Below are 57523 nucleotides of genomic sequence, written 5' to 3'. Positions count from 1 at the left end.
GGTCAGGCCGAGGGCCTGGTGCACGATGCTCACGGTGCACCGATCCAGGGCCTGCACCCTTACCACCGAAGCGTGCTGCTCACCGACTCCGCCACCGGTGGCGCCCGCGTGGACCTGCTGATCGAGCTCGCGGCCAACCCGCCCATCGTGGCCAGCGAGGGTCTGCACATCCACCACGGTTCGCGCGAGACCGCGGGCACCGAGCACATCTACCGGCTCAAGCAGGCCGAGATCGCGGTGCGCGAGGACGACGTATGGCACCTCATCCACGACATCGAGGTGCTCGACGAGCTGATGCATGAGCTGCCGCTCGGTTCATCGCGGCGTCACGAGATCCGCTACGCGCTGCGCCGCGCCGCCGACGCCGTCGACCCGAGCGACGTGGCGGGCACGGCGGCGCAGGCCCGCGGCCGGCTGGCGGATGTGCTGGCCCGGCCCGCACACGCCTCCGCGCACACCATCGCCGCGGTCGGCCACGCCCATATCGACTCGGCCTGGCTGTGGCCGGTCCGGGAGACCGTGCGCAAATGCGCGCGCACCTTCACCAACATGACGACCCTCGCCCAGGAGTACCCGGAGCTGATCTTCGCCTGCTCCTCGGCACAGCAGTACGCGTGGATGAAGGAACGGCACCCGGACATCTTCGCCCGGATGAAGAGAGCCGTTGCGGACGGCCATTGGGTGCCTGTTGGCGGCATGTGGGTCGAGGCCGACGGCAACCTCCCCGGTGGCGAAGCGCTCGCACGCCAACTCGTATACGGGAGGCGCTTCTTCGCGGAGGAGTTCGGCGCCCCGCAGAAGGGCGTATGGCTGCCCGATTCGTTCGGGTACACCGCCGCCTACCCGCAGCTCGCGAAGCTCGCGGGAGCCGAGTGGTTCCTCACCCAGAAGCTGTCCTGGAACGAGACCAACAAGCTGCCGCACCACACCTTCGCGTGGGAGGGCATCGACGGTTCGCGTATCTTCACCCACTTCCCGCCCGTCGACAGCTACGTCGCTTCCCTCGCCGCGGCCGAACTCGCACACGCCGAGCGCAACTTCGCGGACAAGGGCGTGGCGACGCGCTCGCTCGTCCCGTTCGGTTACGGCGACGGAGGCGGCGGCCCCAGCCGCTCGATGCTGGAGAAGGCCCGTCGCCTGCGCGACCTCGAAGGCTCGCCCAAGGTCGTCATCGAGGCCCCGGACGACTTCTTCGCGGCGGCACGCTCCGAACGCGACCAACTCCCCGTATGGCGTGGTGAGCTGTACCTGGAGAACCATCGCGGCACCTACACCAGCCAGGCGCGCACCAAGGGCGGCAACCGGCGCAGCGAGGCCCTGCTGCGCGAGGCCGAACTCTGGGCCGCGACCGCCGCCGTCCGGGCCGGGGCGCCGTATCCGTACGACCGCCTGGAAGGCTCGTGGTGGAGGACACCGTGCTGCGCGGCGTGTCAGGGAACGCCGGCGAGGTCGGCGGACTCGGCGCGGCCTTCTCGACCCGGACGCTCGTCGACGAGGCCATCGCCCTGGGCGCCCTCGGAGCCGAGTTCACGGTCCTCGACCCGGCCGATGCCCAGCGCGGTCTGAAGCGGCTCGCGGAGCTCGCCGGCGAAGGGGAGGCGCAGGCGGACGGCATCATCGAGCGCCTGGGCATCCGCATCGGCCGAGGCGTGTGTGCGGCGGCGACGCTCCTTGACGTCGGCACCATCGTCTTCGGCGGACCCACCTGGCAGCTGCTCGCGGACCGTCTGCTCACGACCATCGAACCGATGGTCGCTCAGTCCCCGTTCGTCAGGGCGACCCACCCGACGACGGTCCTTTCCACCACCCTGGGTGAGAACGTGGCCGCGGTGGGGGCGGCGTCCCTCGTCCTCGACCGGGCACTGTCCGCGCAGCCGAGGTCCCTGCTGCTGGGCTGACTGCGCACCGTCGTCGCCGGGGGCCGGGCGGATGCCATGCCTCGTTCGGCCAGACGGTCCACCCGGACCCCATGACCACCTGCGAGGTGGTTCGTCAGGGCGCCGGCTCGCGAGAAATCGCGGATCAGGGATATGACACCACGGTGGAGGGCACGGTGGAGGTGCCCGAGGTGGGGGATCCGCTGTCATTGATGACGCGTTCGTACTGGCCGTTGCCGCCGAGAGAGACGACCAGCAGGTTGTGGAACTTCACCCCCGGCGCGTTCGGGGCGGCGAAGCCGTGGTGCTGCACGATGCTCGGGTCCACGTTGTAGTAGCAGTAGCTGCCGAGCCCCCATCCCTCGTGCGTGGTCACCGAGTCGGCCACCTTGTAGGCCGCGTAGCCCTTGATGGAGCGGCCACCCTCAACGAAGCACTCACCCAGGGGCTCCAGCTGCCGCTCACCCCGGGGATCTACCACCTCGACCAGCCGATCCAGGTGAACCGGGCGAACACTGTCGTCCTCGGCCTCGGCTATGCCACCCTCATTCCCGACAACGGCGTCACCGCGCTGAAGGTCGCCGATGTCGACGGGCACGCTCGACCGGCTTGGCGCGACCTCGCGCATCCAGCGCGCGGGGCGCGGTCTGTACCGCGCCACTCCGTCCTGATCACGTACGCGAGCACGCAGGTGTCACAACACACGGTTCTGACCTGTCAGTAAGGGTGGAACCGAGAGAAAACAGAGGACACCGTGCGTGAGATCCTGATCGTCGGCGGCGGTTACGCGGGCTTCTACACAGCGTGGGGCCTTGAGAAGAAGCTGCGCCGCGGGGAGGCGCGGGTCACCGTCGTCGACCCCCGTCCGTATATGACGTACCAGCCGTTTCTGCCCGAGGTCGTGGCGGGGTCCGTAGAGGCCCGGCACGCCGCCGTGTCACTGCGACGGCATCTGCGCCGTACCCGGGTGATCGCGGGAACGGTGACGGAGATCCGCAACGGCGGTCGGACCGTCACCGTCCGGCCGGAGCGCGGGCCGGACTATCAGCTGCACTACGACATGCTCGTGGTGACAGCGGGGGCGGTCACCCGCACCTTCCCAGTACCGGGGCTCAGCGAGCAGGCGTTTGGCCTGAAGCATGTCGAAGAGGCCGTCGCTGTCCGTGACCGGCTGCTGACCTCCTTCGACCGGGCAGCCGCACTGCCACGCGGGCCCGAGCGCCGGAAACTTCTCACGGTCACCTTCGTCGGCGGCGGCTTCTCCGGTGTGGAGGGTTTCGGCGAGCTGCTGTCCCTGGCGGCCGCGCTGCTGAAGCACTACCCGGAACTCGACGCCCAAGAGCTCGACTTCCACCTGGTCGAGGCGCGCGGCCGAATCCTTCCCGAGGTGACCGACGAACCCGGTGCCTGGGTGGTCCGGTCCTTGGCGCGGCGAGGGGCGAAGGTGCATCTGAACACCCAGCTCGTCTCGGCCGAGGACGGCCATGTCGTGCTCTCCAACGGGCAGGAGTACGAGTCGGGCCTGATCGTCTGGGCCGCCGGCAACGCGTCGAACCCCATCGTCCACAACCACACCGACCTTCCGGTCGATGAGCGTGGTCTGCTCGTCGTACGTGCCGACCTGCGTGTGGGTACGGACACGGAGGTGGTGCCGGACGTATGGGCCGCGGGCGACGACGCTGCCGTACCGGACCTCGCGGTGGGACGGCCGGGAGCACATACCGTGCCCAACGCCCAGCACGCCGTACGGCAGGGCAAGCGCCTGGCGAAGAACATCGTGGCGACGTTGCACGGGCGGAGGGCCAAGAACTACGTCCACCACAGCCTGGGCGTGGTGGCCACGCTGGGTATGGGACGGGGCATCTTCCAGTACCGGCGCCTCGTCATCAAGGGCTTGCCGGCCTGGCTCATGCACCGCGGCTACCATGTGCTCGCCGTGCCGACGTGGGAACGCAAGGTCCGCGTCCTCGCCGTCTGGCTCACCGCCGCCCTCTACGGGCGGGACATCGTCTCGCTGGCCTCGGTGCAGCGCCCCCGGGAAGCCTTCGTATCCCGGGGCAACCCCCGTAACGGTGACGGGCCTGCCGAGGCAAAGGCTCGGTGATCCTGGGGCAGACCTGAGTGCCGTGTGTCGGCCCGGCCCGGCGGCGTACGAAGCCTGCCGAGGACCGGGCCGACGCGGCTGTGCCCGTGAGAGCGCCTGCCCGTGCCGGTTACTCCACGAAGTACGAGTCGTGCCTCACGAAGAACTCGGCGCGCTCCTCGTCCGTGGCATCGGCGAGCTGCGACAGTCCCTCGAAATACTCTTCACGCGGTGCGCCCGGAGTGAAGAGCAGCAGCATCTCAGCCGGTGCGTCGGAGTCGTTGCGAAAAGCATGCAGCCCGCCCTGCGGCACATGCAGAAAGTCGCCTTTCTGCCCGTCGATCCACTCCGCGCCGTTGAAGAGGCGAACGGTGCCGTCGAGGATGAAGAAGGACTCCGAGACGGACTTGTGGAAGTGAGTCTTGGGGCCACCGGCCTTGGCGCTCATCTCGACCCGGTAGAGACCGAATTCACCTCGTGTGGTGGCGGTGGTCGCCAGATAGTGAATGGCATCTCGGCCGGCTGTGCCGACATTCGGCGCGGTGCTCGCCGGCCGGAAGTCGGCGTTGATCTCGCCGCTGTTTCCTGAATACACCTGCTCTGGGTACGACATGGCTACCATCCCTTTACGTGTGTTGGATATGCAACGGCGCTTCTGCTTGCGGCCACGCCCTGCTACGAAGGACCGAATACCCCATGCGTATGTGACACGTTTGCCAGACGCCGCTCCAGCGGCCGGATCGCCACGCTCGCCGTCAGCGCCAGGCAGGCCACAACCACCCACGGCAGCACCCGGTTTGCGCCGTACAGGACGCCGAACAGGCCGGGCGTCACCATGTCCGCCGTCGCGAACGAATACTGGAACGCCGCCAGATAGGTCCCTCGCATCCCCTCCGGCGCCGCCTCCGCGGAGAGCGCGTTCGAGGCCGGGCCGTGCAGCATCTCCGCCGCTGCCCACAGCAGCATCACCAGTGCCAGATAGCCGACCAGCAGAGGCCCTGGCGGCAGCAGCACCGCCACGGCGGCGGCCATGCACCAGGCAGCCCACAGCCGGCCGCTCCAGGCCATCGCGCCGCCCCGGGAGGTGCCTCGTCGGGAGCGGCGGGTGACCTCGGCCGTACAGGTGGCCACGACCGCCGTGGTGATCGTGAGAAAGGCGCCGACCGTCCAGCCCGGCGCGTGCAGCCCGCGGATCACATAGACCGGGATCGCCACGGCGAGGAAGACCGTGCAGATGTTGAACAGCGTGTTCACGCCGATCAGCGCCAGATACGGCCGGTTGCGCAGCAACTTCCTTATCGCGTCCGAGGATTCGCGGTCAGGCCCGCCGGTCGGCCGCCGGGCACCGCGTACGAACAACGCGACGGTCACCGCCGCGATGACGAAGGAGAGGGCATCCGCCAGCACCATTCCCCGGTACGCGTGCTGCGAGCCGAGCGCGAGCAGCCCACCCGCGAGCACCGTGCCGGCGCCGGTACCGGCCGCCCGGATCATGCCCGCCCGGGCGAACCACTGGTCCCTGGCCTCCCCGTCCGCCTGCTCGGAGATCAGCGCGAAGATCGACGACCAGTACACCCGCAGCCCCACTGCCTCGACCAGCGCCGCGAGAAACAGCGACTGCGGACCGGCCACTCCCAGGTACAGAAAGAACCCGGCCGCCTGCAACAACTGCCCCGCGATCACCACCGGCCGTGGCCCGATGCGGTCGACGATCCGCCCGACGAGCAGCGGCAGCAGGAGCGAGCAGGCGGTGGCGGCGGTCAACAGCAGGCCGACATCGGCTTCCGACAGGTCGGTGACGGTGAGGAAGTAGACCATGGACAGCGGGAGATAGAGCCCGGTGCCGATGGCGTCGATGGCCAGCGCGGCCGGCAGCGCCCAGGCGGCGCCGTGGCGGACGCCGCTCGTTCGCACTGGGTGGTCCTCCGTTTCTGTGCGGCGGACGTCGAGGCCTGGTGACTACTGGAAGTCGCAGCCCGGGTTGGGGGCGTCCTGGGAGAAGGGGGCGCCGTGCGGCAGCACGTAGAGAACTTCCAGGACGACGTCCGTGGCACCGAGGTTCCGGCCGATGTGTACGTGGTCGGCACCGGGCGGTTCCTCGAGGAATCGGCCCTGGGGGTACACACCGTCGGACTTGCAGGTGGCAGCGAAGTGGCTCAGGGTGCCCTGCTTGACATACGCGTACAGGGTGCCGTCGTGGAAGTGCCAACCGGTCGCCTGACCTGGCGGGATGGTGACTTCCCGCAGGATGTAGTCGCGCCCGCCCACGGTGGACTGGGCGATGACCTTGCCGGTCACACCGGGACCGCCCGGGGTCGCGTGCGCGAACCCTGCGGGGAGGGACAGAACGACAGATAAAGCCCCAACGGCTCCCATACGGGCTATGTTGTGCATGCCATTCCCATCTCATGGTGAGGTGTGGTGATTGTTGGGCCGGGCCCACGCGGATCGGCGTCCGCTCAACAGAGTCACACGGTGCATTCTCCGGTGATGAGCGATCGGCACACGGCTCACCCTAGGCCACGGCCCGCAGGGCAGTCGCTGGCGGTGTGTGGGCACGGAATAACAATCCGTATTCGGCTGAGCCCTGCCGTTCGGGTGTTCGTCGGTCCGCGCGTCTTCCTGCCCCAGTCCTGTCACAGGACCGGGTTGACCCCGGTCTATGCAGGAGACGCGATTGGAGCAAGCCGTGACCTTCACCGACCACAGCCCCCTCAGCACCACGACGAACGCCCTTGACGAGGCTGTTTCTGTCTTTGTGCAGCTCCGGCCACGTCTTTTCGGTATCGCCTACCGCGTGCTCGGCAGCGCGGTCGAGGCTGAGGACGTGGTCCAGGAGGTGTGGCTGCGTTGGCAGAAGACCGACCGCTCCGCGGTGGTCAGCCCGGCGGCCTTTCTGTCCAGTGTGACGACCCGGTTGGCCATCAACGTCGCCCAGTCGGCCCGTGTGCGCCGGGAAACCTACATCGGGCCGTGGCTGCCCGAGCCCATTGATACGAGCTCGGACCCGGAGGCGGGCGCGCAGCGGGCGGAGGCGCTGGAGCTGGCTCTGCTGCTGGTGCTGGAGAAGCTGAGCCCCGCGGAGCGCGCGGCGTATGTACTGCGTGAGGCGTTTGATTACAGCTATCCCGAGATCGCCGACATGCTTCAGCTCAGCGTCGTCAATGTGCGGAAGATCGTAAGCCGCGCCCGCAAGCACCTGGGCGCGGAACAGCGGGAGAGCGTGGACACGGAGGAACACCGACGCCTCCTGGACGCCTTCGTCGGCGCAGCTCAGAGGGGCGATATCGGCTCGCTGGAAGCCCTCCTCACCCCGGATGCCGTCAGCCTGTCCGACGGCAACGGGATGCGGGGCGCTGCGCGCATACCCGTTCTGGGCTGTGCGCGGGTGGCGAACCTGGCGACTGCGTATCCGCGGTTCTGGCGTGGCTTGGATCTCCGGTCTGTCCATGCCAACGGGCGTTCGGGAGTGATGATCTACCGCGAGGGCGAGCCCAAGACGTTTCTGACGGTGGCCGCCTCGCGGGATGGCATCTACAAGGTGATGTGGCTGTTCAACCCGAGCAAAATCGCCGCGTTCCTCGATTCACGCTCTCGCTCCATATCGCCACTCGGCTCCCCGTCGTGAGCCCAGGCCCAAGGCCGTCACCATGCCTGTGACGGCCTCTGGCGTGCGCTGGGGGGTTGGTTCCAGGAGCGGAGTTTGTCGGGGTTGAGTACGACCCAGACCTGTGCCACGCGGCGGTCGGCGATGTCGAGGCTGATGACCGCGGCCACCTGGCCGTCGTAGCGTGCCACCAGACCCGTCCGGCCGTTGACGGACTGGGCGGTCAGTGTGGTGCGCGGGCGCCGGACCAGCAGTGTCATCAGGCTGTGTGCGACCTGTTCGCCGCCGTGCACGGGTCGGGCCAGCGCACGGACCTTGCCACCGCCGTCGAAGAACGCCGTGGCATCGGGCCATAGCAAGGACGCCAGCAGCCCGGCGTCCTCGGTCACACAGGCCTGCCGGACGGCACGGGCGGCCGTGTCATGCTGCTCCGGCGTCGTGGGATGCGACCGCCGTGCCCGCAGACGGCGACGCGCGCGATCGGCGAGCTCAACACACTCCGGCCCCGTACGCCCCACGATGTCGGCGACCGTATCGGGTGTCATCCCGAACACATCGTTGAGCACGAACGCCGCACGCTCCGGCGGCGACAGAGAATCCAGAGCATTCAGCAGAACCCTGCTGATCTCCTGTTCCAGCTCCGCGCTCGCCCGTGCGCCATCGGCGTCTCCCGCATACGGGCCGCCCCCCTCACCCTGGTCCGTGTCCTCGCCGCGATCCGGCAGCGCCAGGCGGCCCAGGCAGATACCACCCGCGGTCTTGGCAAGCCAGGAACGGGGCACCGCGATCCGCGTGCGGGCCGAGTCCGACAGCCCGTACCACCGACGGTAGGTCTCATCAATGACACTCTCCGCCGCGCCGCCGCTGCCCAGCATCCAATAAGCGACATCCAGGAGATATCGGCGCTCATCGAGCAGCTCCGCGATGGGCACTGCATCACCGGCATGGTCCATACGGCATCCTCCCTCGCCTCAATCCATGTGACAGGGCAGGCATGGATCTTGTGACATGGCGCGGGTGGTGCCTTCCGTAGCCGTGTCACATATGCGTCGGCTACTCGGTCTTATGTAATAGCCACCGAATCGAGGCGCGTGGGGCGGGTGGAAGGCGGCAACGCCGGTCGACAAGCTCGATGTGGTGGTCATCGCAACGCATCACGAATGGTGGTAGAAGCATGGCCAACGCGGGCCAGTCAACCGAATCGCAGCGAGGGTGCAGAGGGGAGAAGGTCGCCGAATGGACCCGCGGGCGGCTGGGCTTTCAAAATCTCACCAGAACCGGTATGCGAAAGGCATTCCCGGACCACTGGTCCTTCATGTTGGGGGAGATCTGTCTCTACAGCTTCCTCATCGTTATCGCCACGGGCATCTATCTTAGCCTGTACTTCCACCCGACGATGAACCAGGTGGAATACCGTGGCAGCTACCTGCCCCTGCGGGGCCAGATGGTGTCGGAAGCATTTGATTCAACCATGCACATCTCCTTCGATGTGCGCGGCGGCCTGCTGATCCGGCAGGCTCACCACTGGGCGGCGCTGATATTCGTCGCCGGGATATTCGTGCATATGATGCGCGTTTTCTTCACGGGCGCGTTTCGCAGGCCGCGCGAGCTCAACTGGGTGTTCGGGTTTCTGCTGCTGGTCCTGGCCATGTTCGCCGGTTTGACGGGATACGACCTCCCGGGCGATCTGCTGTCCGGGACCGGACTGGTGGTCGTGAACGGAACACTCCTTTCCGTGCCGATCGTTGGCACTTATCTGTCGATGTTCCTCTTCGGGGGTGAGTTCCCCGGGAACGACCTGGTGGCACGCTTCAACACCATCCATGTTCTGGTGATCCCCGGCCTCATGGTGGGGCTGATCGTCGCGCATCTGATCCTTGTGTTCCGCCACAAGCACACCCAGTACCCGGGGCCGGGGCGCACCGACAGGAACGTCATCGGCATGCCGCTCCGGGTGCACGCGGTAAAAGCGGCAGGATATTTTCTCCTGGTCACGGGGGTGATCTTCATCATCGCCTCGATCGCACAGATCAACCCCGTCTGGGAGTACGGCCCCTTCCGCCCCGATCAGGTTTCGGCGGGATCACAGCCGGACTGGTACATGGGCGTAGCAGATGGGCTGATACGGATCATGCCCGGCTGGGAGATCAGTATCTGGGGCCATACCCTGGCCCTTGACAACCTGATCCCGCTGTCGTCGGGCGTCGGTCTGTTTCTCGTCATGGGCGCATACCCGTTTATCGAGGCCTGGGCCACCGATGACGACCGTGAACACCATCTCCTCGACAGACCACGCAACCGGCCAGTGCGCACGGCGCTCGGCGCAGCATGGATCAGCGTCTATCTGGTGGCGCTGATCGGCGCAGGGAACGACATCATCGCGACCCAGTTCCATGTCTCGGTCAATTCCGTGACGTGGGCAGTTCGCATCGGCCTCTTCCTCGTACCCACCGTCGTCTATTCGGTGACGAAGCGGTGGGCCCTCGGCCTTCAGCGCCGCGACCGGGACAAGGTGCTGCACGGACGTGAGACCGGCATCATCAAGCGCTTGCCGCACGGCGAGTTCGTCGAGGTGCACGAGCCATTGAGCAGGGAGCGACTGCACATCCTGACAGCGCATGAGCAGTACCAGCCCATCGAGTCCGGTGGCCCGGGCGTCCAGGGAGGCCCGGAGAGCAGTCCCAGCCGCACTCGACGGTTGCGGGCCAGGCTCAGCCGGGGCTTCTACGGGGAGGGGACGCAGATTCCCAAGCCCACCGTCCAGGAGTACAGGGAGATCACCAGCGGCCATCGACGGTGATATGCGATCGCGGTGTCGAGGGCCGATCGTCGAGATCCAGGTCACATTCGTGCGTGTCACAGGGGGTCGGGCTGCCTCGTCTCAGGGGGTGTAAGCCGCTGACGATCACCGAGGAGAGCACATCATGGACGCGCGACTGAACTACTTCACCATCCCGGCCGCAGGGAAGGCCCTCAAGTACTTCATGTCGGCGGGCAAGGAGCTCAAGGACCTGCCACTGCCCGCCGCGACGCAGGAACTGGTGGCCCTGCGCGTGAGCCAGATCAACGGCTGTGCCGTCTGCATCGACATGCACACCAAGGAAGCCACCGCCGCCGGAGAAACCCCGGTACGGCTCAACCTGGTCGCGGCGTGGCGGGAAGCCACCGTCTTCACCGAGGCCGAACGCGCCGCACTGGCACTGGCGGAGGAAGGCACCCGCGTCGCGGACGCGGCCCACGGGGTCAGCGATGAGACATGGGCACAGGCCACCGCCCACTACGACCAGGAACAGCTCACCGCCCTGGTCATCCTGGTCTCCTTCATGAACTCGGTGAACCGGCTCAACATCATCACCCAGCAGCCCGCCGGCAACTACCAGGCCGGACAGTTCCACTGAGAGGCAGAGGGGAGATACCGGGCGACAGGAACCTCGTGCTCGCGGTATTCGTATTGACTCCGCTTCGACCAGCACGGCCGAAGGGTGAGGAGTGCGGATATGGGACTGTCGACGGCGTTTACGGAACTGTTCGGTGTGGAGCATCCGATCGCCCTGGCTCCGATGGGCGGATCGGCCGGTGGCGCCCTCACGGCGGCGGTCTCGCATGGCGGCGGGCTCGGACTGCTGGGCAGCGGGAACGGGGATCAGGACTGGCTGGCCCGCGAGCTGCCCGTCCTGGTCGATGAGTGCGCGGGGAAACCTTGGGGCATCGGCTTCCAGACGTGGGCAATTGACGACGGTGTGATCGCGCGGACGCTGGAGCACAACCCGATGGCGGTGATGCTGTCCTTCGGCGACCCCAGTCCGTTCGTGGAGCGCGTCCGCAGCGCGGGCGCGCCGCTGATCATCCAGGTCACCGACATGGAGGAGGCCCGCAGGGCGGTGGCCACGACCGAGGCCCTGGTCGACCCCGCGACCGCCAGGGCGATCGTCGAGGGACGCGGGGAGGACACCGAACGCAGCAGGGTGCTGGACATCGCCCGCGCCTCGCGGTGGCCGGCGCAGTACACCGCCCGCACCCTTGGCCACCCCTTCCTCGACGAATGGCGGGGCCGGGAGGACGAACTCGCGACTGCCCCCCATGCCCAGCAGGCATACGAAGACGCCGTGGCCCAAGGCGAGATCCCCGCACTGCCGCAGTGGGCCAGCCAGGCCATCGACCTCATCAACGACCTGCCGTCCGCGGCTGATCTGGTCGGCACCCTGGCCGCCCAGGCCGAGGACGCGCTGGCCCGAGCGGGCAGGCGCTGACACCCGGCACGCGGTGTTGAGGCTCGCCGACGGTCACCGGTTGAACAGCTCGAAGACTACGGCTGGGTGCCCGCCGAACCGCGCGCTCAGCTCGCGGGTGTTGTCGGTCAGGAAGCGACGCACATACGTCTCGGGATCCTCGTCGGTCAATGCCTCGATGTAGGTGCGGTGCTCGAGCAGCGAGCGCACCGCCCGCTCCAGGCCGGGGCCGGCCGGCACGGCGTGGGTGGGGTTTTTGGAGTTGGCGACAGCGACCCAGCGGACGCCGTTCCATGGTTGCAAGCCCTGCTCGGTCAGCTCCGGAAAGATCCAGCGGTTGCCGGCGTCCGCCACCGCGTCGAGCGTGGCGTGCCCCACGGCCACGTGGTCCGGGGTGTTCCAGACACCACCGTCCCATGTGGTGTGATGGTTGAGGGTGATCACCAGCTCGGGCCGGTGGCGACGAACGGCAGCGGCAATGTCGCGGCGCAGGGAGACGCCGTACTCGATCGTGCCGTCCCGGTGGTCGAGAAACTCCACCACGGACACGCCAACGGCGGCGGCACTGGCCCGCTGCTCGCGCTCCCGCAACGGTCCGCACTCATCCGGTGCAACGGTGTCGATGCCTGCTTCGCCACGCGTGGCGAGGACATAGGCGATCTCACGGCCCTCGTCGACCCAGGAAGCCATGGCGGCCGAGCACCCATATTCCAGGTCATCAGGGTGGGCCACCACGGCGAGGGCACGCTGCCAGTCCGTGGGCATGGGTTGCAGCTGCGTAGAGTTCGACTCCGGCACGGTCTCTGCTCCTCATAGTGGGTCTTGGTCAGTACAGAACGTGATAGCGGACTTGTGTCACTCATCGCCAGAGGCGGTGATGGGACAGTGGCTCAAGGGGCGATGTCGTCAGCCACCCATGCCTCCGGCATTGAGGTCGATGACGGTCCGGGGCCGAGCCTCGCACCGTGATGACCGTCGAATCCAGGAGAGCCATGCTCGAGCCCAGGACCGTGGTCAGCAGAATCCACTTGCCGCTGGGGGATGAGATGCGTGCTGTGGGTTGCTCATACAAAGGGGCATCCATTCCGAGACGCATGCAACGGACACAGTGTGCACACTGAGTCGGCGTGAACCAAAGTGACTGCGTACGGAGTGACTGCGTACGCGGCGACGCCGCCCCCGCGCCGAACCCACTGTGTGGAACGGCGCGGGGGCGAGACGGCCACCGACATGACTTACCGCTGCTGCGCGAGCCAGTCGGCGAACCGGGTCCCGGCGATGTGCGCGTCAGGACCGGGCAGGAGCGTGGTCTCCTGCAGCTCGGTACCGAAGTACAAGGCGTGCGGGTCCGTGACGACCGTACGGGGGTCGTTCTTGGCGGCAAGGCCCTTGCGGATGAGCTCGTCCAGCTGGAACTGGTCGGGCCCGGCGACCTCCACCACGCCGTTGACGGGGGTGCCGACCGCGGTGCGGCCGACGGCGGCGGCCACGTCGTCGGAGTAGATGGGCTGGATCCTGATGGGAGCCAGGCGCACGGTGTCGCCCTCGGTGGCCGAGGCCGCGATGCCCTTCATGAACTCGAAGAACTGGGTGGCGTGGACGATGGAGTACGGGATGCCCGAGTCCTTGATCAGCTCTTCCTGGGCCTGCTTGGCGCGGAAGTAGCCGCTCTCCTGCAGCCGTTCGGTGCCGACCACGGACAGCGCCACATGGTGCGTCACACCGGCCTCGGCCTCCGCCTTCAGCAGGTTGGTGGTCGAGGTGCGGAAGAAGTCCATCACGGCCTCGTCCTCGAACGAGGGGGAGTTGGACACGTCGACCACGACCGACGCGCCCTCCAGGACCTCGGCCAGGCCCTCGCCCGTCAGCGTGTTGACGCCGGTGTTGGGCGCGGCCGCGACCGCCTCGTGCCCGTGCTCGTTGAGCTTGCCGACCAGTTTCGAGCCGATGAGTCCGGTACCACCGATCACTACAACCTTCATCATGGAAACCTCTCGGATGTTGTCATACGTGCGCGGCGCGCGCATGCTGCGATGCACTGTTCACCGGCACCGGCTGATTTCGCCTTCACTGAAGTGACCGGACAGCCGCGCAATGTGTGACAGGCGGCCGCGGAGATTCGACAGATGTCAGCGAGCGGACATCACTCGACGAGCTTTCCTTCGGTCGAGACATCCTCCATCAGCGCGGAAATCTCGTCCGGGATGGGCGGAATGCTTTCGTGGGTGACACCCGTCGTCGGCGACCAGACAAGGTTGACCTGCAGAGACGGATCGAGGTCCGGGTAGTCGCTGCGGTTGTGGCAGCCGCGGGTCTCACGGCGCTCAAGCGCCGCTTCGAGCGTGGCCCGGGCCGCCAGGGCAGCGGACTTGAGATCGAAGGCGTGCGCGAGATCCTGATAGCCGGCGATATCGGGGTGGACGCCGACGTCTTCCATTCTCTTCTCGATCGCGGTGAGCTCTGCCAGCCCGGCGCGCAGCCCCTCTTCGTCGCGTACGACTCCCGCATGCTCGGTCATGGTGTTACGGATGGCGCGCTGCAGGGCCCGGACGTTCTCCGGCCCGTCCGCCGCGAGCAGATCGTCGATCTCGGCACGGGCACGGGCCACCGCCGACGCCGAGCGCGGCTGCGCGGTCAGCGCCTCCGAATAGGCGGCGGCGGCCTGGCCCGTGATCCGGCCGAAGACCAGCAACTCGATGAGACTGTTGCCACCGAGGCGGTTGGCGCCGTGCAGCCCGCTCGACGCCTCACCGATCGCGTACAGGCCGCGGACGTCCGTGCTGTGGTCCTCGGGCCGTACCCAGACCCCGCCCATCGAGTAGTGCGCGGTGGGCGCGATCTCGATGGGCTCGCGGGTGATGTCCAGCATCTGCAGGTCCAGAAGGGTCTGGTAGACCCGGGGTAGCCGCGTCATGATCGTCTGCCGTGGCAGATGAGAGACATCGAGCCACACCGCGCCGTTGGGGGTCCCGCGCCCCTCCTTGATCTCCGTGTACGAGGCGAGGGCCACCCGATCGCGGGTGGACAGCTCCATGCGCTCGGGGTCGTAGCGGGTCATGAACCGCTCCCCGAGCGCGTTGCGCAGGACGCCGCCCTCACCGCGCGCGGCCTCGCTGACCAGGGTGCCTGCCGCGTTCTCCGGCTCGATGATCCCGGAGGGATGGAACTGAACCAGCTCAGGGTCGCGCAGGCGGGCTCCGGCCTCCACGGCCAGACGGAACGAGTCACCGGTGTTCTCGTCACGTCGTGAGGACGTACGCCGCCAGATGCGGGTGTGGCCACCTGCCGCGAGAATGACGGCGTCGGCATGGATGAGATACCGCGTCCCATGGGTGAGGTCGAAGCCGTAAGCGCCGAAGACGGCACCGTCATGCACCAGGAGCCGAGTGATGTAGACGCCGTCGAGCACCGGGATATCGAGCTGCTCCGCGCGTCTGATGAGCGTGCGCTGGATCTCCAGACCGGTGTAGTCACCGGCGAAGGCGGTGCGCCGGAACTTGTGCGCACCGAAGAAGCGCTGGGAGATCCGGCCGTCCCCTTCCCTGGCGAAGGCCATGCCGTACCGCTCCAGGTCGTCGATGCCCCGGGCCGCGCCCTGGGTGACGATTTGTGTGGTGCGGGGGTCGGCGAGCAGATAGCTCTCCTTGAGGGTGTCGGCGGCGTGCTGCTGCCAGCTGTCGTCGGGGTCCATCGTGGCCAGGGCCGCGTTGATTCCTCCGGCGGCGAGTGCCGTATGGGCATCGTCCTTGGGGCGTTTGCCGACGGCGAGGACGTCGACACCGGACTCGGCCAGTTCGATCGCCGCTCGCAGTCCCGCCCCTCCTGTACCGATCACCAGCACCGTGGTGGCAAGACGTCGTTCAATCACAGCCACTGTCTACTCCGATCGCCGGGGTTGTCATCCACTAGGACCAGGTGGTTCGGGTATCTGTGACACTCACACGTTGTCATCCGATGCGGTCCAGTGGGACGTCCGGGTCGGCGAGGAGCGTGTCATCGACGTCGGCCCCGGAGGTGATGAGGGACCGGATCGGATCGATCACGTCCCATATGTTGACGCTCATCCCCGCCAGTACGCGGTTCCCCGACATCCAGAAGGCGATGAACCGCCGCTCGGCCGGCTCGCCACGGAAGACGACGCGGTCATAGCCGCCGGGTTCCGTGTAACCCGTGTACTCCATGCCCAGGTCGTACTGGTCCGTGTAGAAGTACGGCAGCCGGTCGTACACGGCGTCCTTGCCGAGCATGCTCAGCGCCGCTGTGCGCGGCTGGTGCAGTGCGTTGGCCCAGTGCTCCACACGCAGATGGCGGCCGAGCAGCGGGTGGTAGGCGTTGGCGACATCGCCCGCGGCGTAGATCTCGGCCACCGAGGTCCGCAGGTGTTCATCGGTGACGATGCCGTTGCGTACGTCCAGGCCCGCCTCCTGGGCCAGTTGGACGTTGGGCGTGATGCCGATGCCCACGACCACCGCGTCCGCGGCGAGGTGGGTGCCATCGGCGAGCCGGACCCCGTCCACCCGGCCCTGCGTCCCGGTGAGGGATTCCACCTGCGCGTTGGGGCGCAGCACGACGCCATGGTCGGTGTGCAGGCCGGCGAACACTTCGGCGGCCTCGTGTCCGAGCACCTTCAGCAGGGGGAGCTCCGAGTGTTCCAGCACCGTCACCTCCGCCCCGGCCATCCGGGCCGCCGCGGCGGTCTCGAGCCCGATCCATCCGCCGCCGATGACGACGATCTTCGCCCCCTCGACAAAGGCGGACTTGAGCCGTTCGCTGTCCCCTACCCGGCGCAGATACAGAACGTTGTCGAGGTCCGCCCCGGGGATGGACAGACGACGCGGAGACGAACCGGTGGCCAGGAGCAGCTTGGCGTAGGACACCCGGTCCCCGTTGTCCAACTCCACCTGCTGGGCCCGTGCGTCGATCGCCCGCGCGCTGGTGCCCAGGCGCAGTTCGACATCGTGCTCCGCGTACCAGTCCGCGGGGTGTACAAAGATCGAATCGCGCTCTTCCTTGCCCAGCAGATAGCCCTTGGACAGTGGCGGCCGGATGTACGGCTGCTCCCGCTCGTCGCCGATGACGATGAGCCGGCCGCTGTGGCCGTGCTCCCGGAGCGCCTCCGCCGCCTTGCCCGCGGCCAGACCGCCTCCGACGATCACGTAAGTATTCTCGGGGGACACGATGTTCCTCGTCTCAGATGTCGCAGCTGCGAGCCATGGTGTGAGAGTCATCCATCAGACCGAGTCGTCCCTCGTCTTGTGACAACCGGGGGGCCTGACCACTTACGGGTGGGGTGCCTGCGCCGCTGTCACACCATCGAGGGGTTCCTGGTCATATTCCCAGAGAACACCTGTCGCGCCACGCTCACCAGTCGGTTCTCGTCGAGACGAAGGAGGATGGGGTGACGTATGTCATCGCGCAGCCCTGCATTGACATCAAGGACAGAGCGTGCGTCATCGAATGCCCTGTGGACTGCATCTACGAAGGCAATCGCACGCTCTACATCAACCCTGCCGAGTGCGTGGACTGCCATGCCTGCGAGCCGGTCTGCCCCGTAGAAGCGGTCTTCTACGAAGACGACCTCCCGCAACAGTGGGCGCAGTACAAGGCCATCAACGCCGAGTACTTCGAGTCGCCCACCGGGTGCCGGAGCGAGCCCTTCGCCACGGGTGATCACCCCGCCATTTCCGCATTGCCACCACAGAGTGCGTGGAAGAACGACATCGCCGTCTTCGCCATCCGCAAAGAAGAGGCTGCCGACGCCGACCTGTGGTTCCCGCTGTGAATCGATACGGCTGTGATCCGGGCCGGTGAGGCGCCGCCATGCGCTGCCGGACAACAGCACATGGCGGCTACACGGACGAGAACCTAGGAAGCCAGCGTGATGGTGGTCGGCGTTCCCCGCCAGGCCATCCTGGCGTAGGGGCACAGCGAGTCGGCCTTCTCCAGCAGGGGAGCAGCGATCTTTGGATCAGTGCCCGGCCATGAGACCACCAGATCGACGCGCAGCAGATAGCCGCCGTCTTCCGGGTCCCGCCCAAAGGCCACGGTCGCCTCTACGGAGATGGTGGAGGGGTCGAGCGCGGCCTGCCGTGCCACCAGGCTCAGCGCTCCGTGGAAGCAGGCCGCGAAACCGGCGGCGAACAACTGCTCCGGATTCGTCCCCTGGCCGTCTCCCCCCAGTTCGGCGGGCATCCGCAGACTGAGGTCCAGGACCCCGTCGTCCGATCGCGCCCTCCCCGAGGCGCGCCCATGACTTGCTGTCCCACCGCTGACGGTGACCGTCGTTGTGTAGATGGGAGAGAAGGATGTCCCGGCGAAGTCCTTCTCGGTGGACAGATCGGGCGGCCGGATCGGGTCAGTCACAGCAGGGCTCCGTCGACGTTGGATTACGGATGACTAGTTGACCGGCCAGTCACGCCTTGTGTGACATCTACGATCGCTCGTCGCCTGGGCCTTCTGCTGGGCGTTTCCGCCCGCTGAGTCCTTCTCCGACATCGGACACACCTCCGTCGGCCCGTGCGCCTTCTGTCTCGCACAGAGGTTCCCGACACCACTGTCCCTCTGGTCCGCGGCCTCCACAAACCCGGAGCGATGCATGGTGAGACGCACGTCACGCGCCAACCCTGTCGCACTTTGCCGGGCTGCCCGGTCAGTGGTGTGTATCCGCAACATGGTTAGGAGATCACCATGGAATCGCGTCTCAACTACTTCGGCAATCCCCTCGCGGGCAAGGTGCTGAAGCACATCAACTCGGCCGGTAAGGCGGTGTCGGACTCGACGTTGCCGGCCGCCACGCAGGAGCTGGTGAAGATCCGCGCAAGCCAGATCAACGGCTGCGGCTTCTGCACCGACATGCACACCAAGGAGGCCACCCTCGCCGGGGAAACCTCGCTGCGCCTCAACCTGATCGCGGCCTGGCGCGAGGCCACGGTCTTCACCGACGCCGAGCGCGCCGCACTGGAGCTGGCCGAGCAGGGCACCCGTATCGCCGACGCGTCCGGTGGTGTCACGGACGAGGCGTGGGCCAACGCTGCCAAGCACTACGACGAGGAGCAGCTTGTCGCCCTGATTTCCCTCATCGCCGTCATCAACGCCTACAACCGCATCAACGTCATCAACCAGCAGCCCGCCGGGGGCTACCAGCCCGGCCAGTTCGGCTGATCGGCCACCGTCCCGATCTGACCCGTACGGTCCGTCTCCTCGCCGCCCCAACCCGTGGCGAGGGGACGGACCGTCGCCGTGATGGCTGGGACTGTCGGACAAGGAGGGCCAGATCAGTCCACGGAACGCGGGGCACGCAGATGGGCCCGCTGGCTCAGTTCCTCCTCGTCGACCAGGGTGAGCATCGGCTGGCCCGGCGCACACAACATGGTCACGATGAAACGCGTCTTGGAGTCCGTCAGGGCGTTGCCATCCTGGTAGTGGATCACATCACCACCCGGCTCCCAGAACGTCTCTCCGGCCTTGACCACGCGTTCCGGCTCGCCCTCGAGCTCGAAGCGCACCGCGCCCTCGATGACGTATCCGAAGGCCGGCCCCGAGTGACGATGCGGAGGGGTCCCGGGATCCCCGGGAGGCCATTCCACCGAGATGGTCATCCCCGAGGCGCCCTCGGGGAGGAAGGGAGGCTTGGCATCCTGCAGCATCTGCGCTGCCGTCTTCCACACCTCGGACGGTGGCTGCCGGTTGGCCTCGCCCACTGAGTCCATATTTGTCATGATATCTCGCCTCCATGGATTCGCCATGGGCGAGCCGGGTCCGTGCGCGCCTGACTCACACCATGTTTGACAGTGATGACCGGGCACACGGTGGTTCTGTGACGTGACGTTGGCGAAGCGCCGTTCGGCTACGAGGCTGTGCCCGGATGGTGGCAGCGGTCCGTCAGGAGGAGAACGACCGGCTGCGCGCCACGCTGTATGAGGCGGTGCCGTACGAGCTGCGCACCGAGATGATCCGGCGCTACGCCTTCACCCGCCCGTCGGCGCCGGGCCTGCCGCTACCGCGCTATCCCGCGCCGCGCGGCGAGAGCCGCCGTGTGATCCGGTCGAACAGCTCCGTCAGCGGCTCGCCGACGTCCCGGCCGAACTCGGTCAGCCCGTAGGTGACCTGGGGCGGCGTCGTCGGCTCGACCTCCCGCCAGACCAGGCCGTCCTGGACCAGCGCGCGCAGGGTCTGGGCGAGCATCTTCTCGCTGATGCCCTGGATGCTCTCGCGCAGCTCGTAGAACCGGAGGTTGTTGCGCCGCAAGGAGATCAGCACCCAGACACCCCACCTGCTGGTCACATGGTCGACCACATCGCGCGCGGGGCAGTCGGTGTGAAACACGTCATACCGCTCCCCGGCCTCGGGCTGTCCGCGCTGCACGCCTCCCGTCATGTCATGAGCTTACCTCGAGGTATGCCCTTACCAAAAGTTAGCCCATGCTCCTAGCGTGAAGGCCACAGAGGACACCTGGCAAGGAGCTGATCATGATCGTGGTGACCGGGGCTACCGGGAACATTGGCCGGCCGTTGACGCAGGCGCTGGCCGAGGCGGGCCGGCAGGTGACGGCGGTGTCACGGCACACGGCGGCGGTACCGAACGGCGTTCGCCACGTGGTGGCCGACCTGGCCGAGCCGGCCAGCCTCAAGCCCGCGCTGGCCGGGGCGAAGGCGCTGTTCCTGCTGCTGTCCGGCGACCTGCACGCCACTGGAGCCAGCCCTGCCGACATCATCGGCGAAGCCGCGGTCAGCGGGGTCCGCCGGGTCGTCCTGCTCTCCACGCTGGGCGTGGCGACCAGGCCATTCGGCCCCACGCGGATCGCGATGCGCGCGCTGGAGGACACGCTGCGGGAGTCCGGCCTGGAGTGGGCCATCCTGCGGCCGGGCGGCTTCGCCTCCAACGCCCTGTGGTGGGCCGAGTCCGTCCGCGCGCAACAGGTCGTCGCCGCGCCCTTCGGCGACGTCGGGGTGCCGATCATCGACCCGGCGGACATCGCCGCGGTCGCGGCGGCCTGCCTGCTGGACGACCGGCACACCGGCGGCGTGTACGAGCTGACCGGCCCGGAGGTGATCACTCCGCGCCGGCAGACGGAGGCCATCGCCGCCGCGCTGGGCTCGCCAGTGAGGTTTCACGAGCTCACCCGCGACGAGGCCAAGGCCGCCATGACCCAGAGCATGCCGGCGGAGCTCGCCGACGACACTCTGGACATCCTCGGTTCCCCGAGCCCGGCCGAGCTGCGCGTCAGCCCGGACGTCCAGCGGGTCCTCGGCCGCGCCCCGCGCGCCTTCGCCGACTGGGCCGCCCGCAACGTCACCGCGTTCCGCTGAGCGTCAGAACGTGGGTTCAGTAAGCAGACCCGCAAAGAGGAGGTAGTCGCAGAACACGGAGATCGGAGCGAGGACGGCCAGGATGAGTCGGGGCGCGTCCCGACGTTGCCAGGTGGCGACATAATCGGCGATCAGCAAGCCGGCCGTCAGGGCCAGACCCACCTGATAGACATTGATGGCGACGTCGAAGCTGTCCTCGAAACGCTCCAGTTCGGCGCCGCCGCAGGGATCGCAGGCCATGGGGGACAGCCCGACGAAAGCGGTGGCGATCAGGGCCATGGGCAGGGTGACGAGAGTGGACAGCAACGGGGCGATCCATCCCCTCCGCCTCATACGGAACTCAGACGACTCCTCGGTCATACCCCTCATTCAAGCCATCCAGGGAGCCGGAGAACATCAGCGGTCCTACTCAGATCGCGCCCTGGATCGCATCCCTTGCCCTTCACATCCCAGCGCACCGCTGCGAGGAGGAACCCCCGCCAGTCAAGGCGTGGCGGGCACCGCCGAGGGTGCCGACGGCAGCCGGTAGGTGGCGCAGGCCGCCGGGATCCGCACCCCGCTGAAGCGGAGGTGGGCGAGGCGGCGGTGGAACGCGGCGCCGTGCATCAGGTGGCGCGCCACGTCGGCGACATGGCGTCGGCCGGGGTCGGCCAGGACGGAGCCCGCCGCCCAGTCGTTGAACGCGCCCATCGCCGGACCGCACCAGACCTGGTAGTCGCCGGTGCGCTCGGCGCCGGTGACGGCCCAGCGGGACGACTGGCCGAGGTACCAGCGGAAGACCAGGGCCATCCGGTGCCTGGCGTCGAGTTCGGCGCGGAGGAGTTGTTCTGGGTGGTGTTCGGTGAGATAGTCCGCGGTCTCCCGCCAGACCTCGGACAGTGGGCGCTGGAATACCTTCGCCTCCAGGCGTCGGCGGTCCGCGGCGGGCAGTTCGTCCAGGCCGGCGTGGGCGCGGTAGAGCTCGTGCAACCGGCGCGCCCGGCCGGCGAAGAGGCTGCCGCTGCGCAGGACCTGGACCTCGGCGCCCACCTCGAACATGTCGGCGGCCGGGGCCATCGCGTAGTCGGCGGGCCCGGCCGCGGCGAGCAGCGCCTTGACCGCCGGTGAGGTGCCCGCCTCCAGGCAGGCCTGGTTGACCGAGCCGGTGACGACGTACGCGGCGCCGAGGCTGAAGGCGGCCAGGGCCGCCTCCGGAGTGCCGATGCCGCCGGCCGCGCCGACCCGTACCGGTGGTACTGCGTGGCCGAGCTCGCGGGCGATGCGGTCCCGCAGCCGCAGCATCGCGGGCAGCGCGGTGATCAGCGGGCGGCGGTCGGTGTGCCCCGCGGAGTCCGCCTCCACGGTCAGGTCGTCCACCATCGGGACCAGCCGCGCCAGCGTCACCTGCTCGGCGGTGATCTCGCCACGGTCGAACAGGGCGCGGACCATCGGTTCGGGGGCTGGTCGGAGGAACAGTTCGGCCACCTCGGCGCGGGACACCTTGGCGATCAGCCGGTTCTCCGCGTACGCCCCGCCCCCGGGGCCGGGGCGCAGCCCCGCCACCCGGTAGCGGACCAGATCGGGGGTGAGCTGGACGAACGCCGAGGCCTCGACGCAACGCAGCCGGTGACTCAGAAAGAGGTCGACAACCGCCCGCTCCAGGCGCGGGGCGTGCGGTGTGTGGATGAGATTGGCGGCGTAGGGCAACCCACCTGGAGCGCCGCTCTCGTGAGCGAGCCGGGTCAGGGCCCGCTCGACCCGCTCGGGTGACAGGCCCGCGGCGCCGAACGAGGCGAGAAAGCCGGCGCGGGCCAGCGCGGCCACCAGCTCCTCGGACGCGATACCGGCGGCCATGGAACCGGCGAGATACGCATGGGACACTCCGTGCCGGCGCCGGAAGCCGGAGTCGCCGAGTTGGGTGGACGGCATCGGCCCGGCGACGGCCAGCGGGGTCAACGGGCTGCCCGGGACGTGAGGTTCGGAGGTGGCGCCGATCCGGTCGCCGTTCCGGACGATGTAGCAGGGGGCGTCCAGGTCGGCGAGGACGGCGTACACCCCGTCCGGGTCGTATCGCACCGTCATCACGGCACCTGCCCTTCCGCCGTCCCGCCGGTCGGCAGGATCTCGACGCCGATGTTGTCCACCTGGTAGATCCGCAGGTCGTCGCGCCATACGCTGCCGTCGGCGACCAGGAGAAGACCGTCGCCACAGGGCTCCACCCGGCGGATATGAACCTCGCCGCGCATCCGGCGGTGACCGGGCGTGATCTGCCCTCGGTACTTCCAGGCCAGCTCGACGTGGGCCGCGGGCCGCGCGGCCGGGTCCGGCAGGGCATCGGCGAGGCCGGTGTGCAGCGCGTACGCCGCGACGGACTGGAACAGCGCCTCCACACCCACCGAACCGGGCATCACCGGATCGAAGCGGAAGTGGTGCGCCATGAACCAGTCGTCCTTGGGCACCGTCCGCTCCCACAGGAGGTATCCGGCGCCGTGCTCTCCGCCGTCCGGCACCAGATCGGCCTCGCGCAGCAGCGCGAACCGCCCGCGGCCGAGCCGGGTGTCGTGGGAGAGGTCGAGCCGGCGCTGCCCCGGGGGCCGCGTCGGGAGGCGGTCCAGCCAGGGCGGTACGTACCGCCCGCCGTCGAGCCCCTGCTGGTTGTCCAGGACCTCCTTGGTGAGGAAGCCGTGGACGGACTCGCCCGAGTAGACCGGCCCGTCGGGAAGGCCGAGCTCGTAGGTGTAGCGGTGGAGGATCGCCCCCGGCAGCTTCGAGTGGTCGGCCAGCGTGATGCGGTGCCGCAGGGCGAGGCCGCGCGGGTCGGCGTGGCGGAGCAGGGTGGCGCGGCCCTCCAGGTTCCGGCAGACGAAGGCGCTGTCGAGATGCTGGTTGAGGATGCCCTGAACGGCGCTCAACTGGGCGGCGGCCTGAAGGCTGGACTCCATGTACAGGAGGTTGGGCACGGCGCCGGACCCGTTCTCCCGACAGAACCAGGGGTCGGGGTGGACGGCGTACTCGCTGGTGAGAGTGGCGCCCGGGCGGAACTCGAGAGGGTCGGCGTCGTAGTCGAGAGCCTGGTCGACCATCAGCAGATCGCCGCGCGGCAGCCGGGGCCGTACGGACGCCGGGGACACGGGGGACACCGAGGTCGCTTCGGGTTCTCCGGTGAGGGCCGAGAGGTCGCCCTCGGCCGAGTGGGCGAGCAGCATCCGCTGACGTGCGCCGCGTTGCCGCAGCGACTCGTGGGCGGCGGGGGAGTCCCGCGCCTCCCAGATCGTCAGGGCGCCGAGGTCGCTGCCCGGCGGCTCCTGGAGGGCTACGCCGATGCCGTGCAGACGGGCCACGGGCCGGTCGCCGGCGAGGACAACGGCGTCGGCGATCGCATGCGGGCGCGGCACGAGCCCCACCTCGGCCACGTCGACCTCGCAGCGGAGGGCGGCGCCGAGCGCGGTCGGGTCGATCACCTCGATGGCGGTCGGACCACCGCCCCAGGGCTGGAAGCGCGGATCGGGCAGGCACAGATGCAGCCCGCAGGACAGCGCGTATACCTGGAGTACGCCGACGACGGCCTCGGCCAGCAGCGGGGTGGCGTCCGCTCCGCGCGCCGGGCCTCCGCCGTGGAAGCCGTGGAAGGTGAGGTCGGCGGCTACCTTGCCCTGCCCGTAACGGCCGCCCTCGCGGGACAGCTCCGTCACGGCGCCGATCAGCCGCGGAGCCGGTCCTGGCAGCCGCGGGCCGGTGCCCTCGCCCTCGAAGTCGGGGCCGAGGACTTCTGCGAGGAATCCGCTGGCGAGGGCCCGTAGCTCCTGCCAGGTCAGCCGGGACCGCCGGGCGTTCGCCGGCGGGCGGAACTGCCGTGGGTAGCGCGGTACTTGACGCTCGGGCCAGCAGTTCTCGTCCGGCAGCGGCTCGGCCGTGTGGTCGGGAACCAGGAAGCCGGCGGTGCCCGTGGCCTCCACCAGGAGGTTCCCCTCGACGTGGACCTGCCAGTCGAATGTGAAGCGGGTGCCGCGCTCGTCGCGGTGGACGGCCTCGGCGCCGGCCCGTACCCGAAGCTCCGCCCCGGCATCCGGCAGCTCTCGGTGCCAGCTGAGGTTGGTGCGACCGGGCCGGTACACGGTGCCGACCGGTGCCAGGCCGCGTTCCCCGAGCAGTGCCAACGCCGCCGTGGCGGCGTCGAGGATCCACGCCGGATCGGCCTGGCCCGCCACGCTGTACGCCGCGTCCGCCGGGACCGTCCGGACCAGTTCGACGCGCGCCGGGCGGTCCACGGGATGGTGCGGCGCGGGCGCCGCCGGGGGCCGCGTGCCCGGTGCACAGCGTGCGAGGAGGTGCCGCTGTACGGCCTCGTGTGCTTCCAGCACCGCGGCGTGCGCGCGGCCGACCCGCTCGGCGATGTCGCGCGCGAGATGGCTCAGGTCGCCGACGCCCCGCGGAGCGGCTTGTGGAGCGGGCGGAGTCGGCGCTGCGGACGGGACGGGGAGGAGGAACGGCTCACCTTCGAAGCCCAGTTCCTCGGCTGCTTCGAAGCCCCATTCGCCGCTGGCAGCGACGGCAGCGGCGCTGTCGGTGTCAGCCATTTCGCCCCCCGCGCGCCGCGGGCAGGAAGATGCCGCTGTCCTTCATCTCCGGCGAGGTGAGGATCATGCCGATCCGGCTCCACCGCTGGAGCACCCTTCCCTCCGGGGTGCAGGCGGTGACCGTGCAGATCAGATGGAGGGGGCTCTCCTCGACGGATTCGGCGACGAGGACGAACGGCGTGTCCGCGGGAAGCGGTGCGAAGAGCTCGACCCGCTCCACCGACACCGGCAGACAGAGCAGCCCGAGGCGCTGACGGCCGAGCAGCGCCGCCGCCTGGAGCAGCAGATCGGCCAGGGCCGGGCTGTACCTGGCCCCGGCGAAGGCGCCCTGTCCGAAGGCCGGGTCGGCCATCCGGACGGCGAGGACGAGCCTGCCCGGCTGCTCCTCCAGGATCGGGCCGAGACCGCGCAGGGTCGGCCCGTGGAAGAGGAAGCCGTCGTACGCCTCGTGGGTCTGCGGATCGAAGTCGGGGAGTTCGTACGGCGACAGCTCGATGTCCGGCGCCGGCTGGGTGGCCCGCCTTTCAAGGAGGAAGTCCCCGCCGAAGCGGAGCACCGGCGCGCCGCCCTCCCGCTCGCTGCGGAGCCGTACGGCGATGGCGGCCGAGTCCCCGGCCGCAGACGTCTCGGACCTCTCGGGCGGCGCGACCGACAGCAGGAAGCGGTCGTCCTCCGCCGAGCCGTCGAAGACCAGCCCCTTGCTGATCTGGAAGTCGCGGCACTCGACCACGGGCTGCCCGCCGTGCATCGCCTCCACCGCGCGTACGCCCCAGCCGACCGCGGCCGTCAGGGGCAGCACCGGCCAGCCGTGGATGCGGTGGTCGGTGAGCAGCGGCTCGGCGGCGAGCTCCGCCAGCCGCCGCTCCACGACCACGCCGCCGGCCGGCAGCGTCTCACTGCGCCGGTACATGGGCTCCAGCGGGCCGATGACCGTCACCAGGTCCGCGGCGTGATCGGGGCTCATCTGCTCGGTGAAGTAGCCGGTGCCGGTGTCCCGGGCGAGCAGCGGCACCCCGTGCTGCACGAAGAGCTTCTGGACGCCGGGGGTGGCCATACCGCCGGCCCACGGCCCCCAGGCCAGGGCGGTGGCGTGGCGGTCGGGACGCCTGGCCTTCCAGGCGCAGACGAACCGGCTCAGCGCCTCGTTGGCCAGGGCGTAGTCGGCTTGTCGGAGGTTTCCGTAGATGCCCGAGACGGAGGTGAAGACGACGAGGTGGCGGAGGCGTTCGGCGTCGAGCGCGTCCAGTACGTTGCCGAGGCCGGTCAGCTTGGTGCCGACCACCCGCCCGACGCCCTCCGCGTCCTTGTCGGCGAGGAACTGGTCGGCGAGGACGCCCGCCCCGTGAACGACGCCGGTGATCCGGTCGGCGTGCGGGTGCAGCGCCGTGCGCACCGCCTCGGCGTCGGTCAGGTCCACGGCGATGTACTCGGCCTCGGCTCCCGTGTCGCGCAGGGCGGCCAGGGTGGCGCGGATCTCGCGTCCGGCGGTGATCTCGCGGACCTGCCGGGCGATCAGCTCGACGGCGGCCGGCTCCTCCGGGTCCTGGTCGGTGGCGCGCAGATGGTCGGTGGCGGCGGACTTCAGCTCGTCCCGGCCGTCGAGTCCGGCTGCCCAGTCCGGCTCGTCCGCCAGGGGTGTGCTGCCGAGCAGCAGATAGCCGCAGCGCACCTGTCGCGCGAGGGCGATGGCGCACCAGGCGGTGATGCCCCGCGCGCCGCCGGTGACCAGCAGGGTGTCGTCGGCGGTCAGCTCCGCGGGCGACTCGATCGCCCCGTCCCGGTCGTCCGGCGCTGCCGCGTCGACCAGCGGGACCGGCTCGGCGACCAGGACCGGCGTACGGCGCCCGGCCGGGTGGCGGGCCACCTCGTGCAGGTCGACGGCGGCGTCGGCGATCTCGCCCGCGAGGCAGCCGCCGACCTCCTCCTCGGTCAGCTCGGGAGCCAGGTCGACCGTTCGGCAGAAGAGCTCGGGCGCCTCCAGGGCCAGCGACTTGACCAGCCCGGTGACGCCGCCGGCCAGCGCCCGGTCGGGCTCGCCGCCCGAGCCGGCGTAGCCGAGCGCGCCGTCGAGCCGGGTGACGGCGATGAACCCGGCGCGGGTGCCGTCGGCCGCCGCACCGCCGAGGGGCTGACGCAGATGCTTGGCGACCAGGACGGCGTGGGCCAGGCGGCGCACGGTGTCGTTGCGCTCGGTGTCGTCGCGGTCGGTCCCCGGGTCGCGGCTGAAGGGGAGCAGGCACAGGTCGAGGCGCGGCACGGCCGCACCGAGCAGGCCGACCTGCTCCACCAGGCTCTCCTCGCCCCAGTCGGCCGGCTGCCAGGTGTCCGGTTCGGCCTCGCCGGACGCGATAGGCGTCCCGGGCAGCGCGAGTCGGCCGACCCACCAGCCGCGCGACCGGAGCGCCGCGGCGATCCAGCGGCTCAACTCCCCGCCGTCGTCGACCAGTACGGCGCGGGGCTGCTCGGCATAGGCGCCGAGCAGGACGTCCGGTTCGGGCAGAGCACGCCAGCCGATATGCGCCCGGCCCAGCGGTACGGAGGTGGCGACGCGGAGATTGGTGGTGGGATTCTTCAGCACCTCGGGGATCAGCGTGGCGAAGTCCCTGACCGTTCGGGCCGCCGTGAAGCGGAAGATCTCCTCTCGGGAGAAGACCGGGTAGCGGCGCCAGAGCTCGGAGGCGATCTCCAACTGCTTGAGGGAGTCGATGCCGAGCTCCGTCTGCAGATCGATATCGGGATCGATCATGTCGATCGAGTAGCCGGTCTTCTCGGCCACCACCTCGCGCATCACCTGCTCGATCTCCACGGGATCGAGGTTGGCCAGCTCGGCGCGGAGCTCGGGGTCGATCGCGGCGTCGAAGTCGGTGTCGCGGAGCATTTCGAGCGCGGATTTACCGGTCGAGGTGTCGGCTTCGCCGGGTTCACCCGCTTTGTCGGGCTCGACGAGTACGACGCCTTCGAGGGGCTGGGCCGGGGCCGGGGGCGCGTCCATGGAGGGGAGCGGACCGGGGTACGACGGCGCTTCGAGCGCATGTCCATGGGATGCGCCGCCCAGCGAATAACCGGTCGGCGTCGCGCCCGTGGGCAGGCGCAGCAGATCGCTCAGCACCTCGCTGGCGCGTGCGTGGGCCTCGCCGAGCGCCAGGCTGTGGTCCCGGATGGCGGTGATCCCGGAGAGGACCGCTTCGGGCGAGCCGCCGCCGACGCCCCCGTTCAACAGGCTCACCAGCTGGTCGGCGGTCCGCAGCTGCCCGTCGAGGTAGCGGGTGTGCATCGTCAGGTGTTCGGCCGCGGCGCGCCCCAGCGGATCGTCGTGAGCGGCGGCCACGGGCTGCGGCTCGGCGACGGGTTCCGGCTCCCGGCCGATGGCCCCGGCCACCCGGTACGGCGTGCCGAGGACCCGCTCGTACTCCTCCTGGCGGGCGATCGTGGCGAATTGCGGGCCGTCGAGGACCCGGGCCACCGCGGATGCGGCGGGGCGCGGCGACACCGGCTCGTCGTACCGGTCGATGCCGCTCAGCGGCAGTCCCAGAACGGTCAGTTGGACGGCGGCCTGCTTGAGGGCGAGCGCGCTGTCGCCGCCGGTGCCGATGTCCGTCCAGACGATGTCCACTCCCTGATCGCCGAGCGTCTGCTCGACGAAGTGGGAGAGCGTGCGCTTGGGCCCGAACTCCACGAAGACCCGGAAGCCGTCCGCGTACATCTCCCGCAGCCTGGCCTCGAAGTCGACGGTATTGACGATCTGCCGGGTCAGCACCTCGCGGTTCGCCTCGGAGTCGTCGCCATAGCTCGCGCCCGGCGTGTTCGCGTACACCGGAACCCGCGGGGTACGGAGCGGGATGTCGGCGATCTCGCGGGCGAAGGAGGCGACGGCGTGCTGGACATGCGGGGTGTGGAAGGCCGCCTCGACGGACAGCCGCTGCGCCGGGATACGGCGCTCGCCGCAGGCCGCGGTGAACCGCTCGACGGTGGCCGTGGGACCGCCGACCACCACTGCCTCGGGCGCGTTCCGGTTGCATACCGTCAGCTCGGGGAACTCGCCGAGCAGGGCGTCCAGTTGGGCTTCCGAGGTACGTACGCTCGCCATGGCGCCCGAGTCGTGCCCGGGGGCGTCGGCGGGCGGGGCCATCGTCCGGGCGCGGGCCGCCGTGATGGCGAGGAGGCCAGTGTCGTCGAGGCAGTCCGCGGCCCGTAGGGCGGTCAGCTCGCCGAAGCTGTGGCCGAGCACCCCGTCCGGCGCGAAGCCCAGTTCGGAGAGATAGCGGAACTGCCCCATCGACAACGCCCCGATGGCGGGCTGGGCGCAGGTGGTGCGGCGCAGCCGCTCGGAGGCTCGCCGCAGGTCCTTCCCGTCCCGCCCGGGCGCCGGGAAGACGACGTCGGACAGCAGCTCATGAGTTCCGTCCGCGTACGGGGCGTTGGCCGCGTCGAAGGCGGCGCGCACCGGGGGTATGGAGAGCAGCGCCTCGCGGCCCATGTTGACGTACTGACTGCCCTGACCGGCGAAGAGCGCCGCCGCCTTGCCGCCCGCGGGGAGCGCGGTGGCGCGGTACCAGATGCCGTCCGCGTGGGTCCAGTGAGCAAGACCCGGGTGTGCGTCGAACTGTGCGATGGCCTTGGCGAGCAGGTCGGGATAGGTGTCCTCGGTGGCGACGAAGCCCAAACGGGCGTGTTCGGCGGGTATCTCGTCGGGCGCGCCGGGGCGTTCGCCGCGTTCGAGCAGTGTGCGCAGCGCCTCAGGGGTCGGGGCGTGCCAGAGGTGGGTTCGCGGGGTGGTGTGGAGGGTGCGTGACGCATCGGTCGCGTCGTTGGAGGGCTGGTGTTCCTCCAGTACGGCGTGCACATTGACCCCGCCGAATCCGAACGCGGACACTCCCGCCCGGCGCACCGAGCGGCGCGGGTCGCGGATCCACGGGCGGGTGGTGGTGTTGACGTACAGCGCCGCATCCTCCTGCCGGGCCGCGGCGCTGGGGGTGCGGACGTTGATGGTGGCGGGCAGCACCTTGTGGTGGAGGGCGAGCGCCGCCTTGATCAGCCCGGCCGCGCCGGCCGCCGCCTTGGTGTGCCCGATCTGGGACTTCACGCTGCCGACCGCCGCGTACCGCCGGTCCTCGGGCGTTGCCATCAGCGTGTTGAGCGCGCCGAGTTCCACATCGTCACCGGTGGTGGTGCCGGTGCCGTGGGCCTCGATCAGCCCGACCGAGGACGGCGGGCAGTCGGCGTCCTCATAGGCCCGGCGCAACGCGGTGAGCTGGCCGTCTCCGCAGGGCGCGAAGATGCTCTGGGACCGGCCGTCGCTCGAGGTGCCGAGGCCGCGGATGACGGCGTAGACCCGGTCGCCGTCGCGCTCGGCGTCGGCCAGCCGCTTGAGGGCCAGCATCCCGATGCCCTCGCCGACGAGGGTGCCGTCGGCGTCCTCGTCGAAGGGACGGATCTCGCCGCTCGGCGACAGCGCCGGGGTCTTGCTGAAGCACATGAAGGAGAAGATGGTGTTGTCCGCGTCGGCCCCGCCGGTGATCATGAGATCGGCGCGATGCCCGACCAGCTCGCTGACGGCCATCCGCAGCGCGGCGAGGGAGCTGGCGCAGGCGGCGTCCACAGTGCCGTTGAACGCGCCGAGGTTGAGGCGGTTCGCGATCCGGCCGGAGACGACGTTGCCCAGGAAGCCGGGGAAGGAGTTCTCCGTCCACGACGGGAAGGCCGCCGTGTAGCGGCGCGCGATCTCCTCGGCGTCCCGCTCGCTCAGGCCGCAGCTGAGGACCGCCGCCTTGAGCGCGGGCGTCTGGAGCCGCGCCGCCAGCGGCATCATGCTCGAACTGCCCCCGCACACTCCGAGCACCACCCCGGTCCGCGCCGGGTTGTACCAGGTGGAGGCGTCACACCCGGCGTCCCGCAGCACATCTTGGGCCACATGGAGGCTGAGCAGCTGGATCAGCCCGGTGGCGTCCAGTGTGTTGGGCGGAATGCCGAACTCGCGGGGGTCGAAGCGGAACGGGGGCAGGAAGCCGCCGCGCCGGCAGTAGGTCTTGTCCTCGGCGAAGGGGTCGGGGTCGAAGTAGTCGTCGACGCTGAACCGGGATGCGGGGACATCCTCGATGCAGTCGGTGCCGGCCACGATGTTGTTCCAGAACTCCCGTACGTTCGTCGCCTGCGGGAAGAGCCCCGCCAGTCCCACGATCGCGATCGGGTTTCGGGCCAGCCGGTTGTCGACGGCGTCAGCCAGCATATGGGGCTCTCCTGAGGGAGATCGGGAAAGGTCCGGGGATGGCCGTGAGGAAGATCAACTGCCGTCGGGAGTCTATGAGATGACAACTCCCGTTCCGCATCCCTTGTTGATCACGTTTCGATTGCTCCCGAGCAGGTGGATGCGCGATTTCTTCGCGGGATGCCTGGTGGGACGGCCCGGGTGGGGCGGCCGTGCCACACCGGAAGTTCACCCGTACGAGGGAGGTGGTGGAACTGAAACGCAGCACTCTGGCGGCCGGACACCCGCTGGGCTACCGTCGGTAACACCTTGCCGCCTCGGTAGTCCCGCTCGTAACTGCCGCACCTTCAGCCCCCCTTTTCCGGAAGGCAGCCATGGACAACCACAGAGAAAGCTCCGAAGCGCGTCACGGACACGGTTCCGAGTCCCCGGCCGGCCTCAGCCGCCGCCACGCCCTGACGGTGGCGGGTGGCGTGCTCGCCGGTGCCGCGCTCGCCCAGATGGCGGTCCCGGCCTTCGCCGCCCCCGCGGCGTCGGCGGACGCGGACGCGATCGTGGTGGGCCACGGGCTGGCCGGGCTGGTCGCCACGGCCGAACTGGCCGCGGCGGGGCGCAAGGTGCTGCTCCTTGACCAGGAGCCGGAGAGCAATCTGGGCGGGCAGGCGTTCTGGTCCTTCGGCGGTCTGTTCTTCGTGGACTCCGAGGAACAGCGGCTCATGGGCATCAAGGACTCCCGCGAACTGGCCTGGCAGGACTGGCTGGGCACGGCCGGCTTCGACCGCGGGATCGACGACCCGGCCGGCCAGGACCACTGGGCGTACAAGTGGGCCGAGGCGTATGTGGACTTCGCCGCCGGAGAGAAGCGGTCCTGGCTGTACGGCCTGGGTGTGCGCTGGTTCCCGATCGTCGGCTGGGCCGAGCGCGGCGGCGGGCTCGCGGACGGCCACGGCAACTCGGTGCCCCGCTTCCATGTCACCTGGGGCACCGGACCGGCCGTCGTCGAGCCGTTCGAGAAGAAGGTGCGGGACGCGGTGGCGGCCGGCAAGGTGACCTTCAAGTTCCGGCACCGCGTCGACGGCATCGTGACGACCGGCGGCACCGTCACCGGCGTACGCGGCGCCATCCTGGAACCGAGCGACGCCGCACGCGGCAAGCCCACCTCCCGCACCGTGGTCGGCGACTTCGAACTCCGCGCCCCTGTCGTGATCGTCACCTCAGGTGGCATCGGCGCCAACCACGGCCTCGTACGGCAGAACTGGCCGGACCGCCTCGGCACCCCGCCGAAGTTCATGGTCACGGGCGTGCCCGCGCATGTGGACGGCCGCATGCTCGCGATCACCGAGAAGGCGGGCGGGCGGATCGTCAATCCGGACCGGATGTGGCACTACACCGAGGGCCTGCGGAACTACGACCCGATCTGGCCCGGCCATGGCATCCGTATCCTGCCCGGCCCCTCGTCCATGTGGTTCGACGCCACCGGCAAACGCTTCAACACGCCCGACATCCCCGGCTACGACACCCTGCACACCCTCAAGTCGATCACCGACTCCGGCTACGACTACTCCTGGTTCGTCACCACCCAGAAGATCATCGCCAAGGAGTTCGCGCTCTCCGGCTCCGAGCAGAACCCGGACCTCACCGAGAAGAACATCTGGAAGCTGCTGTCGCGGATCTGGCAGACGCCCGAGCCGATCGAGAAGTTCAAGGAGAAGGGCGCCGACTTCGTCGTCGCCACCACGCTGCCCGAACTCGTCGCGGGCATGAACAGACTCACCGGCGACAACCTCATCGACCTCGCCGACCTCAAACGGCAGATCGACGCCCGGGACCGGGAGATCGACAACCCGTACACCAAGGACGTCCAGGTCATGGGCATCCGCAACGCGCTCAACTACCCCGGGGACTCGCTCAGCCGCACCGCCCCGGCGCACAAGATCCTGGACTCCGGCGCCGGCCCCCTCATTGCCGTACGCCTCAACATCCTCACCCGCAAAACCCTCGGCGGCCTGCAGACCGACCTCTCCGGCCGCGTCCTGGACAGCACCGGAACGCCCATACCCGGTCTGTACGCGGCCGGAGAAGTCGCGGGGTTCGGCGGCGGGGGCGTCCACGGCTACCGCTCCCTGGAGGGCACCTTCCTGGGCGGCTGTCTGTTCTCCGGCCGCCAGACGGGCCGCGCGGCCGCGGCCGCCACCACGTCCTGAGGCCACCGCCCCCGGACCGCGGCCGCCTCAGTCGTACGCCTTCACGCACAGCTGCGTCGCGCCGTCGTCCACCTCCGTGGACCAGTACGTGTTGGAGTCGTACTGCCCGTGGCGGCAGACCTCGGCGCCGGCGCCCGTCGCCCGGTAGATGTCCGTGACGACCAGGATCTCGTTGTACGGGACGGGAACCCGGCGGTCCGTGCAGTTCGGGGACGACAGCATGGCGATGCTGCTGATGGTGTTGCCCTCGTGCTTGGCGAGCAGGCAGTCACCCTGGCGGTACTGGCCGGTGAGGCAGAGCTCGGTCCGCTCGCCGCTGCTGGTGGAGTAGTACGACCAGGTGGCCTTGCCCACGCCGGTCGGGCAGTCGCCGGTGGTGCCGGTGACCTTCACACGGGTCCCGTAGCCGCAGGACGTCGTGTTCGGCTCCTCCTCGCTCCAGTCATACTTGGTGGTGCCGCCGTAGCCGGTGTCGACGACGTCCAGGCAGTCCCCGTACGAGACGGCCTTGAACGCCTCTTCGGTGGGGTCGGGCTCGGGCTCGGGGGAGGTGGTCTCGGGTTCGGGCTCGGTCTCGGTGTCGTCGAGGCCGCCGCTCGACGAACTGGAGGAGCTGGAGGAGCTGTAGCTGTCGGTGCCGCTGTCGCTGTCGTTGTCGGAGGAACCGTCGTCGCCGCTGGTGGTGGTGCCGCTGCTGCTGGAGAGGGAGACACCTGAGGAGGGGCTGCTCTTCGGGGTGTCGTCGTCCTTCTTGTCCCAGGGATGCCAGATCAGGGCACCGATGACGAGCGCGACCAGGAGCAGAGCGCCCCAGCCTTCCGAGGAACCCGAACTCTTGGCGGGCTGTTTGGCCGCTGCGGGCTTGGGCGGAGCCTTGGGCGTCGATGTCGTGCCGGTGCTCTTGTTCTTGGTGGCGGTCTCGGTCTTCTCGCGCGCTATTCGCTCGCGTTCCTCGCGCTGCCTCTCCTTGCGCTCGCGTTCTTTCCGCTCGCGCTCCTTGCGTTCCTTCTCCTTCCGCTCCCGTTCCTTCCTCTCCTGCTCCTTGCGCTCCCGCTCCCTGCGTTCCGCCTCTTCCTTCCGCGCTTGTTCCCGGCGCCTGCGCTCCTCTTCTTCCTGGCGCGCGAGCTCCCGCGCCTCCGCCTCGGCCTGCTCCTCGGCCTGCGCCTGCACCAAGGCGTCCCGCTGCTTGCGCAGCGCCTCCAGTTGCTCGCGCATCTCGCTGATCGCCTCGTCCGCACGCTCCGGAGGGCCCTCGGGCCTGACCTGAGTCGGCGCTTCGGCCGCGGCGAAGTCCACCGCTCCGTCGCGCAGTTGGCGTCCCTGCTCCGCGTACTCCTCGATCACCGCGGTCCACGCCTGCGGCAGCCTTGGCTCCGCCGACACCTGGTCGACGTCGGCGAGGACGTCCCGCAGTACGTCGGACGGGCTGGGACGGCTCTCGGGATCGACCCGCAGCAAGGGCAGGATCAGCGGTTCCAGCTCCGGCGGCAGCCCGTCCGTATCGAGCTCGCCTCGCTGGACGAGGGCCAGGATGCCGAAGGAGTGGTCGGTCTGCTCGTACGGCGGGCGGCCGACCGCGAGAAAGAAGAGCGTGGCGCCCAGGGAGTACATATCGGACGCGGCGGTGGACTTCTTGCCGCAGGCCTGCTCCGGCGATGTGAACGCGAAGGTGCCGATGGTCGTCGTCGAGCTGGTGTGGTCGTGGGCGTGCGAGATGCCGAAGTCGATGAGTCGGGGGCCGTCATGGGGCAGCAGAACGTTCAGGGGTTTGATGTCCCGGTGGACGACCCCCCGACCGTGCAGTTCGACCAGCGCCCGCGCCGCCCCGTCCGCGACCCAGCGCACCGCGTCGGCGGGCAGCGTACCGGCGTTGACGACGAGTTCGCCCAGACTGGGCGCCGGGATGAACTCGATGGCGAGCCACGGGCGCTCCGCCTTGGCGTTGGCGTCCAGCACCGTGGCGGTGTACGCGCTGTCCACCCGCCCCGCCAGCTCCACCTCGCGGGCGAACCGCTCCCGGTCCGGTTTGCTCACGAATCCCTCGGCGAGGAGCGTCTTGACCGCGACGAGCCCCTGGTCCACCACGGTTCCGGTGGGTCCGGCGGGGCTGGCGGTGGTCCCGGGGGCCGCTTGTCGGGCGAGATAAATACGGCCCATGCCGCCGGTGGCGATCCGCCGCAGCAGCCGGTAGGGGCCGAGCTGCGGCGGATCGTTGGATTCGAGTGAATAGAGCTTCATTCCGGCCATACGGCGTCACTCCCCATGTGCGTCCCCCGTCCGTGCTGTCGCCCGGATGCGCCCCGCGCGCTCTGCGCGCTCGTGCGAATCTGTGATCAAGCCGTGCCAGGGTAGCGGGAGTTACGGAAAACCGTGTTGCCGGAGTGAACGGTGTTGGTGTCAGACCAGATACCGGGAGAAGAACCTCAGCGTGCTGTCCCGTTCGAAGGCCGGGACCTCGCCGTGTTTACCGGGGTTGGCGTGCAGTGTCTTCTCGGCCGAGGCCAAGGCGTCGAACAGCGCCAGGCTCTGCGCCCGCGGCACTCGCTCATCGTCCCACTGCACCAGGAACTCGACCGGGACGGTGATCCGCGCGGCGTCCTCGGCCGAGACCAGGGCACCACCCAGGCCCAACACCGCCGCGCGGACCCGGGGTTCGGCGGCAACGAACGGAACGCCGAGCCCGCACCCCAGCGAGACGCCCCAGTAGCCCACCGGCCCGGTGCCGACATGCTCCAGTTGCTGGACCGCGTCCAGGACGGCCCGCCACTCCGGGACGGTCTGGCGGGCCACGAGCGCCTGGAAGCGGGCGATCAACGGAGCCAACTCTTCCCCCGCCTCCACGCGAGCCTGATTGTCGGCCGCGATCCGGCTGAACTCCTCGTGCTGCGGCCGGTCGCCGTGGCTGGGCACATCGACCGCCACCGCCGCGAAACCGCACTCGGCCACCAAGCGGTGTGCGAGGGTCAGGATGTCGGGGGCCTTCTTGTGCTGACCGCCACCGTGTCCCAGCAGGATCAGGGGACGGGTGCCGACGACACCCTCCGGAGTCCACAGCGCGCCGGGAATCTCGCCAAGAGTGAAGAGCTGTTCACAGACGCCGCCGGACGACGTCTCAGAGGTGAAGCGCATAGCGTTTCGGGCCTTTCGGGATGCCTTCTGCGGGCACTCCCTAGGCCATGCGGGAGAGGGAGGCCCGACCTGTCACAGCGTTGATCGGTCTCACCTCCTCGGTCGGCAGCGGCGCACGGCGGCCCCGAAGGTATCACGCGGCCTGATTCGACCTCTTGGCACGCCCAAATAATTCATTTTTAATGCGATGAGTTGTCGGTGCCGCCCCCGCAGGAGTCCTTGTGCATCCCACACCCACCTCGTCCCCCGGACGCCTCGCCGGCCGGTGTGCGCTGGTCACCGGTGCGGCCTCCGGGATCGGCGCCGCCACGGCCCACCGGCTGGCCGCCGAAGGCGCCCGCGTTCTCGTCGCCGACATCGACGAGAAGGGAGGCGCGGGGGTGGCCGCGGCCATCCGGGACGCCGGTGGCAGCGCGCACTTCCAGCGCTGCGATGTCTCTGACGAGGCGTCCTGGGCGCTGGCCGTACGGTCGGCGCGCGAGGCGTTCGGGCCCGTGCACGCGCTGGTGAGCAATGCGTACGCCGTCCATGTCGCGGCGGCCCACCGGACCAGTGCGGCCGAGTGGAACCGACAGCTTGCCGTGAGCCTCACCGGGTCGTTCCTCGGTGTGCGCGCCTGCCTGGACGATCTGATCTCGACGGGCGGCAGTGTGGTCCTCGTCTCCTCGGTGCACGCCCTGGTGGGACTGCCCGGCCGGCCCGCGTACGCCGCGGCGAAGGCCGGGCTCACCGGGCTGGCGCGGCAGTTGGCGGTCGAGTACGGCGGCCGGATCCGGGTGAACAGTGTGCTGCCGGGACCGGTGCTGACCAAGGCGTGGGAGGGCATCGGCGAAGCGGACCGGCGGGCATCGGCTCGGGAGACCGCCGTGGGGCGCCTTGGCCGGCCCGAGGAGGTCGCCGCGGCGGTCGCCTTTCTCGCCAGTGACGACGCTTCGTTCGTGACCGGCGTCTCGCTTGTGGTCGATGGCGGTTGGAGTGTGCTCAAGAACTCCTCGTGAGCCGCGGCAGAACTCCTCCTGAGGCCCGGCCGGGTACGCCCTGTACGCATTTCCGGGGCTTTGCGGCAGAGTCGGGATCCAACCCGCAGATCGCCGATGACATCCGCGTTGGCGGCACCCTCACCCGCTGGGCCCCTACCCACGGCATCGACCCCCTGCCGCACGGCACCCGGCTCTCCGCGCGGGCCGCCACCGCCGTCCGCGAGCTGGAAGCCGTGCTGCGCCACGCCGAACACCTCGGCTACCTGGTCGCAGCCACCTGGCCCCAGGACCGCCCCGGTGGCCTGGACTTCATCCTCGGCAAGGACGACCTCCCGCGCGTCCAGGCCCGCGCCACCCACCTGGCGAACACGGTGCCCGTCGCCCTCAACGGAAAGGTCGACAAGCGCGCTGCCCGCCCCGGAGGAAGACGCCGTGGCCAAGCAGGAGGCGCGGACTGGCCCGGCTGCACGAGCGAGCGGGCGATTGAGCCCGCGCGGGGCCGGGCCGGTTGCCCATTCGGGTGTGACGCCGTAGAAACCGCGGCAGGGCAGCGGGAACGCCTGAGCGCTCGGGTTCACTACGGCCGCATGGGGTGCGGTGCGTAGTGTCCGAGGAACATGTCGACGCCGTTGGTGGTGAGGCGGTCGGTGAGGTCCTCGTCGATGTCGGCGCCGTAGGCGCTGAAGGCGAGGTGCGGGAAGACCAGGAGCGAGTACAGCTGCAGGATGGGCGCCTCGATGTCGGGGATGTCGAGTCGGCCCTCCTCGTCGAGTCTCCGGAGTGCTTCCGCTACGGCGGGATGGTGGCGTTCCGGGCCGGATTGATGCCAGGCGCCGCCGAGTTCGGGGAAGCGGTGCAGCTCGCGGGCAACTACGTTCCGCAGAGCGACGATGTCCGGGTCGGCCGAGATGCCTTTCACCCAGGCCCGGGCCACGGCGATCAGAGCCTCCCTCAGGTCGTCCGAGTCGGTCAGCCGGCCGCTACCAGCTCGGGAGGGCCGGCCCCCGCAAGGACACCGCGATCGTGCTGCCGAAGAAGAAGCTGTCCGTGGTCTTCGATGCCGACAACCCCGGCCAGTGGATGCTGCACTGCCACAACGCCTACCACGGCGAGGCCGGGATGATGGCGCTGGTGGCCTATCGGGCCTGAGCGTCGACGCGTCGGGTGCTGGGGGACGGAACGGTCCTCCAGCGCCACTGTCTCGCGGCGTCGCACAAAGCCCGCGCCGATGCCTACGGTCGAAGCTTACGGGCGACGCCGATGACGCACGGAGAACTGGGCGTGGCGCGGCCGTTGATGAGGAAATCGAAGTGCCGCGCACGCTCGACCGTGGATCCTGCGGTACCGATGGCCGCTTCGGTGTTCCGGGTCAGGTGGCAGCCGCCACCCAGCAGTGGCCACACCACATTGGCGATCCGTCGCCGTCCGGCCAGGCCTGGGCCGCGTCGATCGGATGTGCTCGTTGGAAGTACAGACATCCGCCCGGCCGCAGGACGCGGGCGGGCTCGCCGAGCGCGGCGGGCACATCGGCGATCGTGCACAGGACGAGTGAGGCCACGACCCCGTCGACGGAGGCGTCGGGTAGGGGCAGCGCCTCGGCCCGCCCCGCGCGGATCGCCACGGGCACCGGACACTCGGCTGCCGCACGCCCGACGAGCGCGCGCAGCCGGGGTTCGGGCTCGACGGCGATGACCTGTTCGACCGTCCGCGGGTAGTGCCGGAAGTTGGCACCGGTCCCGGCGCCGATCTCCGCAATCGTGCCGGTGGCGTCGGCGAGCAGTTCGGCGGTGTTCCAGTGCGCCGTGGGCTTCGGCGAAGGCGTTGATCTTCGGGTGGACGCGGGCGAACAGCGGGTGCCCCACCTGCTTGAGTCGGTGGGGCATGGTGGCCATGGCGTCGACTCCTTTCGGGGCGTGTCGCGCGCCAATCCATCACGCATCCATAGTAGTTACTATCTTGCCGTAGTAGATGAGTTCAGTGACCTCGTCCTATGCAGGCCAGCGGCGTTGCCGCGATCATCCAGGCGGAACCGATGACCGCCCATGCGTAGAGCGTGGCCCCGACCGCGGTGAGCCTGTAGGCGGTCGGGGCGCGCGACCCGTGGCGGCGGATGGCCCTCCAGTTGGGGGATCCGTGCGGCGAGCAGGTCACGGCCTCCTATCCCCGCGGCGGGGGTGACGGATGCCCACCGGGGCGCGTCGTCGGCCTTCGGCAGCGCCCCCGCCACGGCACTGGTGCCGCAATGCGCCACCGCGCAGCGGTCCGCCGCCAGTTCGCGGTCGGCGGCAATTGCCGTCCGCAGATGGTCCAGTCGCGGAAGCGTGAAGTATCGTGCCGTCAGGGAGTCGACTACCAGCGCTCTGAGCGGATCGCGGCCGCGAACGTGTTCGGCCTCGTGGGCCGGCACCGCGCGCAGTTCCACGGGTGTCGCCGACTCCATGAACCCGCTGCTGAGCACGGTCCGGAGGCGTAGCGGCCCGTAGGTGAACGCGAACCGGTCGCTGTCCTCGATCATGTCCACTCGGGTGGTCAGCCCCGCCTGCCGGGCGGTGGCCGTCAGGCCCGGGGCGTCGACGGCCGCGGCGCGGATCTGACGGTCGATGGCCCGAGTGGCACTCACCCCGCGCCACAACTGCCGGACGGACCGCACGACTCCGGCCACCGACAGGGCGAGCAGGGTCGCGCCTGCCCACGTGGCGCCCGACCGCAGGTCGGCGCCGACCCCGTGGTGGGTGATCTGCCAGGCCAGTGCCATCGTGAGGCGGCAGCCGAGGTAGGTCACCGCTCCCTGGGCGGCTGCGGATGTGGCGATCAGAAGCCAGAACGCCCGGTTGCCGCTCACGGGGACTGCTCCAGCAGCCGCCGAAGGCGATCCCGCAGCTGCGGATCCAGCGACGCCTCGGCGGCGAAATGCGTGACTGCGGCGTCCCCGTGGGTCCGCAATACCTCCCGGACGGCGACCGCGGCCTCGTCCGCGACGGCTGCCGTATAGGCGTAGCCACGCCCCTGCGGGGCCCGGTTGAGCATGCCCTTCTCGGCGAGGCGGCTCATCACCGTCATCACTGTGGTGTAGGCCAGTGGCTGGTCGCGGTCCGCGTTGAGCCTGCCGAGCACCTCACGGACCGTCATGGGCGCCCGAGCCTCCCAGCACACCCGCATGACCGCGCTCTCCAGCGCACCCAGGGCCATCGCGAACACCCCTCCACGACGTGGTCTACTACGTCAGGGTAGGACGTGTGCGGCCGTGTGGGTCGCTGGAGGGGTGATCGGAGTCGGTGGGCGACTCACCCAAAGTGCGCGCTTCGCGCCCCCGGCGGCCACCACGGTCCGGCGTCCGGCCGACAGCTCGGTGCTGCTGGGAAGTCCGGGGCCTGGAGCGGGATCAGCCTCCTGACCATCGCGTGTCGGGCGGATTCAGGGGCTGCTGTGAGTAAGCAATTCCGTTTGCTGCGCGGACAAGTTGGCGCGAAGTTTCTGGGGTGTTTCTCGGGCACTCCCGCAACGGTGCTAAGGTCACGGCATGGTTACGGCTCGGTCGCTCTCCGCTACGCCGCGGTCCCGCCCCTCGGGGCGCGCGCTGCGCCTGCTGTGGGTGGCCGCGCTCCTGTTCGGGTTGGTGTACGCGCACGGCGTGAGCCCGGAAAGCGTGACGAGACACCTCTCCTCCGCCACGGTGAATCTGGGTGTTTCCGTAGGCCAGGGTCCTGCGGTGACGGCACCGGTCGCCGCTGAGAAGGCTTTTGACAGCGGTCTTGCGGTGCGGGATCACCGCGACGGCGGCCACGGCTCTCCCCACCCGGCACATGAGTGTCTGATTGCCCAGCCACAGCACGGTTCCGGATTGGTGGCTCCCTGCCCGGCATCGCTCGGCCGGTACTCGGCGCCCCTGGTGGCGCCGATCGAGGCGGTCGGCCCGGCCCCGTCGTCTTCGGCCGGGTGCCCATTCAGGGACTCCGCTGTCTGCGCGGTGCTGCAGATCTAGGCTTCGCCGCGCCGCCGACCGGTCGGGATGGGCCCCGTATGCGCCCACCCGGCTCGGCGCCGCCGATTCACGCCGCCCCGACCTCTCATAACGCGCCGCTCAAGAGCGCCGATCCAGGGATGTCCGAGGCGCTGTCACCTCCTGTCCACTCCTGCTCACTGCCCACTTCCGCCCGCGGGGCGGGGGCGGTGCCCCACGCGGAGGAACTGTTGCCGCCCCACCCCCATGCCCGCCGTGCCCTCTCACCGGGCTCGCCGTGGTACCGCCGTGTTGTCGCCCTCCTGTTATGCGGGTTGCTGCTGACCGCCCTCGACTGCGCCGGCCCGCACCAGGAGCCAGACCACCCGCGCGCCCAGGCGCAGACCGCCTCCGGGCCACCAGCGGCAGCCGCGACGTCCACGCGTCCGGACACCCCCGAGATGGTGCACGGCGCCGGTTCCTGCGCTCCACTCGGCCTTGCCGGCCTGTCCACGCCGCGGTCTCCGGCGCCGCCCCGCGATCTGGCCGCGACCGCCGGCGTGGTTCCGGCACCGGCCACGGCGCCCTTCCTCACGGCGGTGCGGGCCCGGGAGGAACGCGTCGGCAGAGCGCTGTCCGGGGCCTCCAGACTCACCGTCGTCTGCCGGTGGCGCATTTAGGCCATGCCCGCCACCGCCGTCATGCCGCCGTACGCGAGCGAGCCCCAGAACGGGGAGGCGCGCCGCGGTTCCGGCCGTGACGCGGTCAACGACGACCTGACACTTTTTCACGCTCTGCGAAGAAAGCGCGAAGATGCAATCCTCAACCACTACCGACACCGGTACGCTCACCGCCAGGTCCGCCATCTCCGGGCTGGTCGGCAACACCCCGCTGCTGCGGGTGTCCGAGCCCCTCGCCCCGGCCGGCCGCGGCTTCTGGGCCAAGCTGGAGGGCTTCAACCCCGGCGGCATCAAGGACCGCCCCGGGCTGCACATGGTCGAACGGGCCCGGGCCCGTGGCGATCTGCGGCCCGGCGGCCGGATCATCGAGTCCACCAGCGGCACCCTGGGACTGGGGCTCGCCCTGGCCGGCATGGTCTACGGCCACCCGGTCACCCTGGTCACCGACCCCGGCCTGGAGCTGTCCATGACGCGGCTGCTGACCGCGTACGGCGCCCAGGTCAATGTCGTCTCCGAACCCCACCCCACCGGCGGTTGGCAGCAGGCTCGGCGCGACCGTGTCCAGCGCCTGCGGGACCAGCACCCCGGATCATGGTGTCCGGACCAGTACAACAATCCCGACAACGTTGCCGCCTACACACCACTCGCGCTTGAACTGGCCTCCGAACTCGGCCACATCGACGCGCTGGTGTGCAGCGTCGGCACCGGTGGCCACTCCGCCGGCGTCTCCCGGGTCCTGCGGCAGCTCTACCCCGAGCTGAAGGTCATCGGGGTCGACACCATCGGCTCGACGATCTTCGGCCAGCCCGCCAGGCCCCGCCTCATGCGCGGGCTGGGATCCAGCATCTACCCCCGCAATGTGGCCTACGACCAGTTCTCCGAAGTGCACTGGGTGGCCCCGGCGGAGGCGGTGTGGACCTGCCGTCAGCTAGCCGCGTCCCACTACGCCACCGGCGGATGGAGCGTCGGGGCGGTCGCCCTGGTGGCCGGCTGGCTCGCCCGGACCAGCCCCGCGGACACCCGGATCGTGGCGATCTTCCCCGACGGTCCGCAGCGCTACCTCGGGACGGTCTACGACGACGACTACTGCGCCGCCCACGGCCTGCTCGATGCACCCCCGGCACCCGAACCCGAGGTGAACGGCAGCCTCGACGAGAAGGAGGCCCTCCGCTGGACCCGGTGCGCCACCGTGGTCGACCCCCTCTCCCCGCACCACGAGGAGGAGGGCCGGTGATATCGCTGTTCTCGCAGGTGCGTTCGTATGAGCGCAGCGTCCGGCTGTTGATGGTGAACCAGTTCACCATCAACCTGGGCTTCTACATGCTCATGCCCTACCTGGCCGCCCACCTGTCCGGAACCCTCGGACTGGCCGGCTGGCTGGTTGGGCTGATCCTGGGGGTGCGCAACTTCAGCCAGCAGGGCATGTTCCTGGTCGGCGGCACCCTGGCCGACCGGTTCGGCTACAAGCCACTGATCATCGCCGGATGCGTGCTGCGCACCGCCGGCTTCGCGGCCCTCGGGCTCGTGGACTCCCTGCCCGCGCTGCTCGCCGCCTCGGCGGCCACCGGGCTCGCCGGAGCGCTGTTCAACCCCGCCGTACGGGCGTATCTCGCCGCGGACGCGGGGGAGCGCCGGGTGGAGGCGTTCGCACTGTTCAACGTCTTCTACCAGGCCGGAATCCTGCTCGGCCCGCTGGTGGGCATGGTGCTGACCGGCATCGACTTCCGCGTCACCTGCCTCACGGCCGCCGCGGTCTTCGCCGTACTCAGTGTCGTCCAGATCCGCGCGCTGCCGCCCCGCCGGGCCGACGACGCCCGGGACGGCCGGGACGCTGCGCGCGAGAGCGTGTTGTCGCAGTGGCGGGACGTGGTGGCCAACCGGCCCTTCCTGCTCTTCTCCGCCGCCATGATCGGCTCGTACGTCCTGTCGTTCCAGGTCTACCTGGCCCTGCCGCTCGAGGTGCGCCGCCTCGGCGGCCAGGGCGAGGCCGGGGCGGCGGCAGTGGCGCTGCTGTTCGCCGTCTCGGGCCTGAGCACCATCCTCGGACAGACGAAGGTCACGGCCTGGTGCAACGCGCGGATGGCACCGGGTCAGGCGCTGGCTTGGGGGCTGTTCACCATGGGCGTGGCCTTCCTGCCACTGCTGCTGGCGACGGCCGTGCCGGAGCCGGAGGGTGGTGCGGGCCGCTGGTTGCTCGCCGCCGTTCCGCCCGCGCTTTCGGCGCTGTTGCTCGCCTTGGGGACGATGATCGCCTACCCGTTCGAGATGGACACCATCGTCCGGCTCTCGGGTGACCGGCTCGTCGCCACCCACTACGGGCTGTACAACACCATCTGCGGGGTCGGTATCACCCTCGGCAACCTGCTCACCGGCGCCGCGCTGGACGCCGCTCGCGCGGCCGGGATGTCCGCGCTGCCGTGGTGCGCGCTGCTGACGCTGGGCCTGGCGTGCGCCGCCGCGCTGTACGGGTTGCACCGCACCGGCCGCCTCGCGGCAGTGCCCGCTCCCCGGGCACGAACCGCGGCGGCCTGACGGGCCACAGCCGGGAAACGGAGCGGCGGAGGGTCCACGGACCCTCCGCCGCTCCTCGCCCCGTCCCCGTCAGCGGCGGAAGGGGCCGGTCACCTCGTAGGTGATACCGCCCGAGGAACTGCCGCTTGTGCCGCGCTGGCTGGAGAAGTACAGCCGGGTGCCGTCCGGGGAGAAGGCCGGGCCGGTGATCTCCGAACCGGACTGGCCGTTGATCCGCAGGAACGGGGCCACGATGTCGTCCGGTGTGATGATGCAGATCTCCATGTTGCCGCCGTCCTCGGCGACGAACAGGTCACCGGAGGAGGAGCCGGTGACGTTGTCCACGCCGGTCAGCGGGGCGGAGCCGGGGTTGACCAGGGAGTCGTCGTAGGCCAGCTCGTAGGTGCTGTTGCTCAGGTTGAGCTGCCAGACGCGGTTGTCGCCCTTGGTGGTGAACCAGACGGTGTCGCCCGCGTAGTGGCAGCCCTCCCCACCGTTGAAGACCTTGGCGCTGGAGACCTGGTCGCGGGTGGCGGTGGGAGAGCCGTCGGGGTCGGGTACGTTCGTCCAGCTGAACGACCCGGAGGCGGCGGTGCCGGCGACCAGCACCTGAAGCGTGCCGGAGGACAGATCGCCCCAGGTGGCGGGCACGAACCGGTAGAAGCAGCCGTCCGTCTCGTCCTCGGTCAGATAGATCACCTTGCGCACCGGGTCGGCCGCTGCCGCCTCGTGCTTGAACTGGCCCATGGCGTCGCGGCGCGTGGCGGCCTTCACGCCCCAGGGGTCGGTCTCGTAGACGTATCCGCGGCTGACCTCTTCACAGGAGAGCCACGTCTGCCAAGGGGTCGCGCCGCCCGCGCAGTTGTTCTGCGTATTGGACAGGATGCGGTGGGCGCCGGTGATGGCGCCGGAGGAGTCGAACTTGACGGCGCCGACGCCGCCACCAGTGCTGACCTCCGAGTTGGAGACGTAGATCCAGCCCGTGCCATCGGCGAAGCAGGCGCCGCCGTCGGGGGCGTTGTGCCAGGTGTAGGAGGTGCCGGAGACGACCTTTCCGGAACGGGCGATGACTCTGCTCGTGAAACCAGTGGGCAGCTGGATGGCGTTGGCGTCGGCCGCACCCAGCGCTCCGTAGGGGCCGGGGCCGTTCTGGGCGGGGGCCGCGTAGGCGGCGCCGCGCATCAGGGTGCCGCCGAAGGCCGCGGCCGACGTGCCGATGACTGCTCCGCGCAGGAAGGTACGACGTTCCACTCTCACTCCTGAGGGTGTGTGTGCCCGCCACCGGACGGCGACGGGGCCGCGCTCAGGGACCTTAGAGAGGCGAGGTGGATTGTCCATGGACGACCGATGACGAGGGTGTGAGACGCCACACAACGGCTGAAAGTCATCGCCTGCTGCCACGGCCGTAGTTGCCTCACCGAGGAGTCACTGGGCACCCGCCAGGCCCTTCGCCCGGCCGTTGCCGTCGTATGCCGCGCCCCCGATGTCGTTCCACAGCACATACGGGTCGTCCGCGCTCGGCTGGCCCGGGTTGGCCCTGGCCCATTCGTCGGCGAGCGCCGCCAGCTGGCGTTCCCGCACCGTGAAGGTCTCGTTGTTGTCGTCGCTGAGCTTCTGGTGGATCCGTTCCTGTTCCTCCTGTTGCCAGGCGTACGCGACCATGTCGACCCCGCGCTGGGCGACATCTCCGACGGCGGGGATGAAATTGGCCGCGCCGCCGAAGAGGTGGTAGCCCCATTTGGCCTTCCACGAGGGGTCTTCCTTGTCGGTCTGCAGCGCCAGATAGCGGGCCTCCTCCAGGAACCCGATCGTATGCCCGGCCCGCAGCAGCGTCTCCCGCGGATCGCCGGGGCCGCCGGCGTGGATGTCGTGGACCATCTCGCGGTTGATGCCTTCGTTGAGGACTCCGTACGCGTCCTGGTCGCGGGAGACCTGCTTGACCACCTCCAGCAGCTGCCCGCGGTCGAGCGGGCTGGACTCGGGGTCGAGGGCGCTGGCGGCGCGGTGCACCTCGTCGCCGTGATTGGCGAGGACCTTGGCCACACCGTCGCGCAGCTCGGGCGGAAAGCCGTCCCCGGTCTGCGCGAGATACCCGAGCGAGCGCTCCAGCACCCGCTGGTGGTCGGCGGTGTGCTCCACAAAGGGCGCGTGTTTGTCGTCCGGGTCCAGGCCCGTGGCCGCGGCGAAGAGCGCCGCGCCCGTGGCGTCCCGGCTCGCGACGGGGCCCTCGGGCAGGCCGTCCGGGAAGGCGAGGCGGTCCTTGAGGAGGTACTGGGCGTTGTCCTGTGGTGCGGTGGCGCCGAAGAACTCGGTGGCGGCATCGGGGTGGTGGCTGAGCGCCTTCAGGAAGCCGGTCATCGGATCGCGGCCGAAGTCGTTGTCGGCGCCGAAGTTGAGGTGGTTGTTCTGGACGAGCGGCCCGTTCCAGAAGTTCCGCGGCACCTTCATGGCCTGGTCCGTCCTGACCAGGGCGGTGCCGTAGTCGTTGAGGAACCGCTTGTCGTACACGCCGTCGCGCATCAGATTGCTCATGACCTGGAAGCCGTAAGCCTGCTGATGATCGGGCAGGTCGAGCACCTGCGGGCCGAGGGCGATGACCTCGCTCTTCCATGCGCGCATCCGCGGGCTGTCGCCGTGCGACACCTGTGCCAGCATCAGCCCGAGGTGTTTCTGTATCTCGCCGAGCTCCTTGAGGCGCGTGTCGCTGGGGCGCGGGGACTGGCGCGGGTCGGTGATGCCCGCGTAGAAGGTGAGCGTGCCCCTGGCGCCGAGGCCGGTGGCGAAGCGCTCGGCGAAGACCGGGTCGTCCCTGTTGGCCGCGAGGAGCGAGTCGAGCCGGGCCAGCTGGGCGTCGGTCAGCGAGGCGCCTTCGGCGGCCAGGGCGAGGGCGGCGTCGGCGTCCTCGGTGGCCTGCTCGCGGTCCTGGCGCCGGTAGTCGTCGAGGGAGGTGTAGCGGTCGCTGCCGAAGTCGTACGGGTGCCCGGCGAGGATGTCGTTGAGCGCCCGCGCCACCGTCTCGTCGGCCTCGGTCGCCTGGTCGACGGCGTGCTTGATCCGCCCCCGTACGGCGTCCAGGGTCTCGGCGGACGGGCCGGGGTCGGTGTTGCCCTCGCCGCGCCGGTCGGGGTGCAGGGAGCGGGCGACGACACCGTCGGGCCAGATCGTCACCCCGGTGGGCGGGTGGTCCGCGATCTGCCGCAGTGCGTCCTTGGCGGCGGTGAAGGCGGCCAGCGCGTCGCGCAGGATGTCGCGGATGCTGGTGGCCTGGGTGAGGGCGTCCTGGAACTCCTTGGCGGTCTTGTCGACGAACGGCCTGGTCACATCCGCGTTCGCGCCTTCCCAACGGGCGGTGTCCGAGCGGGCCTTGAGCCCGTACCTGGCCTCGTCGGCCAGCTCCTCCAGCTTGGTGATCATGGCCGACCAGTCGTCGACCGCATCGTTGAGCCTGCTCAGACGCGCGTGCAGGATGTGCTCGAACGTCAGCTGGGTCATCCCCGTGTCCCTCGTGGTCTCGTTGTTCTCTTGTTTCGGCTGCGCTAGCGGTAGTACTCGGCGATCCGGGACGGGGTCATCAGCCGCTGGTGGACGTCGTGCAGCCCGGTCGCGATCGTGGTGTCCTCGTCGCCGTAGCGCTCGGTGGAGTAGCCCAGGTGGTTGGAGATATGCGCACACGCCTCCAACAGCGTGTCCACCTGCGTCTGCCAGGTGTCCGCGACCTTGGTGAGCGCGGCCCCGGTCGCGAACCGGTCTTTGTCGAGCTCGGCTCCCGCTGCCTTGCTGTTGACCTTCGCATGCCCGCCGGCCGCGTGCAGCCCTCCGTACAGCTCGTACGCGGCGTGGCCGACCCGCCCCAGGTCGTCGTGGCCGGCCACCAATCTCGTGATCATGGCAGGACACGCTACGCAGCGCAGTCGGGCCCGGGCGTCAGGGCCGTGCCAAAGAATGGCGCCGCGGCGTAAGGACGGCGTCAGGGCCGGTGCACGGCCCGGGGCCGGCACGGCGCGCCGTGCCTAACGTGAGCCGCATGGAACGGCGAACAGACCGGTCCGCCACCACCCCCGGCCGGTGGCGCGCTGGGCGACCAGGACCCGACGGCACCACCGGCGACCGCCACTGGCGGCTGGACGCCCGGTGCGCCGGATGGTGTGCGCTGGGATTCGCCGTGCTGACGCTCCTGCTCGACTGGGGTTCGGGCGGTCTCACCGTGGCGCGCGCCGACCTGTGGGCCGTGCTGGGGGTGCTGGTGTTCGCCGTGCTGCGTCCGCCGCGGGTGAGCGCGGGCGACGGATGGCTCGCGGTGCGGGGGCTCGTATGCTCGCGCCGGGTGTGCACCGATGCCCTGGTCGCGGTACGGCTGGACGGCAGCATCGCCACCCGCCTCGTCCTGCGGGACACCGACGGCCACTCGGTGGCCTTCGACCCCAAGGTCCTCCTGGCCAATCCGCTGCTGTGGCACCAGCTGGACGCCGGAGCCCGCCGCTCCCGTGAGCGCGGCACCCTGCGGCACGGGGAGAACGCGCTGCGGCAGCTGGGCGAGCGTATCGACGGTGTCACGGCCCGGGATGTGCTCAGGGCCTCCGGGCTGGAGTAGTCGTCAAGGCGGTGTCAAGCTCTCCGCGAGCCGCGCAAGGGAAACGTCAAGATCCACCTCCCGGTGCCCGGGCCGGCGCTTTGCTGAGGGCTGATGAATGACGTACGCCCCGGACGGCTCAAGGTCTATCTCGGGGCGGCCCCCGGCGTGGGCAAGACCTATCGCATGCTCGACGAGGGCCGCCGCCGGGCGTCGCGCGGCGCCGATGTGGTGGTCGCCTTCGTGGAGTGCCACGGCCGGCCCCGTACGGAGGCGATGCTCGACGGCCTGGAGGTCGTGCCGCGCGCCCACCGCGGCTACCGCGGCGGGCGGTTCCAGGAGATGGACCTCGCCGCGGTGCTGGCGCGCCGCCCCCGGGTCGCGATCGTGGACGAGTTCGCGCACAGCAACGTCCCCGGCGGCCGTAACGCCAAGCGCTGGCAGGACGTCGAGGAACTGCTCGCCGCGGGCATCGACGTCATCACCGCGGTCAACATCCAGCATCTGGAGTCCCTCAGCGATGTCGTCGAGAAGATCACCAGAGTGCCGCAGGGCGAGACCGTCCCCGACGAGGTCGTCCGGCGGGCCCAGCAGATCGAGCTGGTGGACATGGACCCCGAGGGGCTGCGCCGGCGGATGGCGCACGGCAACATCTACGCCCCCGAGAACGTCGACGCCGCCCTCGCCGACTGCTTCCGGCCCGGAAACCTGACCGCCCTTCGGCAACTCGCCCTGCTGTGGGTGGCCGACCGAGTGGACGAGGCGCTTCAGACGTACCGCACCGAGCATGGGATCGGCCGGGTGTGGGAGACCCGGGAGCGGGTGGTCGTCGCGCTCCCCGGCGGGCCCGAGGGGGACACCCTGATCCGGCGGGCGGCGCGGATCGCCGACCGGTCCGCGGGCGGCGATCTGCTCGCCGTGCATGTGACCCGCAGCGACGGGCTTGCCGCCGGTTCCTCGCACGCCTCGCTCGCCCGGCAGCGGCGGCTGGTGGAGGACCTGGGCGGCAGCTACCACTCGGTGGTCGGTGACGGCGTCGCCACCGCCCTGGTCGAGTTCGCCCGGGCCGAGCACGCCACCCAGCTGGTGCTGGGCACCAGCTGGCGCGGCCGGATCGAGCGGTTCCTCGGCGAGCGCGGCACCGGCGAGACGGTGGTCGGGCTGTCCGGGGACATCGACGTCCACATGGTCACCCATGAGCGGGCCGGCCGCGGCAGGCTGCTGCCGTCCCGGCGCAGAACCCTCAGCCCGGCCCGCCGGGTCGCCGGTCCGGTGGCGGGAATGGTCCTGCCGGTGCTGCTCACCGTGCTCCTCGACGGGGCGCGCGACACGCTCAACCTCACCAGCGAGGTGCTGCTGTTCCTGCTCACGGTGGTGGGGGTGGCCGGCATCGGCGGGGTGGCCTCGGCGGTGATCGCGTCGGTGACCGCGTCACTGCTGCTGAACTACTGGTTCATCCCGCCGATCGGCGCGTTCACCCTCGACGACCCCAACGCCATGATCGCGCTCACCGTGTTCGCGACCGTCGCCGCCACCGTCGCGGGCGTGGTCGACCGGTCCCTGCGGCTCTCGCGCCGCTCGGCCCGCGCCACCGCGGAGGCGGAGACCATGTCGTCCCTGGCCGGGACGATCGTACGGGGCGAGGCGACCATTCCGGCGCTGCTGGAGCGTACCCGGGAGACCTTCGGCATGGGGTCGGCGGTCCTGGTCCGGGAGCAGCCGCCCGATGAGGACGGTGTGACAGCCGTGGCCACGGGCCCCGGCGCCTTTCTCGTGCTGCACGGCCGCGCCCTCCCGTCGTCCGAGCGGCGCGTGCTGGCCGCGTTCGCCGCGCATGTCGGCGCGGCCGTCGAACGGGCCAGGCTCGCCGAGGCCGCGGCCGAGATCGAGCCGGTCAAGGCCGCCGACCGGATGCGTACGGCGCTGCTGCGGGCCGTCGGGCACGATCTGCGTACGCCGCTCGCGGCGGGCTGGGCGGCCGTGACCTCGCTGCGCAGCCGGGACGTGGAGTTCTCGGACGAGGACCGCGAGGAGCTGTTGGCCACCGCCGACGAGTCCCTGGCCAGGCTGAGCCGGCTCGTGGAGAACCTGCTGGACCTCAGCCGTCTGCAGGCCGGCGCCCTCGCCCTCCACCTGCGCGCCACCACGCTCGAAGAGGTGCTTCCGGCGGCGCTGGCGGACATCCCCGGTGTCGAGGTGCGGGACCTGGAGGAGATTCCGGCCGTTCTGGCCGACCCGCCGCTGCTGGAGCGCGTGGTCGCCAACCTCGTCGGAAACGCCGCCCGCCACACTCCGCCCGGCGGCAAGGTCGTGCTGACCGCAAGCGCCCACGCCGGCCGGGTCGAGCTGCGGGTCGTCGACCGCGGCCCCGGTCTGCCGCAGGTTGGCCGGGACCGGATCTTTGAGCCGTTCCAGCGGCTGGGCGACACCGACAACACCACCGGACTCGGCCTGGGGCTGGCTCTGTCCAAGGGGCTGACCGAGGCGATGGACGGCACGCTCGTCCCGGAGGACACCCCCGGCGGCGGCCTGACGATGGTGCTCTCCCTGCCGTTCGCGGGGCGCGCGGCGTACTCCCGCTAGGGCCTGGCTCCGCACCGCGTGGGCCACCGGTGATCCGTCGGTCGCGGCTCCGGCCGCCCTGACGACCTCCAGGCCCGTAAGGGATGCGTCAAAGCCGTACGGGCGGCCGTAAGGGAGCCGTCAACGGCGACGGAAACCAGCCACAAAGGCGATTTGCTCTCCTCAATCGATGCATCGGTTTATCGAATCGTCAGATTTTCGTCCGAACCTCACTAGGAGCTCGCGATGGCCGACGTGGCCTTCGTCGTCACCACGATCGCGTTGTTCACGCTCGTGGCTCTCGTCGCCAAGGGGGTGACGAAGCTGTGACCGCCGAGAACGTCGTCGGCCTCGTCGTGGCCGTCGCCCTGCTGGGCTATCTCGTCCTCGCCCTGATCTTCCCGGAGAGGTTCTGAGCCCCATCATGAGTCCCGTCCTCGCCGGCGTGCTCCAGCTCCTTGCCCTCATGGGGGCGCTGGCGCTCGTCCACCGTCCCCTCGGCGACTACATGGCCAAGGTCTACTCCACCGACAAGCATCTGCGTGTCGAGAAGTGGATCTACAAGGGCATCGGCGCCAATCCGAACACCGAAATGCGCTGGCCCGCGTATCTGCGCGGCATCCTCGCCTTCTCGGCCGTCTCGGTCCTCTTCCTCTATCTGCTGCAGCGGCTCCAGGGCTCGCTGCCCGGCTCGCTCGGCTTCGCCTCCATCGACCCGGACCAGGCGTTCAACACGGCCGCGTCGTTCGTGACCAACACCAACTGGCAGTCGTACTACGGCGAACAGGCCATGGGCCACGTCGTACAGACCGCCGGGCTGGCCGTGCAGAACTTCGTCTCGGCCGCGGTGGGCATGGCGGTGGCCGTGGCGCTGGTGCGGGGCTTCGCCCGCTCGCGCACCGGTGAGCTGGGCAACTTCTGGACCGACCTGGTGCGCGGCACGATCCGCATCCTGGTGCCGGTCGCCGCGATCGCGGCGGTCGTCCTGGTGTCGTGCGGCGCGATCCAGAACTTCTCCGGCATCCATGAAGTCGGCCAGTTCATGGGCGGTTCGCAGCAGTGGAACGGCGGTGCGGTCGCCTCGACGGAGGCCATCAAGGAGCTGGGTACCAACGGCGGCGGCATCTTCAACGCCAACAGCGCCCATCCGTTCGAGAACCCCACCCCGTTCACCAACCTCTTCGAGATCTTCCTGATCCTGGTGATCCCGTTCTCGCTGACCCGGACGTTCGGCCTCATGGTCGGCTCGGTGAAGCAGGGGTACGCGATCCTCGCCACCATGGCCACCATCTGGGTCGGCTTCGTCGCGCTGATGATGTGGACCGAGTTCTCCCACCGCGGCCCGGCGCTGGAGCTCGCGGGTGGGGCGATGGAGGGCAAGGAGGTCCGCTTCGGGGTCGGTGCCTCGTCGATCTTCGCGGTGTCGACCACGCTCACCTCGACCGGTGCGGTGGACTCCTTCCACTCCTCGTTCACGGGCCTCGGCGGCGGCATCACCATGCTCGGTATGCAGCTGGGCGAGATCGCGCCCGGTGGTGTCGGCTCCGGCCTCTACGGGATGCTGATCATGGCGATCATCGCGGTGTTCATCGCGGGCCTGATGGTCGGCCGGACGCCCGAGTACCTGGGCAAGAAGATCGGCACCCGCGAGATCAAGCTCGCCGCCTGCTACATCCTCATCACCCCGGCCCTGGTGCTGATCTTCACGGCCGCGGCGATGGCCCTGCCGACCCCGCAGAACTCCATGACGAACAGCGGGGCACACGGGTTCTCCGAGATCCTTTACGCCTACACCTCCGGTGCCAACAACAACGGTTCGGCCTTCGCCGGCCTGAACGCGGACACGCAGTGGTTCAACACCACGATCGGCATCGCGATGCTGCTCGGCCGGTTCGTGCCGATGGTGTTCGTACTGGCGCTGGCGGGCTCGCTGGCGGAACAGAAGCCCGTACCGGCCACCGCGGGCACCCTGCGCACCGAGAAGCCGCTGTTCACCGGTCTGCTGGTGGGGGCGATTCTGATCATCACCGGTCTGACGTACTTCCCGGCGCTCGCGCTGGGGCCGCTCGCCGAGGGGATGGCGGCATGACCACGGACATGAAGAAACTCGAGGAACCGATGTCCACAGCCACTCCGACCCGGGCGCCGCACAGCGACGTACCCACCGGTCACCGGCCCGCCGAGGGCCGTGTCGGCGCCGGTCTGTTCGACCCCGGGCAACTCGTCAAGTCACTGCCGGACGCCATCCGCAAGCTCGACCCGCGGGTGATGGTCAAATCGCCCGTGATGTTCGTGGTGCTGGTCGGCTCGGTCCTGACGACGGTCTTCGCGTGTCTGGATCCGACCGACTGGTTCGGCTGGGCGATCAGCGCCTGGCTGTGGCTGACCGTGATCTTCGCGAACCTCGCGGAGGCCGTCGCGGAGGGCCGCGGCAAGGCACAGGCCGACACCCTGCGCAAGGCGAAGACCGACACGGTCGCGCGCCGGCTCAGCGGCTCCGCGGAGGAGCGCGTGCCCGGCACCGAGCTGAGGATCGGCGACCTGGTCGTCTGCGAGGCGGGCGACATCATCCCCGGTGACGGCGATGTCGTCGAGGGCGTCGCCTCGGTGGACGAGTCGGCCATCACCGGCGAGTCCGCACCCGTCATCCGCGAGTCGGGCGGCGACCGCAGCGCCGTCACCGGCGGGACGAAGGTGCTCTCCGACCGCATCGTCGTCAAGATCACGACGAAGCCCGGCGAGACTTTCATCGACCGGATGATCAACCTCGTCGAGGGCGCCGCCCGGCAGAAGACGCCCAACGAGATCGCGCTGAACATCCTGCTCGCGTCCTTGACGATCGTGTTCCTCCTCGCCTGCGCCACGCTGCCGCCGTTCGCCGACTACGCGCATAAGCATCTGACCATGGTCGTCCTGGTGGCCCTGCTGGTCTGCCTGATCCCGACCACGATCGGCGCGCTGCTCTCCGCGATCGGCATCGCCGGTATGGACCGCCTGGTCCAGCGCAATGTGCTCGCCATGTCCGGGCGGGCCGTCGAGGCCGCCGGTGACGTCTCCACACTGCTGCTCGACAAGACCGGCACCATCACGCTCGGCAACCGTCAGGCGGCGGAGTTCGTACCGGTGCGCGGCACCACAGAGGCCGAGGTCGCGGACGCCGCGCAGCTGTCGTCGCTGGCCGACGAGACCCCCGAGGGCCGTTCCATCGTCGTCCTCGCCAAGGAGAGGTACGGGCTGCGCGAACGGCACCAGGGCGAACTGGCCGACGCCGAGTGGATCGCCTTCACCGCCCAGACCCGTATGTCGGGCGTCGACGTCGACGGCAGAAAGGTCCGCAAGGGCGCGGCCGGCTCGGTCATCGCCTGGGTCCGGGAACAGGGCGGTACGGTCGCCCAGGACGCGGATCAGATCGCGGGCCGGATCTCCGAGGCGGGCGGTACGCCGCTGCTGGTCGCGGTCCACGATGCCGCTCCGAACGGGAAAGGCGACGCCCGGATTCTCGGCGTCATCCACCTCAAGGACGTCGTCAAGGAGGGCATGCGCGAGCGGTTCGACGAACTCCGCCGCATGGGCATCAAGACCGTCATGATCACCGGCGACAACCCGCTGACGGCCAAGGCCATCGCCGAGGAGGCAGGCGTCGACGACTTCCTCGCCGAGGCCACCCCCGAGGACAAGATGGCGCTCATCAAGCGTGAGCAGGCGGGCGGCAAGCTGGTCGCGATGACCGGCGACGGCACGAACGACGCGCCCGCGCTGGCGCAGGCGGACGTCGGCGTCGCGATGAACACGGGTACGTCGGCCGCCAAGGAGGCCGGCAACATGGTCGACCTCGACTCCAACCCGACCAAGCTCATCGAGATCGTCGAGATCGGCAAGCAACTCCTCATCACCCGGGGCGCCTTGACGACGTTCTCCATCGCCAATGACGTCGCCAAGTACTTCGCGATCATCCCGGCGCTGTTCGCGGCGGTCTACCCGGGTCTGGACAAGCTCAACATCATGGGCCTGTCCTCGCCCGACTCCGCGATCCTGTCCGCGGTCATCTTCAACGCGCTGATCATCATCGCGCTGGTGCCGCTCGCCCTGCGCGGTGTGCAGTACCGCCCGGTCAGCGCCGACAAGATGCTCCGCCGAAACCTGGCCATCTACGGCCTCGGCGGGCTCGTCGCGCCGTTCATCGGCATCAAGATCATCGACCTGCTCATCTCGCTCATCCCCGGGATCGGCTGAAGGACATGAACAACTCCCTGACGAACAGCGCCCGGTTGCTGGGCGCGGGCCTGCGCGCCCTCCTCATGCTGACCCTGGTGACGGGCGTCATCTATCCGCTGGTCATCACCGGCATCGCCCAGGGCCTGTTCCACGACAAGGCGAACGGCTCCGAGATCAAGGCGGACGGCAAGGTCGTCGGCTCGTCCCTGATCGGGCAGGCCTACAACCTGCCGCTGAAGAAGGGGCAGGAGACACCGGACGCGGACCTGAAGTGGTTCCAGGGCCGCCCACAGAACGGCCTCGGCAGCAACAGCGTCAACACCCAGTACAAGCTCATCCTCTCCGGCGCCACCAACCGCTCCGCGGACAACGAAGAGCTCGTCCAGTGGGTGAAGGACGCCAAGGCCGCCGTCGCCAAGGACAACTCGGTGGCCGGCTACAAGGTCCAGCGCTCCGATGTGCCCGCCGACGCGGTGACCTCCTCCGGATCGGGCCTGGACCCGGACATCTCCCGGGACTACGCCGACCTCCAGGTCCACCGTGTCGCCGAGAAGAACGGCCTGTCCGTCGCCCGGGTGCAGAAGCTGGTCGACGACCATGTCGAGGGCCGCACCCTCGGCTTCATCGGCGAGCCCCGGGTGAACGTCCTCGAGCTGAACATCGCCCTCAAGGCTCTTGCGGCGAAGAGCTGAGGGGTTCATTCCGAAAGGTGAAAACGCGCGGGGAGTCGGCGGGCCGGACACCTTCCGGTATCGCCGACTCTCCGCGCGGCGCACACGTGGTCAGGGCTGGATGTCGAGTGTGTGGCGGGTCGGGCGTCGTGGTGTTCTGGGGCCTGGTGGGCCGTAGCCGAGGCGCAGCACCATG

The 57523-nt window shown here is 69.7% G+C and carries 44 protein-coding genes and 4 pseudogenes (1 of these 48 cut by a window edge); 23 read left to right on the top strand and 25 right to left on the bottom strand.

The annotated features are described in order from the left end of the window. Both ACH4U7_RS50765 and ACH4U7_RS50760 read left to right on the top strand, forming a co-directional pair. Positions 1–1410, top strand: a pseudogene (locus tag ACH4U7_RS50765) (alpha-mannosidase) (its annotated part extends 303 nt beyond the left edge of the window); the annotation flags it as partial. Positions 1411–1427: 17 nt separating this feature from the next. Further along, positions 1428–1898, top strand: a complete 471-nt coding sequence (locus ACH4U7_RS50760; protein WP_398534552.1) for an ROK family protein — start codon at positions 1428–1430, stop codon at positions 1896–1898. A 124-nt stretch (positions 1899–2022) separates the two neighbouring features. Here ACH4U7_RS50760 and ACH4U7_RS50755 read toward each other — a convergent pair. Continuing rightward, positions 2023–2292, bottom strand: a pseudogene (locus ACH4U7_RS50755) (coagulation factor 5/8 type domain-containing protein); the annotation flags it as partial. On the opposite strand from ACH4U7_RS50755, the pseudogene ACH4U7_RS50750 reads away from it, so the two are divergent. Continuing rightward, positions 2293–2472: pseudogene (locus ACH4U7_RS50750) on the top strand (coagulation factor 5/8 type domain-containing protein); the annotation flags it as partial. 159 nt (positions 2473–2631) lie between these two features. Beyond that, a complete protein-coding gene (locus ACH4U7_RS50745; protein ID WP_398534551.1) occupies positions 2632–3981 on the top strand; it encodes an NAD(P)/FAD-dependent oxidoreductase in 1350 nt (449 codons plus the stop codon). 109 nt (positions 3982–4090) lie between these two features. On the opposite strand, the gene ACH4U7_RS50740 is transcribed toward ACH4U7_RS50745, so the two are convergent. The 3 genes from ACH4U7_RS50740 to ACH4U7_RS50730 form a co-directional block, all read right to left on the bottom strand. Beyond that, positions 4091–4573: a cupin domain-containing protein gene (locus tag ACH4U7_RS50740; protein ID WP_398534550.1), complete on the bottom strand. Its 483-nt coding sequence runs from the start codon at positions 4571–4573 to the stop codon at positions 4091–4093. A 62-nt stretch (positions 4574–4635) separates the two neighbouring features. Continuing rightward, positions 4636–5874, bottom strand: a complete 1239-nt coding sequence (locus ACH4U7_RS50735; RefSeq protein ID WP_398534549.1) for an MFS transporter — start codon at positions 5872–5874, stop codon at positions 4636–4638. 45 nt (positions 5875–5919) lie between these two features. Continuing rightward, positions 5920–6354: a cupin domain-containing protein gene (locus ACH4U7_RS50730; protein ID WP_398534548.1), complete on the bottom strand. Its 435-nt coding sequence runs from the start codon at positions 6352–6354 to the stop codon at positions 5920–5922. A 295-nt stretch (positions 6355–6649) separates the two neighbouring features. Here ACH4U7_RS50730 and ACH4U7_RS50725 point away from each other — a divergent pair, with 295 nt between their 5' ends. Then, positions 6650–7588, top strand: a complete 939-nt coding sequence (locus tag ACH4U7_RS50725) for an RNA polymerase sigma-70 factor (RefSeq protein ID WP_398534547.1) — start codon at positions 6650–6652, stop codon at positions 7586–7588. A gap of 17 nt (positions 7589–7605) precedes the next feature. On the opposite strand, the gene ACH4U7_RS50720 is transcribed toward ACH4U7_RS50725, so the two are convergent. After that, the gene (locus ACH4U7_RS50720; RefSeq protein WP_398534546.1) at positions 7606–8520 is read right to left on the bottom strand and encodes an RNA polymerase subunit sigma; all 915 of its coding nucleotides are present in this window, start codon (positions 8518–8520) and stop codon (positions 7606–7608) included. A gap of 221 nt (positions 8521–8741) precedes the next feature. On the opposite strand from ACH4U7_RS50720, the gene ACH4U7_RS50715 reads away from it, so the two are divergent. The 3 genes from ACH4U7_RS50715 (at position 8742) to ACH4U7_RS50705 (ending at position 11817) form a co-directional block, all read left to right on the top strand. Continuing rightward, positions 8742–10367 (top strand): cytochrome bc complex cytochrome b subunit, encoded by a 1626-nt coding sequence (locus ACH4U7_RS50715; protein ID WP_398534545.1) that lies wholly within the window; start codon positions 8742–8744, stop codon positions 10365–10367. Between the two features lie 124 nt (positions 10368–10491). Further along, positions 10492–10965, top strand: coding sequence for a carboxymuconolactone decarboxylase family protein (locus tag ACH4U7_RS50710; protein ID WP_398534544.1), 474 nt, complete (start codon positions 10492–10494; stop codon positions 10963–10965). 99 nt (positions 10966–11064) lie between these two features. After that, entirely contained in the window at positions 11065–11817 is a 753-nt protein-coding gene (locus ACH4U7_RS50705; protein WP_398534543.1) for a nitronate monooxygenase, read from the top strand. Positions 11818–11850: 33 nt separating this feature from the next. On the opposite strand, the gene ACH4U7_RS50700 is transcribed toward ACH4U7_RS50705, so the two are convergent. The 4 genes from ACH4U7_RS50700 to ACH4U7_RS50685 all read right to left on the bottom strand — a co-directional run bounded on the left by ACH4U7_RS50700 (position 11851) and on the right by ACH4U7_RS50685 (position 16973). Beyond that, entirely contained in the window at positions 11851–12561 is a 711-nt protein-coding gene (locus ACH4U7_RS50700) for a PIG-L deacetylase family protein (protein WP_398534560.1), read from the bottom strand. A gap of 470 nt (positions 12562–13031) precedes the next feature. Next, positions 13032–13778, bottom strand: a complete 747-nt coding sequence (locus tag ACH4U7_RS50695; RefSeq protein ID WP_398534559.1) for an SDR family oxidoreductase — start codon at positions 13776–13778, stop codon at positions 13032–13034. A gap of 161 nt (positions 13779–13939) precedes the next feature. Further along, the gene (locus tag ACH4U7_RS50690; RefSeq protein ID WP_398534542.1) at positions 13940–15670 is read right to left on the bottom strand and encodes an L-aspartate oxidase; all 1731 of its coding nucleotides are present in this window, start codon (positions 15668–15670) and stop codon (positions 13940–13942) included. Positions 15671–15743: 73 nt separating this feature from the next. Next, a complete protein-coding gene (locus tag ACH4U7_RS50685) occupies positions 15744–16973 on the bottom strand; it encodes an NAD(P)/FAD-dependent oxidoreductase (protein WP_398534541.1) in 1230 nt (409 codons plus the stop codon). A 221-nt stretch (positions 16974–17194) separates the two neighbouring features. Between ACH4U7_RS50685 and fdxA the strand changes: the two genes are divergently transcribed. Continuing rightward, entirely contained in the window at positions 17195–17578 is a 384-nt protein-coding gene (gene fdxA / locus ACH4U7_RS50680) for a ferredoxin (protein WP_398534540.1), read from the top strand. Positions 17579–17661: 83 nt separating this feature from the next. Here the strand turns inward: fdxA and ACH4U7_RS50675 are convergent, their stop codons facing one another. Next, positions 17662–18159, bottom strand: a complete 498-nt coding sequence (locus ACH4U7_RS50675) for an Ohr family peroxiredoxin (protein ID WP_398534539.1) — start codon at positions 18157–18159, stop codon at positions 17662–17664. 324 nt (positions 18160–18483) lie between these two features. Here ACH4U7_RS50675 and ACH4U7_RS50670 point away from each other — a divergent pair, with 324 nt between their 5' ends. After that, positions 18484–18957 (top strand): carboxymuconolactone decarboxylase family protein, encoded by a 474-nt coding sequence (locus ACH4U7_RS50670; RefSeq protein WP_398534538.1) that lies wholly within the window; start codon positions 18484–18486, stop codon positions 18955–18957. A 113-nt stretch (positions 18958–19070) separates the two neighbouring features. On the opposite strand, the gene ACH4U7_RS50665 is transcribed toward ACH4U7_RS50670, so the two are convergent. Beyond that, positions 19071–19505, bottom strand: a complete 435-nt coding sequence (locus ACH4U7_RS50665) for a cupin domain-containing protein (protein ID WP_398534537.1) — start codon at positions 19503–19505, stop codon at positions 19071–19073. Between the two features lie 295 nt (positions 19506–19800). Beyond that, positions 19801–20172, bottom strand: a complete 372-nt coding sequence (locus tag ACH4U7_RS50660; protein WP_398534536.1) for a winged helix-turn-helix transcriptional regulator — start codon at positions 20170–20172, stop codon at positions 19801–19803. 92 nt (positions 20173–20264) lie between these two features. On the opposite strand from ACH4U7_RS50660, the gene ACH4U7_RS50655 reads away from it, so the two are divergent. Further along, complete coding sequence (locus ACH4U7_RS50655; RefSeq protein ID WP_398534535.1) at positions 20265–21104, top strand: SDR family oxidoreductase; 840 nt, start codon at positions 20265–20267, stop codon at positions 21102–21104. Between the two features lie 3 nt (positions 21105–21107). Here the strand turns inward: ACH4U7_RS50655 and ACH4U7_RS50650 are convergent, their stop codons facing one another. The 4 genes from ACH4U7_RS50650 to ACH4U7_RS50635 all read right to left on the bottom strand — a co-directional run bounded on the left by ACH4U7_RS50650 (position 21108) and on the right by ACH4U7_RS50635 (position 31886). Then, on the bottom strand, positions 21108–21464 hold the full coding sequence (locus ACH4U7_RS50650) for a hypothetical protein (protein WP_398534534.1): 357 nt from the start codon (positions 21462–21464) through the stop codon (positions 21108–21110). 123 nt (positions 21465–21587) lie between these two features. Continuing rightward, positions 21588–23165 carry a PfaD family polyunsaturated fatty acid/polyketide biosynthesis protein gene (locus tag ACH4U7_RS50645; protein WP_398534533.1) on the bottom strand — a complete coding sequence of 526 codons (1578 nt, stop codon included), beginning with the start codon at positions 23163–23165 and terminating at the stop codon, positions 21588–21590. After that, complete coding sequence (locus ACH4U7_RS50640; protein ID WP_398534532.1) at positions 23165–25660, bottom strand: hypothetical protein; 2496 nt, start codon at positions 25658–25660, stop codon at positions 23165–23167. The genes ACH4U7_RS50645 and ACH4U7_RS50640 overlap by 1 nt, the downstream gene beginning before the upstream one ends. After that, positions 25653–31886, bottom strand: coding sequence for a beta-ketoacyl synthase N-terminal-like domain-containing protein (locus ACH4U7_RS50635; protein ID WP_398534531.1), 6234 nt, complete (start codon positions 31884–31886; stop codon positions 25653–25655). Before ACH4U7_RS50635 ends, ACH4U7_RS50640 begins: the two co-directional genes overlap by 8 nt. Positions 31887–32239: 353 nt before the next feature. Here ACH4U7_RS50635 and ACH4U7_RS50630 point away from each other — a divergent pair, with 353 nt between their 5' ends. Continuing rightward, a complete protein-coding gene (locus tag ACH4U7_RS50630) occupies positions 32240–34069 on the top strand; it encodes an FAD-binding dehydrogenase (protein WP_398534530.1) in 1830 nt (609 codons plus the stop codon). A 27-nt stretch (positions 34070–34096) separates the two neighbouring features. On the opposite strand, the gene ACH4U7_RS50625 is transcribed toward ACH4U7_RS50630, so the two are convergent. After that, positions 34097–36316 carry a serine/threonine protein kinase gene (locus ACH4U7_RS50625; RefSeq protein ID WP_398534529.1) on the bottom strand — a complete coding sequence of 740 codons (2220 nt, stop codon included), beginning with the start codon at positions 36314–36316 and terminating at the stop codon, positions 34097–34099. A 150-nt stretch (positions 36317–36466) separates the two neighbouring features. Further along, positions 36467–37198, bottom strand: a complete 732-nt coding sequence (locus ACH4U7_RS50620) for a dienelactone hydrolase family protein (RefSeq protein WP_398534528.1) — start codon at positions 37196–37198, stop codon at positions 36467–36469. A 221-nt stretch (positions 37199–37419) separates the two neighbouring features. Here ACH4U7_RS50620 and ACH4U7_RS50615 point away from each other — a divergent pair, with 221 nt between their 5' ends. Together ACH4U7_RS50615 and ACH4U7_RS50610 are read left to right on the top strand one after the other, a co-directional pair. Beyond that, complete coding sequence (locus ACH4U7_RS50615) at positions 37420–38196, top strand: SDR family NAD(P)-dependent oxidoreductase (protein WP_398534527.1); 777 nt, start codon at positions 37420–37422, stop codon at positions 38194–38196. Then, positions 38193–38783 (top strand): hypothetical protein, encoded by a 591-nt coding sequence (locus ACH4U7_RS50610; RefSeq protein WP_398534526.1) that lies wholly within the window; start codon positions 38193–38195, stop codon positions 38781–38783. The genes ACH4U7_RS50615 and ACH4U7_RS50610 overlap by 4 nt, the downstream gene beginning before the upstream one ends. On the opposite strand, the gene ACH4U7_RS50605 is transcribed toward ACH4U7_RS50610, so the two are convergent. Beyond that, positions 38756–39112: a TetR/AcrR family transcriptional regulator C-terminal domain-containing protein gene (locus tag ACH4U7_RS50605; protein ID WP_398534525.1), complete on the bottom strand. Its 357-nt coding sequence runs from the start codon at positions 39110–39112 to the stop codon at positions 38756–38758. The two genes, ACH4U7_RS50610 and ACH4U7_RS50605, sit on opposite strands and share 28 nt — an antisense overlap. A gap of 47 nt (positions 39113–39159) precedes the next feature. Here ACH4U7_RS50605 and ACH4U7_RS50600 point away from each other — a divergent pair. After that, a pseudogene (locus tag ACH4U7_RS50600) lies at positions 39160–39327 on the top strand (multicopper oxidase domain-containing protein); the annotation flags it as partial. Positions 39328–39547: 220 nt separating this feature from the next. On the opposite strand, the gene ACH4U7_RS50595 reads toward ACH4U7_RS50600, so the two are convergent. Genes ACH4U7_RS50595 through ACH4U7_RS50585 form a run of 3 tightly spaced genes read right to left on the bottom strand, consistent with a single transcriptional unit; the run spans position 39548 to position 41367 of the window. Further along, on the bottom strand, positions 39548–40117 hold the full coding sequence (locus ACH4U7_RS50595; RefSeq protein WP_398534524.1) for a class I SAM-dependent methyltransferase: 570 nt from the start codon (positions 40115–40117) through the stop codon (positions 39548–39550). Positions 40118–40129: 12 nt separating this feature from the next. Then, positions 40130–41020: a M56 family metallopeptidase gene (locus ACH4U7_RS50590; protein ID WP_398534523.1), complete on the bottom strand. Its 891-nt coding sequence runs from the start codon at positions 41018–41020 to the stop codon at positions 40130–40132. Next, a complete protein-coding gene (locus ACH4U7_RS50585) occupies positions 41017–41367 on the bottom strand; it encodes a BlaI/MecI/CopY family transcriptional regulator (protein ID WP_398534522.1) in 351 nt (116 codons plus the stop codon). Before ACH4U7_RS50585 ends, ACH4U7_RS50590 begins: the two co-directional genes overlap by 4 nt. Before the next feature lie 1564 nt (positions 41368–42931). Between ACH4U7_RS50585 and ACH4U7_RS50580 the strand changes: the two genes are divergently transcribed. Together ACH4U7_RS50580 and ACH4U7_RS50575 are read left to right on the top strand one after the other, a co-directional pair. Continuing rightward, positions 42932–44032 (top strand): PLP-dependent cysteine synthase family protein, encoded by a 1101-nt coding sequence (locus ACH4U7_RS50580; protein WP_398534521.1) that lies wholly within the window; start codon positions 42932–42934, stop codon positions 44030–44032. Between the two features lie 50 nt (positions 44033–44082). Beyond that, the gene (locus ACH4U7_RS50575; RefSeq protein WP_398534558.1) at positions 44083–45330 is read left to right on the top strand and encodes an MFS transporter; all 1248 of its coding nucleotides are present in this window, start codon (positions 44083–44085) and stop codon (positions 45328–45330) included. Between the two features lie 69 nt (positions 45331–45399). Here ACH4U7_RS50575 and ACH4U7_RS50570 read toward each other — a convergent pair whose 3' ends face one another. The 3 genes from ACH4U7_RS50570 to ACH4U7_RS50560 form a co-directional block, all read right to left on the bottom strand. After that, positions 45400–46560: an alkaline phosphatase PhoX gene (locus ACH4U7_RS50570; RefSeq protein ID WP_398534520.1), complete on the bottom strand. Its 1161-nt coding sequence runs from the start codon at positions 46558–46560 to the stop codon at positions 45400–45402. A 174-nt stretch (positions 46561–46734) separates the two neighbouring features. Beyond that, positions 46735–48801: a hypothetical protein gene (locus ACH4U7_RS50565; protein ID WP_398534519.1), complete on the bottom strand. Its 2067-nt coding sequence runs from the start codon at positions 48799–48801 to the stop codon at positions 46735–46737. Between the two features lie 44 nt (positions 48802–48845). Then, on the bottom strand, positions 48846–49196 hold the full coding sequence (locus tag ACH4U7_RS50560; RefSeq protein ID WP_398534518.1) for a hypothetical protein: 351 nt from the start codon (positions 49194–49196) through the stop codon (positions 48846–48848). Between the two features lie 137 nt (positions 49197–49333). Here ACH4U7_RS50560 and ACH4U7_RS50555 point away from each other — a divergent pair, with 137 nt between their 5' ends. The 6 genes from ACH4U7_RS50555 (at position 49334) to ACH4U7_RS50530 (ending at position 57348) form a co-directional block, all read left to right on the top strand. Further along, positions 49334–49900, top strand: coding sequence for a hypothetical protein (locus ACH4U7_RS50555; RefSeq protein ID WP_398534517.1), 567 nt, complete (start codon positions 49334–49336; stop codon positions 49898–49900). A gap of 93 nt (positions 49901–49993) precedes the next feature. Beyond that, entirely contained in the window at positions 49994–52462 is a 2469-nt protein-coding gene (locus ACH4U7_RS50550) for an ATP-binding protein (protein WP_398534516.1), read from the top strand. A 305-nt stretch (positions 52463–52767) separates the two neighbouring features. Continuing rightward, complete coding sequence (kdpF, locus tag ACH4U7_RS50545) at positions 52768–52857, top strand: K(+)-transporting ATPase subunit F (protein WP_009326374.1); 90 nt, start codon at positions 52768–52770, stop codon at positions 52855–52857. A gap of 8 nt (positions 52858–52865) precedes the next feature. Continuing rightward, positions 52866–54530: a potassium-transporting ATPase subunit KdpA gene (kdpA, locus tag ACH4U7_RS50540; protein WP_398534515.1), complete on the top strand. Its 1665-nt coding sequence runs from the start codon at positions 52866–52868 to the stop codon at positions 54528–54530. Next, positions 54527–56674: a potassium-transporting ATPase subunit KdpB gene (kdpB, locus tag ACH4U7_RS50535; RefSeq protein WP_398534514.1), complete on the top strand. Its 2148-nt coding sequence runs from the start codon at positions 54527–54529 to the stop codon at positions 56672–56674. Before kdpA ends, kdpB begins: the two co-directional genes overlap by 4 nt. Positions 56675–56679: 5 nt before the next feature. Then, complete coding sequence (locus ACH4U7_RS50530) at positions 56680–57348, top strand: potassium-transporting ATPase subunit C (protein ID WP_398534513.1); 669 nt, start codon at positions 56680–56682, stop codon at positions 57346–57348. The last annotated feature ends 175 nt before the right edge of the window (positions 57349–57523 follow it).

It is taken from the genome of Streptomyces sp. NPDC020845 (genome assembly GCF_044334165.1).
GTDB lineage: Bacteria > Actinomycetota > Actinomycetes > Streptomycetales > Streptomycetaceae > Streptomyces.
The sequence above is the reverse complement of the archived record's forward strand: the minus strand, read 5'-3'. Positions and strand labels throughout refer to the sequence as shown.

Excerpts from the sequence above, each read along its gene's own strand:
- ACH4U7_RS50740 (WP_398534550.1), bottom strand. The coding sequence starts at position 4,573 with ATGTCGTACCCAGAGCAGGTGTATTCAGGAAACAGCGGCGAGATCAAC.
- ACH4U7_RS50730 (WP_398534548.1), bottom strand. The coding sequence starts at position 6,354 with ATGCACAACATAGCCCGTATGGGAGCCGTTGGGGCTTTATCTGTCGTT.
- ACH4U7_RS50720 (WP_398534546.1), bottom strand. The coding sequence starts at position 8,520 with ATGGACCATGCCGGTGATGCAGTGCCCATCGCGGAGCTGCTCGATGAG.
- ACH4U7_RS50715 (WP_398534545.1), top strand. The coding sequence starts at position 8,742 with ATGGCCAACGCGGGCCAGTCAACCGAATCGCAGCGAGGGTGCAGAGGG.
- ACH4U7_RS50710 (WP_398534544.1), top strand. The coding sequence starts at position 10,492 with ATGGACGCGCGACTGAACTACTTCACCATCCCGGCCGCAGGGAAGGCC.
- ACH4U7_RS50705 (WP_398534543.1), top strand. The coding sequence starts at position 11,065 with ATGGGACTGTCGACGGCGTTTACGGAACTGTTCGGTGTGGAGCATCCG.
- ACH4U7_RS50700 (WP_398534560.1), bottom strand. The coding sequence starts at position 12,561 with ATGCCCACGGACTGGCAGCGTGCCCTCGCCGTGGTGGCCCACCCTGAT.
- ACH4U7_RS50695 (WP_398534559.1), bottom strand. The coding sequence starts at position 13,778 with ATGAAGGTTGTAGTGATCGGTGGTACCGGACTCATCGGCTCGAAACTG.
- ACH4U7_RS50670 (WP_398534538.1), top strand. The coding sequence starts at position 18,484 with ATGGAATCGCGTCTCAACTACTTCGGCAATCCCCTCGCGGGCAAGGTG.
- ACH4U7_RS50665 (WP_398534537.1), bottom strand. The coding sequence starts at position 19,505 with ATGGACTCAGTGGGCGAGGCCAACCGGCAGCCACCGTCCGAGGTGTGG.
- ACH4U7_RS50660 (WP_398534536.1), bottom strand. The coding sequence starts at position 20,172 with ATGACGGGAGGCGTGCAGCGCGGACAGCCCGAGGCCGGGGAGCGGTAT.
- ACH4U7_RS50655 (WP_398534535.1), top strand. The coding sequence starts at position 20,265 with ATGATCGTGGTGACCGGGGCTACCGGGAACATTGGCCGGCCGTTGACG.
- ACH4U7_RS50650 (WP_398534534.1), bottom strand. The coding sequence starts at position 21,464 with ATGACCGAGGAGTCGTCTGAGTTCCGTATGAGGCGGAGGGGATGGATC.
- ACH4U7_RS50645 (WP_398534533.1), bottom strand. The coding sequence starts at position 23,165 with ATGACGGTGCGATACGACCCGGACGGGGTGTACGCCGTCCTCGCCGAC.
- ACH4U7_RS50640 (WP_398534532.1), bottom strand. The coding sequence starts at position 25,660 with ATGGCTGACACCGACAGCGCCGCTGCCGTCGCTGCCAGCGGCGAATGG.
- ACH4U7_RS50635 (WP_398534531.1), bottom strand. The coding sequence starts at position 31,886 with ATGCTGGCTGACGCCGTCGACAACCGGCTGGCCCGAAACCCGATCGCG.
- ACH4U7_RS50630 (WP_398534530.1), top strand. The coding sequence starts at position 32,240 with ATGGACAACCACAGAGAAAGCTCCGAAGCGCGTCACGGACACGGTTCC.
- ACH4U7_RS50625 (WP_398534529.1), bottom strand. The coding sequence starts at position 36,316 with ATGGCCGGAATGAAGCTCTATTCACTCGAATCCAACGATCCGCCGCAG.
- ACH4U7_RS50620 (WP_398534528.1), bottom strand. The coding sequence starts at position 37,198 with ATGCGCTTCACCTCTGAGACGTCGTCCGGCGGCGTCTGTGAACAGCTC.
- ACH4U7_RS50595 (WP_398534524.1), bottom strand. The coding sequence starts at position 40,117 with ATGCGTGATGGATTGGCGCGCGACACGCCCCGAAAGGAGTCGACGCCA.
- ACH4U7_RS50585 (WP_398534522.1), bottom strand. The coding sequence starts at position 41,367 with ATGGCCCTGGGTGCGCTGGAGAGCGCGGTCATGCGGGTGTGCTGGGAG.
- ACH4U7_RS50580 (WP_398534521.1), top strand. The coding sequence starts at position 42,932 with ATGCAATCCTCAACCACTACCGACACCGGTACGCTCACCGCCAGGTCC.
- ACH4U7_RS50575 (WP_398534558.1), top strand. The coding sequence starts at position 44,083 with ATGGTGAACCAGTTCACCATCAACCTGGGCTTCTACATGCTCATGCCC.
- ACH4U7_RS50565 (WP_398534519.1), bottom strand. The coding sequence starts at position 48,801 with ATGACCCAGCTGACGTTCGAGCACATCCTGCACGCGCGTCTGAGCAGG.
- ACH4U7_RS50560 (WP_398534518.1), bottom strand. The coding sequence starts at position 49,196 with ATGATCACGAGATTGGTGGCCGGCCACGACGACCTGGGGCGGGTCGGC.
- ACH4U7_RS50555 (WP_398534517.1), top strand. The coding sequence starts at position 49,334 with ATGGAACGGCGAACAGACCGGTCCGCCACCACCCCCGGCCGGTGGCGC.
- ACH4U7_RS50550 (WP_398534516.1), top strand. The coding sequence starts at position 49,994 with ATGAATGACGTACGCCCCGGACGGCTCAAGGTCTATCTCGGGGCGGCC.
- kdpA (WP_398534515.1), top strand. The coding sequence starts at position 52,866 with ATGAGTCCCGTCCTCGCCGGCGTGCTCCAGCTCCTTGCCCTCATGGGG.
- kdpB (WP_398534514.1), top strand. The coding sequence starts at position 54,527 with ATGACCACGGACATGAAGAAACTCGAGGAACCGATGTCCACAGCCACT.
- ACH4U7_RS50530 (WP_398534513.1), top strand. The coding sequence starts at position 56,680 with ATGAACAACTCCCTGACGAACAGCGCCCGGTTGCTGGGCGCGGGCCTG.